Origin of the sequence: Paracoccus stylophorae (assembly GCF_028553765.1) — a bacterium.
Taxonomy (GTDB): Bacteria; Pseudomonadota; Alphaproteobacteria; order Rhodobacterales; family Rhodobacteraceae; genus Paracoccus; species Paracoccus stylophorae.
Map to the genome: position 1 here is coordinate 781,479 of NZ_CP067134.1, position 56,075 is coordinate 837,553.

Sequence of the window (56,075 nt, forward strand, 5' to 3'; positions counted from 1 at the left end):
GGCGATGCTTGCCCGCCTGCCACAGCGCGATGGCCAGGATCAGCGCGAACAGGGTCACGCCGGGCACGATGCCGGCCATGAACATCTCGGCAATCGAGACCTGCGCGATCACGCCATAGATGATGAACACCATCGAGGGCGGGATGATCGGGCCCAGAAGGCCGGCGCTGGCCGTGATCGAGGCCGCATAGCCGCGGTCATAGCCGTCCTTTTCCATCTCGGGGACGACGACCCGCGACATCACCGCCATCTGCGCCGTGGCCGATCCCATGATCGCGGCCAGGGCAAGGTTCGCGACCAGGTTCACGATGACCAGGTTATGCGGCAGCCGCTGCAACCAGACGCGGGCCGCGATGATGATCCGCCGCGTCACCCCCCTTTCGTTCATGATCTCGCCCAGAAGCACGAACAGCGGAATCGCCAGCAGGTCGAAATTCTCGACCGAGCCGAACAGGATCTGCGGAATCGAGTTCAGGATCTGAAGATTGCCGGTGGTGAGGACGAAAACGATGGTGGCGGCCAGCAGCACGAAGGCGATGGGCATCGCCGCCAGCATCAGCGTCAGAAAGGACAGCCCGGTCATATTTCCATCCCCTTGTCGGTCGCCAGCTCGATCGGCTGATGGCCGGTGACGGCCTCGGCCAGGTCGGCCAGAACATGGATCAGCGCAAAGGCCGAGAAGACCGGCACGATCCAGTAAAAGGGCGATTTCGCCCAGCCAAGAGTGATGATCTGTTCGAACGCGACGGCGGGCGAGACCACCCATGTCGCCGAGGTCCACAGCAGCGTGGCAAGGATCGCCGCGACCAGCGCCAGCACGATCAGGTCCACGATCCTGCGGATGCCCACGGGCAGATGTTCGGTCAGCAGGGTGACGCCGATCTGCGCGCGGTCATGGATCGTGATCGAGGTGGCGACGAAGGCCAGCCAGACCAGCAGGATCGCGGCGATTTCCTCTGCGAAGAAGATCGGCTGACCGATCACATAGCGCATCCCGACATTCGCCACGATCAGCGCCACGAACGCCACGACCAGCACCCTGCTGGCCCACCGTTCGGCGCGGGCCAGCAGATGCGAAAGGGTGGACAGCCAGATCATTGGCCTTCGGCATCCGCAATGAAGCGCTGGATGATCTCGTCGCCGGCAAAGCTGTCGCGCACCGCCTGATTGGCCTCGGCAAAGATTTCGGCGCCGTTTTCCAGCCGCACGATCTCGACCTTGCCCTCAAGCGCGGCGAGATTGGCGGTCTCGGCCTCGACCTGCTGCTCGGTGCCCCAGGCCAGCGCCTCTTGCGAGACGGTGGTGAAAGCCTCTTGCTGTTCGGGCGACAGCGACGACCAGGTGCCGGCGTTGACGACCAGGACGGCCGGGAACGGCATGTGGTTGGTGATCGTCAGCCCCTTGGCGACCTCGTCGAACTTCAGCCCGACCAGCGCGTCAAGGTCGATGTCGATGCCTTCCAGCAGGCCGCTTTGCAGGCCCTGATAGACCTCGGTCAGGTTCACCGGCGTCGGCACCGCGCCGATGGCGTCCCACCAGGTCTTCATCGCCGGGAACGGCACGATGCGGATCTTCTTCTGCGCCAGATCGGCGGGGCCGGTGGCCGGGGCGTCCTTCATCAGGATGTGGCGCTGCCCGGCAAAGGTATAGCCCAGCCCGACAAGATTGGCCTGCTGCAACTGATCCTGCATCTCTTGGGCGGCGGGGCTGTCGGCGGCGCTGGCGGCGTCGCGGACATCCGAAAACAGGTAGGGGGTGAACCATCCCTGCAACGAGGGCGCGCGCAGGCTGGTGATGGCGACCGTCATCAGGCCGCTGTCCAGAAGCCCGCTGGACAGCTGCTGGAACATCTCCTGCTCGACGCCCAACTGGCCGGCGGGAAACACCGCCAGCGTCAGATCGCCGCCGGTCGCCTCGGGCAGGTTCTCGGCGATGCGGTTGGCGACCTTGGTCCAGACATGGTTCGGCGGCGTGATCACGCCCATGCGCAACTCGCGCGCATCGGCGGTGCCGGCCCATGAGGCCAGGGCAGTCGTGGCAAGGGCGGCGGCAATGGCCAGCCGGCGGGTCAGTTTCACGATCGACATAAGCGTTCCTCCCTGGATGTCGGTCTTATACGGCGTCGGGTTGACGCGCGGGGTGGGCATCGGCGAATTCGGGCATCGCCTCGCAGGCGGCGCGGATGGCCTGCAACCGCGGCCAGGCGTCGGTGGACAGCCCGAAACGGTCGGCCGAGAACATCTGCGGAATCAGGCAGATATCGGCAAGACCGGGTGTGTCGCCAAAGGTGAAACGGCCTTCATGGGATTGCGCGTCGGCGATGGCTTCGCAGGCGTCCAGCCCTTGGGCGATCCAGTGCCGGCACCAGGCATCGGTGTCGTCCTGATCCCGCCCATAGGTTTCCTTGAGGAAGTTCAGCACCCGCAGATTCTGCAGCGGATGGATTTCGCAGGCGATGATCTGGGCAAAGGCCCGCACATGCGCCCGCTCGGTCGGATCGTCGGGCAGCAGACGCGGGTCGGGATGCGTCTCGTCCAGCCATTCGATGATCGACAGCGATTGCGTCAGCCGCGCCTCGCCCGTGTCCAGCATCGGCACCAGACCCTGCGGGTTCAGGGCCAGATATTCCTTGGTCCGGTGCTCATTCTTGCGCAGGTTCACCGCGACGAACTCGGGCGCGATCCGCTTCAGATTGAAGGCGATGCGGCAGCGATAGGCCGACGACGACCGGAAATAGCCATGAAACGTCATCATTCGGGCTGACCCACGGTCAACTCCACCGGGTCCAGCCCATCGATCGTGCCGCGGATCACGGCACCGGGGTCGACCGCGCCGACGCCCGCCGGGGTGCCGGTATAGATCAGGTCGCCCGGCGCGAGGTGATAGAATTTCGACAGATCCGAGATCAGTTCGGCGACCGACCAGATCAGGTCCGACAGGCGCGCATCCTGACGCAGTTCGCCGTCGACCGTCAGCTGAACCTTCTGATCGCCGATCTCACCGAAATCGGCGGCCTTTGTCAGCGCCGCGATGACCGAGCTGCCCTCGACATCCTTGCCCAGATCCCAGGGCCGGCCCTTTTCGCGGGCCACCAGCTGCAAATCGCGGCGCGTCATGTCCAGCCCGGCAGCGTAGCCATAGACCGCCTGCATCGCCTCGTCGACGGACACCCGGAACACCGGTTTGCCGATGGCCACGACGAACTCCATCTCATAGTGAAAGTTCTTCGTGCCGGGCGGATAGGGATAGGTCTCGCCCGAAGGCAGGATCGTCAGCGCGGACTTGGTGAAATAGAACGGCGCCTCGCGATCCACCTCGACCCCCATCTCGGCGGCATGGGCGGCATAGTTCCGCCCGACGCAGAAGACGCGGTGCACGGGATATGCGGCAGATTCGCCGTTGACGGGAACGGTGGGCCAAGCGGGCGATTCAAAAAGGGTCTGGCTCATCAATCAAGTCCTCTCGTTCATCTGTCGGTCAGTTGCTTCATCGGGAATCCGCGCCACCGGTTGCGGCACGGAAATGATCGGGTCTTTGGGGCCGCGGCCGCGGAAACGTGGCGAAACGTGCCTGTCGTCATAGTCGTGGATTTTCAGCCTGACGCCAGATTTTCTTTCAACGCCGCCGGCAGGTCGCGGGTCCGGCCTCCGGCGCGAAGATCCAGGGCCGCGCGCCACAGGGTTTCGGCATGCAGCCGGGGCATGTCGCGCGCGGGCATTCGGCCACAGGACAGATTGACCTCGGTATCCCATTCGGCATCGGTCAGGTCGCGCCAGACGACGTTCAGATGCACCTCGGCATGGGCTGCCAGATGGCGCAGGGCGCGGGAGGGCAGGGTTTCGGCCAGATCAAGGGCGGCGGTTCCGGTCTCGGCCCGGTCGCCCTGTTTTCCGGTCGCATCCTCAAGCGCCTGCGCGATCTCGCGCGCCTCCAGCGCGGCGGCGGCGATCACCCGGCGCCGGGTCCAGCCCTCGCGGGCCGAGACGGTCCACAGGGCTGCCTCGTCCAGACCGTTCACGATCCGCGCCAGATAGGCGGTGCCGCGGCGCGCCATGTCCAGCGCCTCGGCCGGGGCGGTTTCGGCGTCATAGCGTGCCCCGGCCCCCTGGCGCGCGCGCAGCTCGGCGCGCGCTTCGTCGAGGCTGCTCATGCCTCGGCCTCGACCAGCGTGCGCTGAAAGTTCAGCCGTTCGATGATCGGGGCATCCGAAAAGCGGAACAGGTCGAACTGCGTTTCGGCCTGCAACGACCAGGCGACCCAGGACGGGATGACGAAGATGTCGCCCTTTTCAAGTTTCCGGGTCTCGCCGTTCATCACCACCGCGCCGCGCCCCTCGAACACCTGGAACACGGTCGAGCCGACTTCGCGCCGCGTGGGCGTCTCGGTGCCTTCGCGCAGCCGGTGGAATTCGGCCCGGATGGTCGGCATCACGTCGCCGCCAGTGGTCGGGTTGACGTAACGCACCGCCGCGTGGCCCTGTTCGACCGTCGCCGGCTGACCCTCATCCTCCAGCAGCAATTGCTGGGTCAGGGCCTCATCGGTGAATTTCCAGCGATAGGCGCCGATCGGGCTGGCCGCGGTGTTCTGCAACTGCGACAGCGGGCGCAGGCCCGGATGGCACCACAGCCTTTCGCTGCGGGAATAGCGCGGGGTGGCATAATCGGTCACGCGGTCGGCGCCGAACTCGAAGAAGCCCACATCGTTCTGGAAGCTGAACGGAATGTCCAGACCGTCGATCCAGGCCATGGGATGATCGGTGTCGTTGTGATGCCCGTGAAAGCACCAGCCCGGCGTCAGCAGGAAATCCCCGCGCGACATCCGCACCGGATCGCCGTTGACGACCGTCCAGACGCCTTCGCCCTCGATCACGAAGCGGAATGCGTTCTGCGAATGGCGATGTTCGGGCGCGGTCTCGCGCGGGCCCAGATACTGGATCGCGCACCACAGCGTGGGCGAGATATAGGCCTCGCCGCCAAGGCCGGGATTGGCGAGGCCAAGGGCCCGCCGCTCGCCGCCGCGGCCGACGGGGACCAGATCGCCCGATTGCTTGGCCAGCGGATAAAGATCGGACCATTTCCAGACATGCGCGACGGCTTTTGGCCGGGGCTGCTGGGGCATCAGGTCGCCAAGCTGCGTCCATAGCGGGTTCAGGTGGTTGTCCTTGAACCCCTGATACAGGCGACGCAGTTCGGGGGTGTCTTCGGGTTGCATGGCGTTGTCCATCGTTCCTCCTCCAGGGCGATTCGCTGTGCGTTATGATACGTATACTAATTGTTAGTCTACGTGTAAACAGCGGACTTGCTATTGCGGCGCGCGGCGTTAAAGCTGTGCTGATGACCAAGATATACGATCTTCCCGGCCACCAGATCCGGCGCCTGCACCAGATTTCGGTCGCGCTTTTCGCCGCGCAGACCAAGGCGGCGGGTTTCGACCTGACGCCGGTGCAGTATGGCACGCTGTCGACCGTGCGCGATCATCCCGGCATCGACCAGGCGACACTGGCCGGCCTGATCGCCCATGACCGGGTCACCATCGGCGGGGTGATCTCGCGGCTGGAGGCGAGGGGGTATCTGACCAGAACGGTGCGCAAGGACGATCGCCGGGCCCGCAGCCTGACCCTGACCGAGCGCGGCGAATCCCTGCTGAAAACGATCCAGCCGGCGATCCGCGCGACGCAGGACCAGATGATGGCCCCGCTGAACGAGGATGAGCGCGCCGAATTCATGCGCCTGATCGGACGCCTGACCGAGACGGGAAACCGCTTCAGCCGCGCCCCTTACGAGAATTGCATGGAATAGATCGGTGCGCGGCATTGCGGAGCCGACCGATCTGCCGCCTCGCGCCGGCTGCCGCGAACGCGACGTCCTCTGCGCATCCTTTCGTCACGCTGCGACGCAGATGTTCCGGCGCATCGCCGAACGCCCGGATCGCGTCACCGCGAGGAAAGGCTATGGTGCGCCTGGCGCGATACCGGGGGCGCTTTGCGCGGCACAATCGCGCAGCGCCTGCAACCCCCGATCATCCGCGTCTTCGTCACGCCCGCCCATGACGATTGCGCCTCAGTCGACCGGCGGCCGCGACCGCACGACGCGGTCTTCCTCGTCATGCGCGGTCCTGATCGCGTCCCGGGCGTCCTGGGGCAGGGCGTCGACGTCCAGAACCACCTTGCCGTCATGGACCGAGGCGATCTGTTCCGCGTCGATCCGCTGATCGCCGAATCCTTCGATGTAGATCACGATATGATCGTCGGAAACGTCCCGCACGGCGCCGATGCCGACGGCCCCTTCGCGGGCAAACACTTCCCATTCGCGCCTGATATTGGACATCTTCATTCTTGGTGCTTCCTTGTGTTCAGGGTCGGATCATTTCACGAGTTCATCGTCGATGAAGCAATAGGACCAGATTTCCCGTGGCTCCATGGACGATATGATCGGATGCTGCGACGTCTCCCAGTGTTTTCGCGCATGGCGGTTCGGGGAACTGTCGCAACAGCCGACATGTCCGCAGGTGCGGCAGATGCGCAGATGCACCCAGCTTGACCCCGTTTCGACACATTCCGGACACACCGCCCCCTCCTTGTCGCCCTCGGACGGGCGCGGGATCGTCATCATGTTCTTGTGCGTGCAGGTCACGAAAGCTCCTCCGAAGGTCAGGTTCGATCCGACCGTGCCACATATCGCGGCACGGGTCCAAGTTAAGCGCAGAGGAGGCATCCGGTTCCCTCGCTCCGGCAAGGGGAACAGCGGCGGGCGGTTTCCTGACCCCGTGAAACGTCACCTGTCAGGAACAAAGGCGGGTGCGCGCAGCAGGCGCAGGCCGTTCAGAACCACCAGCACCGTGCCGCCCTCGTGGCCGATCACGGCCAGCGGCAGGGGCAGGTCGAAGAACAGACCGCCGGTGACCAGCACGACCATGGCGCCCATGGCGAAGATCAGGTTCTGGCGGATGATCGTCGCGGTTCGCCGCGCCAGCCGGTGCGCCGCCGCAAGCTGCGTCATGTCTTCGGACAAAAGCGCGACATCGGCGGCCTGAAGCGCGACCTCGGACCCCGCAGCACCCATCGCGATCCCCACATCCGCACGCGCCAGCGCCGCCGCATCGTTGACCCCGTCGCCCACGAAGGCGACCTTGCCGCCGGTCGCAAGCTGACCGACCATGCGCACCTTGTCCTCGGCCAGCAGATCGGCATGGACCCGGTCCGGCTGAAAGCCCAGCTCCGCGCCGATCCGCACCGCGACCGGCCGGCGGTCGCCGGTCATCATCACGATCCGCGTGACGCCGCTGTCGCGAAGGGCCGACAGCGCCGGCGCCGAACTTTCGCGGACCCGATCGGCAAGGCTGACCGCGCCTAACACGCGGTCGTCGCGTCCGAAATAAATGACCGTCTCGGTATCATCGGCCAGCGCCCGCAGGGCCGGATCGTCGATTGCCGCCCCCATCCGTGCGGCGATGCGCGCGTTCCCGGCCCACAGCGTGCCGCCGTCCGCGTTCCCCGTGATCCCCTCGCTTGGCAGGGCGGTCACGTTGCGCACCTCGACGGGGGCGATGTCGCGGCGCGCGGCCTCCTGCCGGATCGCGGTGGCGCTGTGATGTTCCGACTGCGCCTCCAGCCCGGCCAGCAGGGACAGGAACCGCGCCTCGTTCCCGTCAAGCGCGACCACATTGGTGACCGAGGCCTTGCCGGTGGTCAGCGTTCCGGTCTTGTCGAAGGCAAAAGCGTCGATGGCCGCAAGGGTTTCCAGCGCCGCGCCGCCCTTGAACAGCACGCCCTTGCGGGCGGCGGCCGACAGGGCCGACAGGATCGCGGCGGGGACCGAGATCACGATGGCGCAGGGGCTGGCCGCGACCAGCAGCACGGCTGCGCGATACAGCGCCTCGTGCCAGTCGCCCTCGATCCAGCGAAAGACCGCGAAGGCCAGGACCGCGCCCAGCAGGACCGCGACCGTGTATCGCTGGCCGAACCATTCGCTGAAGCGTTCCGAGGGCGCCTTGGCCGCCTGCGCCTCGGTCACCAGCGCGATCATCTGCGCGACGGTGCTGTCGGCGACGGTTTTCGTGACGGTGGCGTCCAGCACCCCGTCCAGGTTCACCGTCGCCTCGAAGATCATGTCGCCCTGCTGCTTGGTGACGGGCATGGATTCGCCGGTGATGTTGGCCTCGTCCAGCGCGCCGCGTCCGGCGGCGATCACCGCGTCGGTGGGCACCCGCGCGCCGGGCCGCAGCACGAAGATGTCGCCCACCTCAAGCGCCGCGACGGGGATTTCGTTCACGTGGCCGTCGGGTGCCTTGCGCAAGGCCGTCTCGGGTCGCAGGGCCATCAGCGCCTCGACCGCGCGGCGCGCCCTTCCAAGCGCACGATCCTCCAGCGTGGTCGAGACGCTGAACAGCGTCAGCAGCACCGCACCTTCAAAGGGCGCGCCGACCGCCGCGGCGGCAATGGCGGCCACCACCATCAGCAGGTCGATATCCAGAACGCGGTCCCGCCACAGCGCAATCAGCGCCCGCCACGCCGCAGGCAGGCCGCCGGCCAGATACACAAGCACCAGACCGGCGTTCGACGCCCGGTCGGCGGTCACGCCCTGCATCGGCCAAAGCCCAAGCGTCGCGATGACCATCCCGAGGACCGTGAGGGCCGTCAGCATCATCCCCCGATCCACGGCGCGCAGTTTTTTCACATCGTCCACCCGGTGTCGCAACAGGAACGTGACCGTTACCATGCCCCTGCCATCGGTTGCCAGCCGGGCGGTTTGCATCCGCGACCGGAACGAGAGAGCATGAAGCGGAGGGGAGGCAGCAGCATGGACGAAAAACCCGGCGGCAAACCATGGCAAGAGGTTCTTGCGTTCTGGTTCCCCGAAGGCCGCGCGCTTGACATCGACGCGGACGCTCACAAGGCGCACTGGTTCTGGCGCATGCGTGGCGGCGCGCATGACGATGTCATCCGGCGCTTCGCGGACCTCACGGCAACGGCGGCCGCCGGCGGTCTGGCGTCCTGGGAGTCCGATCCCGAAGGGCGGCTTGCGCTTGTCGTCGTGCTGGATCAGTTCTCGCGGTCGGTCTGGCAGGGCAGCGCCCGCGCCTTTGCGCAGGACAAGGCGGCACTGGCGCTGACGATGGAAGGACTGTCGAACGGCCATTATACGGCCTTGCCGACGCCGTGGTTCAAGGTCGTGTATGGTTTGCCGCTTGGCCATTGCGAGGGGGCGGACCACCTTGCCCGCCTCGATCTGCTGATCCGGCTGCGCGAGGAGATCGCGGCCGAGGCGCCGGAGGATCTGCAACCGATCTATCGGTCGCTGGTCAGGCAGGCGCGCGACGTGAGACGGGTGATAAAGGCGTTCGGCCGCCACCCCCACCGCAACCGCGTGCTGGGCCGCCTCTCGACCCCCGAGGAAGAAGCCTATCTGGAACGCGGCGATTTCCCGCATCTTCGCGCGTTCAATGGCAGGGATGGCGGGAAGGATTAGCGGTTCTCATCGCCTGCACCTTGTTGCCGCGTCCGCCGGACAGGAACGCGACCCGCAAATATTAATCGGCGCTGCCCTGTTATCCGCGTCAATCGGCGTTATCTGCGGGGGGACCGCATCCGGTTCAGGACAGGAAAATCATGGAACATGTCTCAATCGACCTGTGGGCCGCCAATCTTGAACCGGTGGTGCCGGATCTGCCGACCTGGCTGGCCGGTCTGGAGGCGCGGGTCGCGCAGACGCGGGCGCGGGGCGGACATATGCTGGTCCTTCCGGAATTCGCCTGCGCGCAATGGCTCAGCTTTGCACCGGCGGACATGCCCGCAGACCAGACAATGGGCTGGCTGTTCGAAACCGGACAGATCGCGCTGGATGCGATTGCCCTGATGGCCGCGAAACATCAGGTGTCGATCCTGGCCGGAACCATCCCGTTCAAGGCCGAACCGGTGGATGGCGTTCCCGCCTATTTCAACCGCGCATGGCTGCTGACGCCCGACGGTGCGCGCCACAGCCAGGACAAGCTGAGCCTGACGCCGCTTGAGGCGCAGGGGGTCGGCGGCATCACCGTTCCCGGCGAGACGATCAATGTCATCCAGTGGAACGGGCTGCGGATCGCGATGATCATCTGCCTCGACAGCGAATTCACCGATCTGTGGTCGCGGCTGGGCAAGCTTGATCTGGATCTGGTCATTGTTCCCGCCAAGACCGACATGATCACCGGCTATAACAGGGTGTTCGCCTGCGCGCGGGCGCGCGCGATCGAGTTGCAGACCGTCGTCTGCGTCCTGGGCGCCGTCGGCGCGCCTCTGGGCGTTCCCTCGACGGATACGGGCGTGGGCGGCGCCAGCGTCTTCCTGCCCTGCGACGTGGCGGTTTCGCTGGACGGCATTTACGCCACCATCGCGCCCCAGACCGCCGCGATGATGACCGATCACGTGCTGGTCGCCGCCGATATCCCGGTCGGCGTGTGCCGCAGGCTGCGGAACGGCCATGCCGAGGCGGAAATCTGTCCGGCAAGCTGGGATGCGGGGCATCTGACCGTCATTGACCCCGGCGCTGCGGCACAGGTGGCGTGACGATTGGGCCGCCGGCGTCAGGCCAGCGCCTGACGCCATTTTTTCGTGGTGCGATGGCGCAGGAAAAAACGCACCATCTCGCGCGAGGCATCGGGACCGGCCGGATCGGTATAGCTGCCGGCTGAATGCCCGCCGGACCAGGCATGTCCCGATCCGTGGACGACCCATTGTTCGACATAGGGACGCCCCCGTCCCACGCGGTGCACGATCCGCGTGAACTCGCGCCCTCCTGGGATGCGGCCGGTCTTTTCCGCCCGGTCCAGACGGGCATAGGGTTCAAGCGCCCGCAGCGCCACGAAACGACCGTTGCGCGGGCTGACGGTTCTGTCGGAATCGCCGTGAAAGACGATGGTCGGCAGCTGAATCCTGTGCGGCAGGCCGGGATTGCCGCTTTGCATCGCAATGGGGGCGGATGCGGCATCGTAAGCCGCGCCCACCGCCAGACCGGAATGCACGCCGGCGGCGGCGAATATGTCGGGATATGACGTGGCAAGGACCAGCGCCGCCGAGGCGCCCGCCGACAGACCGGCCACATAGACCCGGGCCGGATCGACATTGTGGTCCGCGATGATGCGGCGCGTCAGACCTGCCAATAAGGCAGGCTCGCCCGCGTCGCGCGCCTGATCGCCGCGCCGATACCAGTTCCAGCACCCGTAATGATGCGATGCGCGGGCCTGGGACGGATACAGAACCAGAAACCCGAACTCTTCCGCCAGCGTGTTCATGCCGGTGCCGCGCGCAAAATCCAGCGAGGATTGCCCGCACCCGTGAAGCATCACGATCAGCGGCAGCGGGTCCGGCGCTGTTCTGGCGACGGCAGGCACATAAAGCCTGTAGGAGCGCGCGCCGAATTCGCTGTCAAAGGTGCCGCTTGTGAACGCCGATCCGCGCGGCCGCGTCGATCGGGATCGCGACGTGGCGGGAACGGCCGGCTTGCGATCTGCGCGTGGCGTGCTGTCCTTTGGCGTCTTCTTGCGCGGCCGGGCAGGGGCCTTCGCGGCCGCCTTGGCCGCAGCGGGCTTTGGGGCCGCCTTGGCGGATTTCGGCTTTCTTGTCTTCTTTGCAGGCTTGGCTGGCGTCAGCACGGCGCCCCAGGCATTGGTCACCGCCGAGATCGTTGCACGCCGAAGCTTTCGGGTCGCCTTCGCGCGGGTGCGCCTGAACGGGGCAAGCATCGGACCTCAAATCTGATAAAGAAACAGCAGGATATTCCGCCCGCAACCGGACCCGCCAAACGCGGAGGATGCGAACCGCTTTCATGTAAGCCTCGCCGGCGGACATGCAAGCCATCCCGGCATCCAGACCCTTGGCTGTCGTGGGTTTACGCCCCGTCAAACCCGTGTGCGCCGAAAGCCCGCCACAACAGCCCCCGCGCGCAGCCTGCCGCCGCGCGGTGCCGCAAACCGAAGCGTCGCAACCCAAGGGCGATGACGGCCTCGATTGACGCCGCGTCGTTTTCTCGACAGGCTGCAACCCAAGGGCCACGAAAAAGATCGGAAATCGCGATGTTCAATCAACCCATGTCCGGAAACGACATGCCGCGCTTTGCAGGGCCCGGCACGATGATGCGTCTGCCCGCCGCCAGCGATGCCAAGGGGCTGGACGCCTGTTTCGTGGGTATCCCGATGGATATCGGCACGTCGCACCGGTCGGGGACACGGTTCGGGCCGCGTCAGATCCGGGCGGAATCGACGATGCTGCGGCCCTACAACATGTGGACCAAGATCTCGCCCTTCGACCGGATGCAGGTGGCCGATATCGGCGACATCGCCACCAATCCCTTCGATCTGCTGGACAGCATCGCCATCATCGAACGCGCCTATGACGATATCCTGTCGCATGGCGCCATCCCCCTGGGGCTGGGCGGCGATCATACGCTGGCCCTGCCGGTCCTGCGGGCGATGGCGAAGAAGCACGGGCCGGTCGGCCTGATCCATGTGGATGCGCATGCCGATGTAAACCCGCAGATGTTCGGCCGGGACATCGCGCATGGCACACCCTTCCGCCGCGCCGTCGAAGAGGGGTTGCTGGATTGCAAGCGCGTGGTGCAGATCGGCCTGCGCGGCACCGGCTATGACGACAGCGATTTCGACTGGCCGCGCGAGCAGGGGTTCCGCGTGGTTCAGGCCGAGGAATGCTGGCACAAATCGCTCAGCCCGCTGATGGCCGAGGTGCGCGAACAGATGGGCGACGGCCCGGTGTATCTCAGCTATGACATCGACAGTCTCGATCCGGGCATCGCGCCGGGCACCGGCACGCTGGAGGTCGGCGGATTGACGACCCATCAGGCGCTTGAGATCATTCGCGGCGCCGCCGGCCTGAATCTGGTCGGCGGGGATCTGGTCGAGGTCTCGCCCCCCTACGATCAGGCCGGCACGACAGCGCTGATCGCGGCGAACCTGCTGTACGAGATGCTGTGCGTGCTGCCCCAGGCACAGGGAAAGGCCGCGCAAGACAAGGAAGCACATCGCAAGGGTGACGTTTCATGAGCGGGGCCGGGCGCGGCAACCCGGCCGCCGATCCGGCGGATCGCTCGACCGGCAACTGGCTGAAATTCGTCATCCCCTCGGCGCTTGGCGCGGCGCTGTTCCTGCTGCCGGTGCCGGGGGCCGAGACATGGACGATCCCCTTCGGGGTGATGATCGACTGGCTGAACGCGAATTTCGCCGCCCTGCTGCGATGGACGCTGGTCGCCGTGACCGTGACGTCGGGCCTGCTGACGCTGTGGTACAGCTATGGCCCCGGCACGCCCAGGACGCCGCTGATGATCCAGTATTTCCGCACCGGGCCGGTCTGGGTGCTGCTGCGCTGTCTGGGGGCGGTGTTCACGGTGCTGTACACGACCGGGGCGGGGCCGGAATGGATCACCTCGGGCGCGACCGGCGGGACGGTCGTCGGATCGCTGATGGTCAATCTTCTGGCGCTGTTTGCGCTGGCGTCGTTCGGTCTGCCGCTGCTGTCGGATTACGGGTTCATGGAATTCGTGGGCGCGCTGCTGTCGCGGGCGTTCCGGGTCCTGTTCCAGTTGCCTGGGCGTTCGGCCATTGACGGTCTGGCCTCGTGGCTGGGGGCGGCGCCGTTGGGGGTGATGCTGACGGTCCAGCAATACGACAAGGGCGTCTATACCACGCGCGAGGCGGCGACGGTCGCCACCACCTTCTCCATCGTCTCGATCCCGTTCTGCTATGTCATCGCCAGCCTGGTGGGACTGGCGGATGTGTTCTTCGCCTTCTACGGCTGCGTCTTCGCCATCGGGTTCGTCTGCGCGCTGATCCTGCCGCGGATTCCGCCGCTGACCTGGCTGCCCACCGACTACAAGCCCGGCACCTCGAACCACGTCGATGACACCGTGCACGAGGGCGAATCGCTTGTGCAGGCCGGAACGCGCCTCGGGCTTGCCCGCGCCCGCACCGCGCCGAACTTTCCCGATTTCATCAAAAGCGGGTTCGAGAACCTGGTCTTCATGTGGTTCTCTCTGGTGCCCGCGACGGTCGCCATCGCGATGATGGCGCTGGTGACGGTGGAATACACGCCCGTGTTCCAGTGGCTGTCCATGCCGTTCGTGCCGATCCTTGAATGGGCCGGCGTGGACGAGGCAAGGGCAGCGGCGCCATCGCTGGTCGTCGGGTTCGCGGACATGTATCTGCCCGCCCTGATCGGCAAAAGCATCGAAAGCCAGGAAACCCGCTTTCTGGTGGCGATCCTGTCCGTCTCGCAGCTGATCTACATGTCCGAGGTCGGGGCGATCCTGCTGCGCGCCAATCTGGGGCTGAATATCGGCCATCTGGCGATGATCTTTGTCATCCGCACCATCATCGCGACGCCTCTGGCGATCATTCTGGCCAAATACGTCGTGTTTTGAGGAAGAACAGCATGTCCAGCGAAACCGTGCTTGTGCCGATCGATGTCAGTGTCGATCACGACCGCAGCCGCATGTTCGACGAGGTCGCCGGAAGTGCCGCAAGGGGCGCACGGGTCGTGCTGATGACGGTGGTGCCCGAGGTCTATCTGCCCACCACCACCGACGCCAAGGGCATGATCAGGGCGATGATGGACCATGCCGCCACGCGGCTGGCCGATGTGGCGGCCAGCGCGCCGTTCGACGTGGACCAGCAGATCGTCAGATACGGTCCCGTCGCGCCCGGCATCATCGACGTCGCCGCCGAGATTGACGCGACCCTGATCGTCATCAACGCGCGTTCGCGGGAAAAAGCCGCCTATCTTCTGGGGTCGGTGGCGTCGCGGGTGGCCAACCACGCCCGCTGTTCCGTTCATGTAGTAAGGGCCTGACATATGCCGACATTGGGTGAAGTGCTGCCGCGTCTGCTGCAGGATATGGGGATCGACACGGTGTTCGGCATCCCCGGCGTCCACACCGTCGAACTTTATCGCGGATTGCCCGCCACGAATCTGCGCCACATCACGCCGCGCCACGAACAGGGGGCGGGGTTCATGGCCGACGGCTATGCCCGCGTCACCGGGCGGCCGGCTGCCTGTTTCATCATCTCGGGCCCCGGCATGACCAATATCGCCACCGCGATGGGGCAAGCCTATGCCGACAGCATCCCGATGCTGGTGATCTCGTCCGTCCTCAACCGCGACGAGATCGGGCGCGGCGAAGGCCGGCTGCACGAACTGAAAGACCAGTCCGCCACCGCCGAGGGTGTCGCCGCCTGGAGCCATACGGTCATGTCGCCCGCCGATCTGCCCGCGGTGCTGGATCGCGCCGCGGCCACCTTCAACAGCGCGCGGCCCCGGCCCGTGCATATCGAACTGCCCCTTGACGTGATCGTGGCCGAGGCCGGCGATCTGGCGCTGGCGCCATCCGTTCCGCGCCGTCCCGCGCCGGACGCCGCAGCCATCGCGCAGGCGGCCGACATGCTGCGCGGCGCTGAACGCCCGCTGATGATCGTGGGCGGCGGCGCCTCGGGCGCGGCCGAGGCGGTGTCGCGGCTGGTTGCGGCCTTGGGTGCGCCGGTGGTGCCCACGATCAACGCCAAGGGCATCCTGCCGCCGGATCATCCGCTGCTGGTGGGCAGCCTGCTGCCGCAGCGCACGATCCTGGACGAACTGGCCGCAGCCGATGTGGTGCTGGCCATCGGGACCGAGCTGGGCGAGACGGATACGCTGCTGATGGGCGGCTATCCGCAGATCGGCGGCGCGCTGATCCGCATCGACATCGAGGCCGAACAACTGACCCGCAACGCCGCCGCGACGCTTGGCATCGTGTCGGACGCCGGCGCTGCGGCCACGGCGCTGGCGGATGCGTTGCAGGGGCCGGCCCGTCAGGATGGCGCCAGCCGCACCAGCACGCTGCGCGAAGCCGGGCTGAAGGACATCGATCCGGCCTATGCCGCCCATGGCCGCATCCTGACTCGCCTGTCGAACGAGTTTCCGGGCCTGATCGTCGCGGGCGATTCCACCCAGCCCGTCTATGGCGCCAACCTGACCTATGACGCGCCGCAGCCGCGATCCTATTTCAATTCCTCCACCGGTTTTGGCACATTGGGCTACGGGCTGCCCGCCGCCTCGGGCGCCAGGCTGGCCTGTCCGGATCGTCCGGTCGTGTCGCTGATCGGGGACGGGGCGTTCCAGTTCACCCTGCCCGAACTGGCCACGGCAATCGAGCTTGCTCTGCCCCTGCCGATCCTGCTGTGGAACAATCGCGGTTACGGCGAGATCAAGACCTATATGGCCGAACGCCAGATTCCGCAGATCGGGGTCGACATCTACACCCCGGATTTCCAGACCATCGCCAAGGGGTTCGGCGCAAAGGCCATCCACGTCCACAGTCTGGACGCCTTGGTGGACGCGCTTGCGACCGCCTTTGCGGCGGACGGCCCGACCGTCATCGAACTGGACGACAAGGAGGCCCGGACATGGTGAAGCCCCCCGAACATCTGGTCCGCCGCGACCGTCCGCTGTTCATCGACGGCGCGTGGCATGCGGGTGAAGGCGACGACACCATCGAGGTCGTCGATCCGTGCCGGGGCGACAGCTTTGCCACACTCGGCACCGCGTCGGCCGCGCAGATCGAAACCGCCGCCAAGGCCGCCGACCGCGCCTTTCACGACTGGCGGCACAGCAGCGGGAAACGGCGGGCCGAATTGCTGAGCGGGATCGCCGATGGCCTCGCCGCGCGGCGGGAAGGGCTGATATCGCTGCAAATGCTCAATAACGGCAAGCCGCGGCCCGAGGCAGAGATTGACCTGTCGGATGCCGAGGCGTGTTTCCGATACTATGCCGACCTGGCCCGCGACCTGGACGAGGTGCCAGCGCCCGAAAGGATGAGCGATCCCGACTGGCTGGGCCTGCGCCGGTCCGCGCCCATCGGGCCGGTGGGCATGATCGTGCCGTGGAATTTCCCCTTGGTGACAAGTGCCTGGAAACTGGCACCGGCACTGGCTGCCGGGTGCACTGCGGTGCTGAAAGTATCCGAAATGACGCCGCTGGCCGAACTGGTCTATGGCGATATCGCGTCCGAGATCGGCCTGCCGCCCGGCGTGCTGAACATCGTCACCGGGTTTGCGGGGGCGGGGCAGGCGATCACATCCGATCCGCATTTCCGCAAATTCTCGTTCACCGGATCGAACGCGGTCGGCGCGATGGTGATGGCGGCGGCGGCAAAGCGCACCGTTCCCGTCTCGCTTGAACTTGGCGGAAAATCCCCCATCGTCGTCACGTCGGACGCCGATCTGGATCAGGCGGTCGAACTGATCGCGGGCGGGATCTTTTTCAACTGCGGACAGATGTGTTCGGCGACCTCGCGGCTGATCGTCGAGAACGGGATCGCCGACCGCCTGCTTGACGCCCTGGTTGCGGCGGCGGAATCGCTGAAGATCGGCGCGCCGGACAGCGCCGAGATGGGACCGATCACCACCCGCCCGCAATACGACCAGATCGAGCGGCATCTGGCGCGCGCCAGATCGCAGGATGTGCGCTGCCTGACCGGCGGCGCGTTGATTGAGGACCTTCCGGGATATTTCGTGCAACCGACGATCTACGACGATGTGGACCGCGACAGCTTTCTGTGGCGGGACGAGTTGTTCGGGCCGATCCTGTCGGTCCGCCGCTTCACCGGCGACGATCAGGCGGTCGAGTTGGCCAACGATACCGCGTTCGGCCTTGTCGGCACCGTCGTCAGCGGCGATCCGGATCGCGCCGCCCGCCTGGGCGACAGGATCGACGCCGGACATGTCTGGATCAACGCCCCTCAGATCATCCTGCCCGACAGCCTGTGGGGCGGCTTCAGGGCCAGCGGGATCGGACGCGAACTGGGCCGCGCGGGTCTGGAGTCGTATCGCGAACAGAAGATCCTGACGCTGCCTGCGGAGTAGGCCGGTTCTCGCCATGATCCGGCTGGCTTGACGTCATGCCCCGCCCGACCTACCTGCCGAAGGTCGGGCAGGGGCGCATACGCGCATCCTGCAAGACTGGGTCCGCGACGCCTGAGACCCCATATGCACAGCCGGTGCCGCAGACGGACCGCGCGCCCGTCCGCAAGGAGATCAGACGATGAACCAGACGCCGGCTGACGAACCCAGGCCGCTGACATTCGAAAGCGACAAGGGGTCGACCAGATCGCGATGGGTGGCGGGCGGCCTTGCGCTGGCCATCGCCGGCTGGATGGGCAGCGGCTATGTTCTGCCCTCCGACGATGCCACGCAGCAGCCCGTCCGATCCGCCGCGCGCAAGCCCGTCACCGTCGCCGTGCGCCATTCCGTGGCCGAGCAGGTCGAACAGGTCTTCGTGGCGGAAGGGCAGGCGTTGCCGGACCGCGATACGCCGATCCGGGCCGAGACATCGGGCAAGATCGCCGAGGTGCTGGTCGCCAAGGGCGACGATCTGGACGCCGGGCAGGTGATCGCGCGGTTCGACACCTCGGCCCGCCAGTCCGATCTGGCCCGCGCCACGGAAGAGCTGAACCGCGCGCAGCGCGAATTCGACAATGCCAGCGCACTGGTCGAGCGTGGCGTGGCGACGGTGGACCGGCTGGCGCAGGCGCGCGCAAGCCTGGCCGCGGCCGAGGCCGGCGTGACCGCGGCCCAGGAGGCGCTGCGCGACACCGAAATCCGCGCGCCTTTCGCAGGGCGGCTTGAAGCGCTGGACATCGACGCCGGCGAATTCGTGTCGTTGGGCGCCGATGTCGGTCGGATCGTGGACAACACGCCGCTGACGATCCGCATCCAGATCCCGCAGCAGGCGCTGCGCGACATCAAGGTCGGCCAGACCGCCGAGGTGGATTTCATCACCGGCGAGACCGGGACCGGCAAGGTCCAGTTCGTCGGCACCAGTGCCGATGCCGAAACCCGCACCTTTCTGGCCGAGATCGAGGTTCCGAACGCCGATCGCAGCATCCCGGCCGGGATCAGCGCGCAGCTGCGCATCCCGACGGGCACGCAGACCGCGCATTTCGTCTCGCCCGCGATCCTGTCGCTGGACACGGATGGCACGTTGGGGATCAAGACGGTGAACGGCGACAATGTGGTGGAATTCCACAAGATCGCGATTGTCCGCGCCCAGACCGACGGGATCTGGGTGTCGGGCCTGCCCGATGAGGCGCAGATCATCTCGATCGGTCAGGGCTTCGTCAACGATGGCGAAACGGTCGATCCGCAGCCAGAGGGGGATGGCGACGACGGCCTGTCCTCGCCCCAGCCCCCGGTTCCCGGCGCGCCCGAGGCCACGGCACCCGCGCAGCCGGGCGGACAGATCATCGCGACCACGCCGGACGGGGACATGCCCCTGGAAGGGCCCGCCGATGACGGCGGGCGGAAGGCGATCCGATGAACGGCCTGATCGACGCCGCCTTCAGCCGCAGCCGCGTCGTGGTCATGACCCTGGTGATGATCATGGTCGTGGGCGCCTATGCCTATGTGACGATCCCCAAGGAAAGCGCACCCGAGATCCCGATCCCGATCTTCTATGTCTCGACCACGCTGGACGGCATCTCTCCCGCCGATTCCGAACGTCTGCTGGTCGAACCGCTGGAGACCGAGCTGAGCGCGATCGAGGGGCTGAAGGAGATGACCGGCCATGCCGGCGAAGGCTATGCCAGCGTCCAGCTTGAGTTCGAGCCGGGTTTCGATTCCGAAGCCGCGCTGGACAAGGTCAGGGAGGGCGTGGACCGCGCGACCCCCGAACTGCCCGAAGACGCCACCGATCCGGTCGTGACCGAGATCAACACCGCGCTTTTCCCGATCCTGACGGTCATCCTGTCCGGCCCCGTCCCCGAGCGCACGCTGAACACCCTGACCGAAGAATTGTCCGACCGGATCGAGGGCCTGACCGGCGTGCTGGAGGTCGATGTCGGCGGCGCGCGCGACGAACTGCTTGAGGTGCTGATCGACCCCACCGTGTTCGAGACCTACAATATCAGCTTCGAAGAGCTGATCGGCCAGATCAACCGCAACAACCGGCTGATCGCGGCCGGCGCGATCGAGAACGGCGCGGGCCGCATCGTGCTGAAAGTGCCGGGGCTGATCGAGGATATCGGCGATGTCATGGCCCTGCCGGTGAAGGTGCGCGGCGACACGGTCGTGACCTTCGGCGACGTCGCCACCATCCGCCGCACCTTCGAGGACCCCACCGGGTTCGCGCGCATCGACGGCCAGCCCGCGCTGGCGCTGGAGGTCAAGAAGCGGTCCGGTTCCAACATCATCGAGACCGTGGCCGCGGTGCGCGGCCTGATCGAGGCGGCACAGGCCGACTGGCCCGACAGCGTGACCATCGACTATATGCAGGACGAAAGCGAGCAGGTGGAAACCATGCTCAGCGATCTTGAGGCGAACGTGATCGCCGCGGTGATCCTGGTGATGATCGTGATCGTCTGGGCGTTGGGCATCCGGTCGGCCCTGCTGGTCGGGCTGGCGATTCCGGGGGCGTTTCTGGCGGGCGTCACGGCGCTGCTGTTCATGGGCTATACCATGAACCTCGTCGTGCTGTTCTCGCTGATCCTGGTCGTGGGGATGCTGGTCGATGGCGCCATCGTCACCACCGAACTGGCCGACCGCCGGTTGCAGGCGGGCGACGCGCCCAAGGCCGCCTATGCCTTTGCCGCAAAACGCATGGCATGGCCGATCATCGCCTCCACCGCGACGACGCTGTCGGTCTTTTTCCCGCTGCTGTTCTGGTCCGGCACGGTGGGCGAGTTCATGAAGTTCCTGCCGATCACCGTCATCCTGACGCTGACCGCGTCGCTGTTCATGGCGCTTGTCTTCATCCCGGTGGTGGGCGGCATCATCGGCAAGAAGCCGCCGCAATCGGCCAGGGACAAGGCCACGCTGCACGCCGCCGAACGGGGCGATCCGCGCGACCTGACGGGGTTCACCGGCGCCTATATCAAGGTGCTGCAATTCGCGATCCTGCGGCCGTGGGCGACGTTGCTGATGGCGATTTCGTTCCTGCTGGCGGGGTTCGGCGCCTATGGGCAATTCGGCAACGGCATCAGCTTTTTTCCGTCGGTCGAACCGGAATTCGCGCAGGTGCAGGTCCGCGCCAGCGACAATTTCTCGATCTTCGAAAAGGACGCCCTGGTGCGCCGGGTCGAGGAACGCCTGTTCGAATACGACGAGATCGCGTCGGTCTATGCCCGTTCGGGCAGTTCCAATCAGGATGCGGCGGACCTGATCGGCACCATCCAGCTTGAACTGACGGAATGGGACACGCGCCGCCCCGCCGCCATCATCGCCGAGGATATCCGCGCCGACATGGCGACCATTCCGGGCATCGACGTCCAGGTCGAAACCGCCTCGTCCGGCCCCTCGGCCGGGAAACCGATCAACCTGCGCGTCCGCGCCCGCGACCCGCAGGATCAGCAGGCCGCCGTCGAACGCATTCGCGCCGCGATGGACGAGATCGGCGGCTTTACCGATGTCACCGACACGCGGCCGCTGCCCGGCGTCGAATGGCGCATCACCGTCAACCGGTCCGAGGCCGCGCGTTTCGGTGCCGATGTCTCGTCCCTGGGTCAGGCGGTGCAGTTGCTGACGCGCGGCATCACCGTGGCCGATTATCGCCCAAGCGACGCGGACGGCACCGTCGATATCAATGTGCGCTTTCCGGCCGACGAACGCACGCTGGAAGAGCTTCAGTCGCTGCGCGTTCCGACCTCGGCCGGGCTGGTCCCGATCTCGAACTTCGTGACCTTCGCGCCCAGCCCGCGCAGCGGCACCATCACCCGCGTCGATCAGCGCCGCGTCATCACCATCGAGGCGAACGTGGCCCCCGGCGTGCTGGTCAACGATCAGGTCGTCGCGCTGCAATCGGCCATCGACAAGATGGACCTGCCCGACAGCGTCGAGGCGACCTTCGCCGGCGAGGCGCAGGACCAGACCGATGCCATGACCTTCCTTGTCGGCGCGTTCGTGACGGCGATCTTCCTGATGTTCGTGATCCTGGTGATCCAGTTCAACAGCTTCTATCAGGCCTTCATCGTGATGAGCGCCATCGTCTTTTCTATCGCCGGGGTTCTTTTCGGCCTGATCGTGACCGGCCGTCCCTTCGGCGTCGTCATGGGCGGAATCGGGGTGATCGCGCTGGCCGGGATCGTGGTGAACAACAACATCGTGCTGATCGACACCTATAACGACCTGAAGAAGGCCGGCCTGTCGCCGCTGGAGTCCGCGCTGCGCACCGGGGCACAGCGTCTGCGGCCGGTGGTCCTGACATCGGTGACCACGGCCCTGGGGCTGATGCCGATGGTGATCGGGGTGAACCTGAACTTCTTCACGCGCGAAATCGTCTATGGCGCGCCATCGACGCAATGGTGGACGGAACTCAGTTCCGCCATTGCGGGCGGACTTCTGATCGCCACGGTGCTGACGCTGATCGTGACGCCCGCCATGCTGATGCTGGGCGAAAAACGGTCACGGCGGGCGCAGCCTTCGGCGGACCTCGCCACCCGGCAGCCGGCATGAACGCCCACCCTTGCACGATTGCCGCACACGGACGATCATCCGACCGGCGCCAATGACACAGCCAAGCGAGGGACCGCAGATGAATGCCGATCAGGCGACGCCGCCCGCCAGGAATCCCGCCGCCAGGATCGCGGTCGTCGTGGTCATCCTGCTGCTGGCGATGGTCGTCGTCTATGCGCTGATGGACCGCATGGCACCGTCCTCGTCGCGCGGGATCGTGTCGGCCGCGGTGGTGCAGATCGCGCCCCGCGTCTCGGGCGAGGTGATCGAGGTCATGGTCGAAGACGACGCGGTCGTGCAGGCGGGCGATCCGCTGTTCCGGCTGGATACGCGGCCCTTCGATCTGGCCCTGGCGCAGGCCGAGGCGAACCTGACCTCGACGGCACAGGAAATCGACGCCTCGTCGGCCTCGCTGGTCGCGGCGCAGGCGGCGGTGACGCAGGCGCGCACGGCACTTGAGACGACGCGCGCCGAGGCGGAGCGGACATTCCGGCTGGAGGAACGCGGGATCGCCGCCGCGGCGCGCGGCGACACCGCCCGCGGACAGGTGGCCGATGCCGAAGCGCGGCTGGCCACGGCCGAGGCGAATCTGGAAAGCGCGCGCCGGCAGCTTGGCCCGGAGGGCGCGGACAATCCCGCCATCCTTGCCGCGCAGGCGCAGCTGGAACGGGCGCAATACGATCTGGCCTCGACCACGGTCCGCGCCCCGCATTTCGGTGTGGTCACGAATGTCTCGCTGTCCGAGGGGCAGTTCATCGCCGCCGGCAACCCGGCGCTGACCTTCATCGACGCGCAGGCGGCATGGGTGACGGTCGATCTGCGCGAGAACCAGTTGCAGCGCGTCGAGCCGGGCGATCCGGTGCATCTGCTGTTCGACGCCGCGCCGGGCCGGATCTTCGAAGGCCGTGTGCAAAGCATCGCCTGGGGTATCGATACCGGGCGCAACGATCAGGGCGGGCTGGTCGTGAACCAGCCTTCGAACCGCTGGTTCGAACCGGCCCGGCGCATCCCGGTGCGGATCGAACTGAACGGGGGTCTGGACGCGTGGCCGCGGAAGGTGCGGGTGGGCGGCAAGGTCCACGCCGTCGTCTTCACCGAAGGCACGAACAATCCGCTGGCATGGCTGGGACGCGGGCTTCAGCGCGCCCGGTCCGTCGCCAGCTATCTGCATTAGCGCCGCCGATGTATGTCACCCCGCGCCCCGACGTGAACGAAGACCCGCTTTACGCGGTGCGGCTTGGGCTGACCGGGGCGCTGGCATATGCGGCGATCCCGCTGATCGACCCCGCGCTGCCGCCCATCGTCGCGGCCCTGCCCGTCGGCCTGATCGCGGCGCAGCGAAAGGCGTTCAACCCGGTCCGGGTGCTGGCCGCGCCGGTCGTCATGATCGTGCTGGTCTATGCGATGACATGGTTCGTCGAACAGTTGCGGCCCATGCCCGCCGTCTATGTGGGGGCGATGTGGCTGACCTATTTCGTGGCGTTCCGCATGATCCTCAGGACCGGGGCGCCGGTGGGCATGTTGCTGATCATCGTGGCGGTGCTGATGTCGGTGATGGGAATGCACGGCAGCGCCACGGTCGAGGCGCTGCGCGACGGCTTCGTGCAGGCGGCCCTGGTGGCGGGGATTCTGGGGCCGCTCGTCTATCTGCTGGTGCCGGCGCGGACGCGGGAAATCCATGTTGACGACCCGCAGCCCACGCCGGGCAGCATCGACACGGGCGCCGCGATCCGCGCGACGGTGCTTCTGGGCCTCAGCTTCTGGCTTTATTCGGTCATGCAGCCGTCGGACATGATGATGGCGATGGTCGCGGCGATGGTGATCGTCTTTCCGACCCGCACGGCGGTCTGGTCCGAGGCCGCCCAACGCGTGCGCGCCACGCTGTACGGCACGACGATCGCGCTTGGCACGCTGTATCTGTTCATCTTCTCGCAGCACCTGCCGGTCCTGCTGGGGCTGATCTTTCTGGGCGGGCTTTACCTGGGCAGCAAGATGCTGAGCGGGCCGCATCCCAGCATGGTCTATCAGTATGCGTTTTCGGTCGCGCTGTCGCTGATCGCGGGGGCGCTGTCCACGCAGGACGCGGCCTATGCCAGCTTCACCCGCATCGTCCTGACGCTTGCCGGCGCGTTCACGGCAGCGGCCGCCGTGGCCTTCCTGGATCAGCTGACCAACTGGCGCGGCAGCGACGCCCCGCACCCGGCCTTCGCGTCGGACAAGACAAGAGCCTGAGACGCGCCGGTTCCGGGGCAGGGCGGGCGATGTGCCCGGAAAAGTGCCCGCCATTGCATGGGGGCTACGTCCTGACACCTCTGCCACCAAGGACAACCGAAAATTTCTGCACCGCAGCACTTGTAATTCTGCACCGCAGCATTATATTGAACCGTATCAGATAACCAATCCTCCAGAAGGGAGTTTCGATATGGCCACGCAGAAGACGAAATCCGCCACCGACACCATGCAATCCGCTGCTCATCAGATGCAGAGCATGTTCAACGCCCAGGGCTACCAGAACGTCCTTCGGACTTGGGCCGGCATGAATGAGCGCATGACCTCGATCTTTGTCGATGCCGGAACCCGCTCTATCGATATCATGAGCGAGAAGACCAAGGAAGCGCTGTCCAATCTGCGCGACGTCACGCAGGTTCGCGACGAGGCCGCCGAATACACCCAGGCCTACAGCGACTTTGCCCAGAAGCAGATGAACCTGGTGAAAAGCCTGGCGCAGGAAGTCGGCGAAGTGACGCAGCAGGCCGGCAACGAGACGAAGGACCTGGCCACCAGCGCCGGTCAGGAGCTGAACGAGAAGATCAGCGAAAACGTCAAGGACGCGACCGACAAGGCGACCGCCCGCGTCGAGGAAGCGGCCGACAAAGCCGGTTCGACGGCCCGCAAGGCTTCGTAAGCTTTCGGACTGACAGTGTAACAAGTAGCCGGACGGCGGGACCCATCGGGGTCCCGCCGTTTTTTTGTCTGCGCTTCCCGGTTGCGCGTCCGGCGCATCATAAGCCGCCTTCAGCCTGCGTCACGTCGCAAGCTTGCGCCGCGTCCTGCTGACGGTGTCGCGCAGGGCTTTTGAAAATTCGCCCGGCTTGAACCGGCTGATCGCGGAATGGGCGGCGCACAGCGTGCGCGTGCCCGCCCAGTCGGTGGCGATGCGCTCGGCCCAGTCGCAGAACCGCGCGCCCGCGTCGGGCGTATCGTGCAGCGCCTTTTTCAGCGTGGGGTGGAACGCGATCCGCGGCACCGGCAGCAGCTTGCGCAGCGTTTCGGGCAGCGGCAGGACGTTGAACGTATCGTCGACATGCAACGATCCGCTGGCAGGATGAAACACCAGCAAAGAGCCCGCGTGAACCGATTCGTCCTTGCTGATATAGTCGATCCCCTCGGGCAGCGAGAATGACAGTTCCGGATAGCGCGCGGCGACGGCGCCGCTTTCCACCAGGTCCGGCGACCAGCCGACGTCTGGCACCTTCTGCGCGTGACGCGCCGACCCGTAAAACGTCGCGTCGGGAAAATCGCGCGCCATCTGCGCGCAGTGCAGCGTGTGGAACGGATGGAGGTTCAACACCGCCTCGACCGCGCGTCCCTGATCGGTCAGGTCCATCACGCGCTCGCGGATCTTTCCTGTCAGGGTATAGCTGTCCAGAAAGACGAACCGCCCCTCGGCCAGTCTGACCAGCGAACACTGGGTGCCGACATTCAGGACGCCCCCTATCCGCAGATCGCCGCGGATGTTCCAGAATTCATCGCTGAGTTGGACGATCTTTTCAGCCATGGGCCGGCTCCTTTCGGTCAGGGTGATGCGCCATGCGCACGGGCCTCAGCGATCCAGAAACGGATAGTCGGTATATCCCGCCGCACCGCCGCCATAGAACGTGTCCTGATCCGGATGGTTCAGCGGCGCGCCACGGCGGAACCGTTCTGGCAGGTCCGGGTTGGCGATGAAGGGGCGTCCGAAGGAAATGGCATCGGCGTCACCGGCGCCGATTGCCTCGGCCGCCGATGCGCCGTCATAGCCGCCATTTCCGATATAGACGCCATCGAACCGCTTGCGCAGCCGCTTCAGCATCGCCCGTTCCTCGCCCGAGGTGTCGGCGGATACGAAGCCTTCGACGAAATGCAGATAGGCCAGGTTGCGCTGCGACAGCATGTCGATCACCGCGCCGAACAGGGTTTCGGGATCGCTGTCGGTCATGTCGTTGGCCTGCCCTAGGGGCGACAGCCGCACGCCGACGCGGGACGGATCAAAGACATCCGACACCCGGTCCAGCACCTCGGACAGCAGGCGCATCCGGTTTTCCGTCGGGCCGCCATAGTCGTCGTCGCGGCGGTTCACCCCGTCCTGAAGGAACTGGTCCAGAAGATAGCCGTTCGCGCCGTGAATCTCGACCCCGTCGAACCCGGCGTCGCGCGCGAACCGCGCCGCGGTGGCGAACTCGTCCAGCGTGCGCGCGATGTCCTCGGCACTCATCGCGACCGGCGGCGAACACTCCTCGAACCCGTTGCGGGTAAAGGTCTTCGCGTTGGCAGGCACGGCGCTGGACGACAGCGGCCGCGCGCCGTCGGGCAACAGCGAGACATGGCTGATCCGGCCGACATGCCACAATTGCAGAGCGATGCACCCGCCGGCGGCGTGAACCGCCTCGACGATGCGTGCCCAGGCATCGGCATGTTTGCGGCTGTGGATGCCCGGCGTGTCGATATAGCCCTTGCCCATCGGGCTGATCTGCGTCGCCTCGCTGACGATCAGCCCGGCGCTGGCGCGCTGCGCGTAATAGGTTTCAGCCATCTCGTGCGGCGTGCCGTCGGGATGCGCGCGGTTGCGCGTCAGCGGCGCCATCAGCACCCGGTTGGCCAGCGCCAGATCGCCCGCGCGCAGCGGCTGGAACAGGATCGAGGTGTCGGTCATGCGTCCGCCTTCTTGTCCATCACATAGATCGATTTGGCGTTGACGAATTCCTTCATGCCAAAGCCGCCATGTTCGCGCCCATAGCCGGAATTCTTCACCCCGCCGAACGGCATGTTCGGGATGGCGATGTTGAACCCGTTCAACGAGATCATGCCGGTGTCGAACCGTTCGGCCGCCAGTTTCCGGGCGCGATCCTCGTCGCGCGAAAAGATGCCGCCGCCCAGGCCATAGCGGCTGTCATTGGCGATGCGCATGGCATCCTCGTCATCCTCGGCCCGGATGATCGAGGCGACGGGGCCGAACAACTCATCGTCATAGGCGGGCTGGCCGGGTTTCACATCGACCAGAACGGTGGCGGGATAATACGCGCCCTTGCGGTCGGGCACCTTGCCGCCCACCACGACCCGCGCGCCCTTTTCGACGCTTTCCTCGACCTGCGCGGCCAGCTTGTCGCGCAGATCGTCGCGCGCCATCGGGCCAAGCCGGGTCGCGTCTTCGGTCGGATCGCCCATCTCGATGGCGCCCATCCGTTCGGCATAGCGTTCGACGAAGGCATCGTAATTCCTGGCCGTGACGATGAAACGCTTGCCGTTCACGCAGGTCTGGCCGTTGTTATAGATGCGCGCGGCGACGCAGGCCTTGACCGCCGCGTCGATATCGGCGTCGTCCAGCACGATATAGGCGTCGTTCGACCCCAACTCCAGAACGGTCTTCTTCAGCTGCTCGGCCGCCTTCTTGCTGACCGTGCGCCCGGCCTTGTCGCTGCCCGTCAGGGTCACGCCGCGCACCAGATCGTCCTCGATCACCAGATCCGACTGGTCGTGGTCGATCAGCAGAACGGTGAACAGGTTCCTGGGCAGGCCCGCGCGTTCCATCAGATCGCGCAGGAACAGCCCCGATCCGGTGCAGTTCTCGGCATGCTTCAAAAGCACGCCGTTGCCGGCCATCAGATTGGCAATGGCATAGCGCACGGCCTGATAGCAGGGAAAGTTCCACGGCTGGATGCCATAGATGACGCCCAGAGGCGCGTAATGCACGACGCCGGTGCCGCCGGGAATGTCGCGTTCCTCGTCGGCCAGCGCCTTCGGCCCGTTCTCGGCGGTGAAGTTGCAGATCTGGGCGCACAGATCGATCTCGTCGCGGCTGTCGCCGATAAGCTTGCCAACCTCGCGCGTCATCAGCTGCGCGAATTCTTCCTTGCTGTTCTGAAGCTCTTGCCCGATGGCGCGGATGATGCTGGCGCGGTTTTCGACCGGTTGCAGCCGCCAGTCCAGAAACGCCTCGTGGCAGGCGCGCACGGCGTCGCGCATCTGATCGTTGGTCATCAGGGTATAGGTTTCCAGCGTCTCTTCGGTCGCTGGATTGATGGTGGTGATCTGGCCGGACATGAACGTCTCCGCAATATATGTAAAATAATTCTGACGGGGTAACGTCTGCCGCGCGACCGGGTTCCTTGTGCGCAATCATGTTGTGTGCAATCCTTCGTGGAAGGCAAAAAATCGGCCGCGAACAGGCTGCGCCGATTTCCGACAGGTGACGCCGTTGACCGATGCGACGAACGATCTTGCGCTGGACCGGCAGCTTTGCTTTCCGCTTTACGCGGCATCGAACCTTGTCGGGCGGCTTTATCGCCCGGTGCTTGGCCCACTTGGCCTGACCTATCCGCAATATCTGGTGATGCTGGTCCTGTGGGAAACATCGCCGCAATGCATCGGCGATCTGGGCCGCAAGCTGCATCTGGACAGCGGAACGCTGACGCCGCTTGTCCGGCGGCTGGTGGCGTCGGGCATGGTCAGCCGCCGGCGCGACCCGGACGACGACCGGCGCGTGCTGGTCGGGCTGACCGACAAGGGGCGCGATCTGCGGCAGGCGGCTGCGGATATCCCGCGTTTGCTTGTGGCCGGGCTGGCGATCAGCCCCGACGATCTGGCGCATCTGCGCGATGAGGTGCAGAAGCTGGTCCGGGTCCTGACCGCCCCGGACGAGGCGACGGCGCCGGAATGATCGCAACTTCTGGACAGGGGCGAGGGTCTTCATGGATTGGAATGCGCAATTGGCGGGCAGCGATTTCCGCTATGGCCGGGAACCGGCCGCGTTCGTGCGCACGTGGATGGGCGATCTGCACCGGGGCGCGCACGTCCTGACCATCGCCGAGGGCGAGGGCCGCAACGCCGTCTGGCTGGCCGAGCAGGGGTATCGGGTCACGGCGGTCGAACCGACGGCCAGCGGCCGCGACAAGGCGCTTGGCCTGGCCGCGCAGCGGGGCGTGACGCTGGACTGGCGGTCGCAGAGGCTCGAGGCGTTCGACTGGCCCACGTCGTCCTTCGACGCCGCGCTTGGCTGTTTCTTTCAGTTCGCCCCGCCCACATTCCGCGCCCGGATCCTGTCCGGGCTGGGCGATTGCGTCCGACCGGGCGGTCAGGTCTTTCTGCACGGGTTCAGCACGCGCCAGTTGGGCAATTCCTCGGGCGGGCCGAAGGTGCGGGACCAGCTTTGGACGGTGCCGGACATTCTGGCGGCCTTTCCCGGCTGGCACGTCCTGCGGGCCGAGGATTACGACGCCGTTCTGGACGAGGGCGAGGGGCATGCCGGTCCGGCGGCACTGGTCGATGTGATCGTGCGCAAGCCCGGTTAGGGCTGCATCTCGTGTGCCCACGGCGGATCGGCGCCCGGACGCGAGACGGTGATCGCCGCGGCGCGGGCGCCAAGCGTCAGGGCGGCGCGAAGCTGGTCTGCAGTGATCGTGTCGAGCTCCGCCTTGCTCAGCACACCCTGTCGGCGCAGGCTGGTCAGAACGCCGGCGTTGAACGTATCCCCCGCGCCGATCGTGTCGGCGACCGTCGTGCGGATCGCGGGTGCGGCGACGGTGCCGCCCGACCAATACGCCCGCGCCCCCGCCGCGCCGCCGGTGTGCAGCACGATCCGCGGACCCAGATCGCGCAGCCTGCGCGCGCCCTCGTCGGGGTCGACGCCGGGATACAGCCAGTCCAGATCGTCAGCCGACAGCTTGACGATATCGGTCATCGGCAGCAGCCGGTTCAGCCTTGCCCGAAACGCAACTGCATCGGGGATGAAGACGGGGCGGATATTGGGGTCGATCATCACCGGCAGATTTTCGTGGTGGCGCGCGGTCAGCGCCTCGATGGCCGCGCCGCAGGGGTCGGGCACAAGGCTGATGCCGCCGATGAACAGCGCCTCGATCCGCGCGGGCAGGTCGGGCAGATCGTCGGGCGACAGCATCCGCCCCGCCGAGCCCTCGTCATAAAAGGAATATCGCGCCTCGCCCCCCTCAAGCACGACCACCGCCAGCGTCGTCAGCCGGTCCGAACGCGGGCACAGCGTCGTGTCCACCCCCGCCTGCGCCAGCGGCGCCAGCAGCATGTCGCCAAAGGCGTCGCGGCTGATCGGCCACAGATAGGCGGTCGGCTCGCCCAGCCTGCCAAGGGCAATCGCGGTGTTATAGACCGCACCGCCCGAACGCGGCGTGAACCCGCCATTTGCCGGCACCATGTCGATCAGCGATTCGCCCGCGCACAGGATCATTCATGTCCCCGCAAGATCGCGCCGCCCTGCGCCGCGACCGGCGCATCGGCCAGCCGCAGCCCGTGCGGCGCGGTCGATCCAAGCTTGATGTGGCCCTGTGCCTGGGCGAAATACAGGAACACCGCCAGTGCCGCCAACGCCGCCAGAACCGCGGCGGCGATCTTCCAGACCGACCACGGGCGTTCGCCCTGCACGCGCCCGGACTGGCCGTTGACCAGAAAGCGATAGCTTTTGCCGTTGTAGCGATAGGCGGCGGTCCAGACCGGCAGCAGGATATGCTTGAACGTCTCGTCGCTGAAATCGGTGCGGATCTGCTGGACGCGCTGTTCGTCGCCGCCGATGTCGCGGCGCGCATCGTTCAGGATCACGCCCGCCATTTCCTGTCGCGCGGTGGCGTGGCCCTGCGCCAGCGGGATGGTATAGCCCTCGGCCTCGAAACCGACCAGATAATCGGGCCGATAGGGGCGCAGATGCGACAGGTCCCACGGCGTCAGCCCGTCGGTAAAGCGACGCGGCAGCGACGCCGCCGCCAGCACCAGGACATCGTTAAAATCGCGCGCGATCCGGCCGCTGGCAGGTCGCCAGCGGATGCGCCGCACCTGCTGCGCCACGCGCTGACGCCGTCCGTTGATCTCGCGCGTGACGTGCACGGTCTCGTAATAGGCATCGCCGCGCTGACCCGAATAGTCCGACCGCGTGCGCGCGTCGAAGGTCCAGTAGGGGGAATAGACACCGCGCAGCTTTCGCCCCCGCCGCGCATAGGCGCGCAAGCCCGACGGCGCGAACCACAGTCGGCCCAGCCATTCCTCCATCGCGCTGCGCGCCTGTCGTTCGGTCAGAACGAAGGGCAGGACACCTTGCGGCTTGATGCGGCGCGACGTGCCGGTATCGGTGACGACCGGCGTGGCGCAGAACGGGCAGGCGGTGGCGTGGCTGTCGCCCGACATCTCGATCAGCGCGCCGCAATTGGGGCAGGACAGGGTGCGGATGTCCTGCGCGATGGCGGACCCGGCATCCAGCCGCAGCCCCTGTTCCAGCGGGATCTCGGTCAGGTCGGGCGCCTTGTGGCCGGCGTCCCATTGCAGCGCGCGGCCGGTCGACGGATCGGCCAGTATCGCCGCCTCGCCGTCGGGGCCGCCCTGCGGCTGCCGCGCCGGTGCACGCGCGGCGCCGTCGCCGATGCGCTGGCGGTGCCCGCAATAGTCGCAGACAAGCTGGTGCTGACCGGGCTGGAAACGCAGGCTCGCGCCGCAATTCTCGCAAGGATAGCGGTATTCGGTCGGCGGGGTGGGCATCCCGGCGTCAGCCCGGCAGCGGCGGCGGCATCGTGGTGAACAGCTGCGCCAGTTCGGGCACATCGTCGGCGGGCAGCCAGCCATCCTGGCCGGGCGTCCAGACCAGCGTGTCGCGGCTGAAGCGACCTTCCAGGATCAGACGCCCCAGATGCCCGCGCCCATAGGGACCCTGCGCCTCGCCCTCCAGCGCGACATGCCAGACGGTCTCGCCGCGCCGCTCGGGCAGGGGTGGGGGAACGGGTTGGGCGGTCGTCGCCGCCACCGCTGCGGCGGGCTGCGGACCCCAGGGGCCGGGACGCGGGACCGCCGCCCCCATGCCCATCGCCGCGCCGATGGCCGCGCCCATGCCTGCGCCCATGCCTGCGCCCGCCCCGCCCTGGTTCTGGCTGGCGTTCAGCATCGCCTCGCTTGCCGCGTATTGGGCGAACCGGTCCAGATCGCCGATGATGCCCATGGAACTGCGCTTGTCCAGCATCGCCTCGACCGCCTCGGGCAGGCTGATATTCTCGATATAGAATTCGGGAATGCCCAGCCCATAGGCCGCGATCACCGGCTCGATCGCGCGGGCGACCATCTTGCCCAGCTGGTCGGTGTTGGCCGCCATGTCCAGAACCGGGATGCCCGAGCCGGCGATCATGCGCGAGAATTCCTGAACGATCACGTTGCGGATCTGGAAGCTGATCTCGTCGCGGGTGAATTCGCCGTCGGTGCCAACGATTTCGGACATGAACCGTGCCGGATCGGTCACGCGCATGGAATAGGTGCCGAAGGCGCGCAGCCGGACCGGGCCGAATTCGGGATCGCGCGCGATGATCGGGTTTTTCGTGCCCCATTTCAGATCGGTGAAGCGGGTGGTGTTGACAAAATAGATTTCCGACTTGAACGGGCTGCGGAACCCGTGATCCCAATGCTGCAACCGGGTCAGGACCGGCAGGTTGTTCGTTTCCAGCAGGTAAAGGCCGGGGCCGAACACATCGGCAAGCTGGCCCTCGTGGACGAAGACGGCGGCCTGCCCTTCGCGGACGGTCAGCTTGGCGCCGTATTTGATCGCCTTGCCGACCGTGGGAAAGCGATAGACCATCGTGTCGCGGCTGTCGTCGGTCCATTCGATGATCTCGATGAACTCTCCGCCGAGGATGTCCAGAATGCTCATGCGTCGCGCCTTTCCTGCATATGCCGGGTGGCGGCATTCAGGGGCGCGACGCGCGTTTTGTCAATCGCGGCGGACCGAGGCGCCGCCGTCCAGCTTCGCCAGCCAGCGCCCGATGGCATCGAGGCTTTCGGGTTCGTCCAGCCACGGCACATGGGCGCGGTCCGGCACCTGGGCCAGGATCATGTCGGGGCGGCGGCGCTGCATCTCGGCCGTGATCTCGGGCGACAGCAGGTCGGAATTTGCACCCCGGATCAGCGCGACCGGCAGGCCCGCCGTCGCATCCCACAGCGGCCACAGATCGGGCTGTTCGCCCTTGAACGCGGCAAGGAACGCGTCGCGCAGGGCAGGGTCGTATCTGACGTGCAGCCCGTCGGGCGTTTCCCGATAATGCTTGCGCGCATCCGACAGAAAGCGGCCGGGCGGGACATTCGCAAAGCCCGGCGAGGCGGATGGCAGCTTGTCCGCCAGTTCCTCGTATGTGCGCGCCCTTGGATTGCGGCCGACATAGTCGAAGATGCGCTGCAAGCCGGCCTGATCGATCACCGGGCCGACATCGTTCAGGCACAGCCCCAGCAAACGGTCATGCGCGACCGCCGCCAGCAGCATCCCGATCAGCCCCCCGCGCGAGGTGCCCAGCACCGCCGCCTTGTCGATCCCCAGATGATCCAGCAGCATCAGCGCGTCGCGCCCCTCCTGCGGCACGGTATAGGTGTCGGCGCCGGTATGGTCCGACTGACCGCGCCCGCGATAATCCATGCGGATCATGCGCACGCCCGACAGATGCGGGGCAAGGTAATCGAAATCGCCCATGTTGCGCGTCAAGCCCGCCAGGCACAGGACCGGCAGGCCCTGCCCCTCGTCGGCAAAGGCCAGCCGCGCGCCGTCCTCGGCGGTGAAGAATTGCGTCATCTCAGCTCCTTCAGGTCGGTCAGGATGCGGCCCGGCCGACAGGGCAGGCGGTCCACGGGCAGGCCGGCCCGGTTGATCCAGACGGTTGCAAAGCCAAAGCGGGTCGCGCCATAGATGTCCCACCCGTTCGACGAAACGAAATTGATCGCCGCCGGCGCGCGGCCGAAATGGTCGGTGACGATCCGGTAGGATTCGGCTGCGGGCTTGAACCGGCCGGCCGTCTGAACCGACAGCAGCGCGTCCAGCCGCCCGGTCAGACCGGCCGAGGCCAAGGCGCTGTCCAGCATGGCGGGCGATCCGTTGGAAAAGATCGCCGTGGCCGCCCCGTCGGCGCGCAGCCGGTCCAGCACCTCCGCCACCTCGGGATAGGCGGGCAGGCTGCGATACAGCTGCAAAAGCCCGTCGGCCTGTTCCGCCGAGACGCCGTGACGCTCGGCCGCCCAGTCCAGCGCGTCCGAGGTGACCTGCCAGAAATCGACATGATCGCCGGTGATCGCGCGCAGCCAGGAATATTCAAGCTGCTTTCGGCGCCAGTCGGCCGACAGCGCCGCCCACACCCCCGTCAGCGCCGGATCGCGCTGCGCCGCCGTTCGGGCCGCGCCGTCCACGTCGAACAGCGTGCCATAGGCGTCAAAGACCCAGATCACAGATTTTCCGATTGCGGCATCCCCAGCACGTGATAGCCGCCATCGACGGTCACGATCTCGCCCGTGGTGCAGGCGCCCCAGTCAGACAACAGCCAGCAGGCGGTGCCGCCGATGGCCTCAAGCGTGGCGTTGGCGCGCAGCGGCGCGTTCGCCTGCGTGTGGCGGAACGTCTTGCGCGCGCCGCCGATGGCCGCACCGGCCAGCGTCTTCATCGGGCCGGGGCTGATCGCGTTCACGCGGATCCCGTCCGGCCCCAGATCGTTGGCCAGATAGCGGACACTGGATTCCAGCGCCGCCTTGGCCACGCCCATGACGTTGTAGAACGGCGTCACCCGGTTCGACCCGCCATAGGTCAGGGTGACGATCGACCCGCCCGCCTGCATCAGCGGATGGGCGCGCCGCGCGACCTCGATCAGCGAATAGCAGCTTATGTCCAGGCTGTGCTTGAAATTGGCGCGGCTGGTGTTCACGAACCGGCCCGTCAGTTCGTTGCGGTTCGAGAATGCGATGGCGTGGATCAGGAAATCCAGCCTTCCCCATTTTTCCGTGATCGCCGCGAAGGCCGCGTCCAGCGAGGCGTCGTCGGCGACATCGACATCCAGCAGGAAATCCGACCCCACCGAGGCGGCCAGCGGCTGAACCCGCTTGCCGAACGCCTCGCCCTGATGGGTGAAGGCCAGTTCGGCCCCTTCGGCCGCGACGGCCCTGGCGATGCCCCAGGCAATGGAATGGTCGTTGGCGACCCCCATCACAAGCCCGCGCCTGCCCTTCAGAAGATCGCCCATATTCTGCCCTTTGCGTCGTTTCTTTGTCTTATTCCGTATATTTCGACATCAGCAACGTCGCGTTGGTGCCGCCGAAACCGAAGCTGTTGGACAGGACGGAATCCAGCCCCGCATCGTCCACCCGGCTGGTCGCAATCTCGCCCGGATGGATTTCCGGGTCCAGCGTCTGCACATTCGCCGAGGCGGCGATGAAGTCATTTTGCAACATCAGCAGGCAATAGATCGCCTCGTGCACCCCGGTCGCGCCAAGGCTGTGGCCGGTCAGCGACTTGGTCGAACTGATCGGCGGCGTGTCGCCCTCGCCAAAGATGCGGCGGACGGCGCGGACCTCGCCCACATCGCCCACCGGGGTCGAGGTGCCGTGCGCGTTGATATAGCTGACCTTTCGGCCTTCGGGCAGCGTGTCCAGCGCCAGGCGCATGGAACGCTCGCCACCCTCGCCCGACGGGGCGACCATGTCGTATCCGTCGCTGGTCGCGCCATAGCCCGTCACCTCGGCATAGATCTTCGCCCCGCGCGCGCGGGCGTGTTCCAGTTCCTCCAGCACGACGACGCCGCCGCCGCCCGCGATCACGAACCCGTCGCGGCTGGCATCATAGGGGCGCGAGGCGGTTTCGGGCGTGTCGTTGTATTTCGACGACATCGCGCCCATCGCGTCGAACAGGCAGGACAGCGTCCAGTCCAGCTCCTCGCCGCCGCCGGCGAAGACGATGTCCTGCTTGCCCATCTGGATCTGCTCGACCCCGTTGCCGATGCAGTGCGCACTGGTGGAACAGGCCGAGGTGATCGAATAGTTCACGCCCTTGATCTTGAACGGCGTCGCCAGCGTGGCCGAGTTGGTGGACGACATGCAGCGCGTGACCATGAACGGACCCATCCGCTTGGGCGCGCCCTTTTCGATGACGATCCGGTGGGCCTCGAAGAAGTTCGAGGTGGACGGCCCGCCCGATCCCATGATCAGCCCGGTGCGCGGATTGGACACGTCTCCGTCTTCCAGCCCGCTATCCGCGATGGCCTGCTGCATGGCGATGAAGTTATAGGCCGCGCCGGGACCCATGAAGCGCAGGTTGCGCTTGTCGATATGATCCTCCAGCACGATCTGCGGCATGCCGTGGACCTGGCTGCGAAAGCCGTGTTCGGCATATTCGGGCGCAAAGACGATGCCCGAACGGCTGGTGCGCAGGCTGTCGGTCACCTCTTCGGCGCTGTTGCCGATCGGGGATACGATGCCAAGCCCGGTGATGACGACGCGTCGCATTGGCGGCCTCCTCAAAATGAAATCAGTTGGCCGACAGCGCGACCTTCATGTCCTTGACCAGATAGATCACCTCGCCATCGGCCTCGACGCGGCCATCGGCCACGCCCATGGTCAGGCGGCGGGTCTGCACCGCCTTGGTGAAATCGACGAAATAGCGCAGCAGCTTGCGGTCCGGGCGGACCATGCCGGTCAGCTTGACCTCTCCGACGCCAAGCGCATAGCCGCGCCCCTGCCAGCCGCGCCAGCCCAGGTTGAAGCCGGTCAGCTGCCACAGCCCGTCAAGGCCCAGACAGCCCGGCATGATCGGGTTGCCGGGGAAATGGCATTCGAAGAACCACAGATCTGGGGTGATATCGAACTCGGCCACGACATGACCCTTGCCATGCGGTCCGCCATCCTCGGAAATCTCGGTGATGCGGTCCATCATCAGCATGGGCGGTTCGGGCAGTTGCGCATTGCCTTCGCCGAACAACTCGCCGCGGGCGCAGGCAAGCAGGTCGTCGCGGTCGAAGCTGGTCTGCGTCATTGCCATCCGATTGTGCCTTCCCTGTCGGCGCGCTTGTCCGCCGGTGTCCGAATTGACGTCCGGTCTATCATTCGCGACAAAGCGCGTGCAAGTGCAAGAGGGTCCGCGACAGAGACCGCGACTGCGGGCGCGCGCGTGGCAGTCAGAACCACTGGCCGGGTTCCATCAGCCCCAGCTCCATCAGCTGCTGCGCGCGCCAGTCGAACGGGTGCGAGTTGCGCCAGGTAAAACCGCCGATGGCGTCGCGCGATCCGGGATTGGTGGCCAACGCCTTCGCAACCCGGAACGAGGCGATGGCGGCGGTCAGGTTGTGATGCCACGGGCATGAATAGGTGTTGTATTCGGCGATATTGAAGCGGTGATCGGGCTGGATGCGCAGGCCGGCGCCGGCGCGGAACAGCGCGATCCGGTCAATCCGGCGCCGATCCTCGGGCACGAATTCCTCGAACCGCCAGCGCAGCCCGCCGTGAAAGGCAAGCTGGCGTTCGGCGGGCGTGCCGTCCTGACCCGGCTGCGCCAGCGCGTAATATCCGGTGCGGTCGAAGAACGGCCGCTCAAGATCGACCGCATCCGGGCAGCGGTGCAGATCGGATGCGTAAAGGTCGATCACATAGGTCAGCATCGCATCGCGCCGTTCCTCGGTGTGAAAGGCCAGCATCTCGCCGACGCTGCGATGTTCGGAAAACGGGAAGAACAGGAATTCGGCGTTGAAACAGTAATAAAGCCACGTCCCGGCGGGAACCGCGCCGATCACCGCGTTCACCGCATCGACATGGGCGTGGGGGCGGCGCGTGTTCCAGATCAGGTTGGTGACATCGCCCGACAGCGCCTCGGGCAGCGCCAGCGGTTCGGGCGACAAGGCCAGGATGTGGCGGAACCCGGCGCGCAGATGATGGGTCAGCGTCTCGGCCACCGCCACATCGTCCTCGACCAGCACGACGGCCAGGGGCCCGCGCCGGATGCTGTCGGGGCGTTGGCGCAGGTAATCGTGCAGCGCCGGGGTGGCCGGGGTCATTTCATCACGGCCTTCACCTGATCCAGCGCCGCGCGCAGCAGGTCGGGATTGCCGGCGGCGGTTTCGATCAGCCGCTGCAACGTCGCCTTCTGCGTGGGCGAAATCTGCGCGTCCTCGATGATGCGGGCCACGCGGTCGGCATCGAACCCCTCGGGCGTCAGCAACGCCTCGATCTGGGCGGCGGTCGCGGCGGCATCGGCGGCGCGCGCCGTGGCTGCGGCGGCGTCCGAGGCGGCGTCGGCGGCGGTTTCGGCGGTGTCCTGATCGGTCACGTCGCGCTCGGCGGTGTCGGCTGCGGCGTCGGCGGCGCGGTCGGCTGCGGCCAGCGCAGCCTCGGCCGCGGCCTCGGCTTCGGTGGCGGCCTCGCTGGCGGGCTGCACCTCGGCGTCCTGCGAGGCGCGCACCGCCTCGGCCGCGGCGTCGGCGGCGATGGCTGCGGCATCGGCTGCCGCGTCGGCGGCGTCCGCCGCCTCGTCTGCGGACACCGTCTCGCCGGCGGGCGCGTTCTCGACCGCGCGGTTGACGGCGTCGGCGGTGTCCTGCGTGTCCTCGGCGGCGCTGTCCGCGATCTGCGCGGCTTCGCCCGCCGGCGTGTCGGGGGCGTCGATCCCGTTGCTGACGGTCTCCTCGCTGGCGGTCTGTTCCGGCGCGGGCGGCGGCGTGTCTCCTTCGGTCGACGACCACCACCATCCGCCGGCGATCGCCAGCAAGAGAATCACGATCACTGGCACAATCTGTCGCATCCGGTCATGTCCTTGAAACGGGCCGCAGCCCTGTCCCTGCGCTTATCGCACAGCCGCGCCGCGCCGAAAAGCCGCCGACAGGCGGCAAAACCGGCCGGAATCGCGCGATAAGCGCGGCTGCGGCGATCAAATCCGGTTGAATCGGCGTGACGCGGGCCTTATTTTCGGTCCATTCCCGTGATGGCAATACAAGGAGCAACGCCATAGCCCGCAGACCGCATAACGCACCGCCCACCCGTGACACCGGCCCCCGCGTCAACGAACGCATCCGCGTGGCCGAGATTCGCCTGATCGGCCCTGAAGGAGAGAATGTCGGCGTCGTCTCGCCCTCGGTCGGGCTTGAGATGGCACGGGAATCGGGGCTGGACCTGGTCGAGATTTCTCCCAACGCGACCCCGCCGGTCTGCAAGGTGATGGACCTCGGAAAGTTCAAGTACGAACAGCAGAAACGCGAGGCCGAGGCGCGCAAGAAGCAGAAGGTCATCGACGTCAAGGAAGTGAAGTTCCGTCCCGGCACCGACACCCACGATTACGACGTCAAGATGCGCAACGTGATGAAATTCCTGGAAGGCGGCGACAAGGTGAAGGTCACGCTGCGCTTTCGCGGCCGCGAGATGGCGCATCAGGATCTGGGGCTGGAGCTTTTGAACCGGATCAGGGACGATGTCGGCGAGACCGGCAAGGTCGAGGCGATGCCCAAGCTGGAAGGCCGCCAGATGGTGATGATGATCGCGCCGCGATAAGGTTGGGCGCGACGTCAGCATGAAACAGGGCCGCGCAGGCAAGGCCGCGCGGCCTTTGCATGGAAAGGTGAAGCATGTCGCAGCCGCCGGTGATCGGACTGATGCGGACCGCCGACGCCGATGCGTCGCTGCCGCTGCCCGCCTATGCCACGACCGGGGCCGCGGGCGCCGATCTGCGCGCGAATTTTCCCGCCCATCAGCGTGACGGGGCGCGGATTGCGCCGGGCGAACGCGCGCTGGTCCCGACCGGGCTGACGCTGGACATTCCGGCCGGGTGGGAGGTGCAGATCCGGCCAAGATCGGGGCTGGCGCTGCGCCACGGCGTCACGCTGGCCAACGCGCCGGGCACCATCGACAGCGATTATCGCGGCCCGCTTGGCGTCATCCTGATCAATCTGGGGTCCAGCGTCTATCGCATCGCGCATGGCGACCGGATCGCGCAGATGGTCGTCGCGCCCGCCCCGCAGGCCCGCTTTGCCGAGGTGTCCGCGATTGCCGGCACGGCGCGGGGGGCGGGCGGTTTCGGGTCCACCGGAACCGGCTGATGCTGGGGGTCTGGCTGCTTGCGGGGCTGGTCGTGCTGTCGCTGCTGCTGCGGTGGCCGCGCCGGGTTCTGCTGGCGGCGATGGGTTGTCTGTGGGCCGTGTTCGTCCTGTTGCTGACGCTGCTGCCCGACAGCGCCGCCGCGCGCGCCATTGGCGGGACGGCGGCGCACTGGCTGGTCGCGGGCGGGATCGTCGCGCTGATCCTGGCCTATCGCGCGCTGCTGGCGCGTTTGCGCGCCCGTGCCAGGCGGCGTGATCCGGCACCCGAGACCGGGCAACCCGGCGACGGCGCGATGTCGGACGCCGAACTTGACCGCTATGCGCGGCATCTGGTCCTGCGCGAGATCGGCGGCGCGGGCCAGATGCGTCTGCGCGGCGCGAAGGTGCTGGTCGTGGGCGCGGGCGGGCTTGGCGCGCCGGTCTGCCTGTATCTGGCGGCCGCCGGGGTGGGGCGGATCACGCTGGCCGATGACGACACGGTCAGCCTGTCCAATCTTCAGCGTCAGGTGATCTTCCGCACCCGCCAATGCGGCCAGCCCAAGGTCGCCGCCGCCGCGCAAGGCATGGCCGATCTGAACCCGCATGTCGCCGTCACGGCCCTGTCGCGCCGCATCACCGCCGCCGATGCCGATCTGGTCGGCGGGCACGATCTGGTGATCGACGGCACCGACAGCTTTGCGGTGCGCGAGGCGGTCAACCGGGCCTGCGTTGCGGCCGGCGTGCCGCTGATCTCGGGCGCGATCGGCCAGTGGGAGGGGCAGGTGACATTATACGATCCGGCCCGCGGCGGGCCGTGCCTGACCTGCCTGTTTCCCGCCGCGCCCGCGCCGGGTCTGGCCCCGCCCTGCGCCGAGGCGGGCGTGGTGGGCGCATTGCCCGGCGTCATCGGCAGCCTGATGGCGCTTGAGGCGATCAAGCATCTGACCGGCGCGGGCCAGGGGATGCGCGGCCGGATGCTGATCTTCGACGGGCTTTACGGCGAGACGCGGATGGTGCGGATCGCGGCGCGCGCGGAGTGTCCGGTCTGCGGCCCGCGCAAAGCCGACGGTCGCGACGCCGTTTCGCATCCGTCGCCGTAGCCTGCCGGCAATGATCGCGTTCCCGCTCTGGAAACTGCCGGGGCCGCGTTCTAGGCTTTGGCCAAGGACAGGAGGTCTGCCATGAACCCCGAACTGACACGCTGGACCGGCCCCGAGGGGCTGCCGCGCTTCGACCGGATTTCCGACACCGATTTCGCGCCCGCCTTCGACCGCGAACTGGCCGCCGCCGAGGCCGCGATGGAGGCGATTTCGGCCAACCCCGCGCCCGCGACCTTCCAGAACACCGTCGCCGCGATGGAGACGGCGGATGAGGGGCTGAACCGGGTGCTGTCGATCTTCTACACGCTGGCCTCGGTCGATTCGAACCCGGCGCGTCAGGCGTTGCAGCGCGATTTCGCGCCGCGACTGGCGGAATACGGCAGCCGGACGGGCATGGACCCCCGGCTTTACGCGCGGGTCAAGGCGGTGGCCGAGGACGCCGCGACGCTGGCGCCGCAGGATCGGCGCATCACCGAACTGGCGCTGCGCGACCTGACGCGGGCGGGGGCCGGGCTGACGGGTCAGGCGCGCGCGCGGATGACCGAAATCCGCAGCCGTATGGCGGTGCTGACGACGCAGTTTGCCCAGAACGTGCTGGCGGATGAACGCGACTATGTGCTGCCGGTGGCCGACGACCGTCTGGGCGGGCTGCCCGACTGGCTGATCGCGTCGATGCGCGCGGCGGCGAAGGAACGCGGGCTGGACGGTCAGATCGTGACGCTGAACCGTTCGCTGATCGTGCCGTTTCTGGAACATGCCGAGGATCGCGCCCTGCGCGAGGTGGCGTTCCGGGCCTGGACCGCGCGCGGCACGGGCGAGGGGGCGGGCGGTGCCGACACCGACAATCTGCCCTTGGTCGAGGAGATCCTGGCGCTGCGGCACGAACGCGCGCAATTGCTGGGGTTTGCCGATTTCGCGACCTACAAGCTGGCACCCGAGATGGCCGGCAGCCCCGACCGGGTCGAGGATCTGCTGATGCAGGTCTGGACCCCTGCCACACGCCGCGCCGCCGAGGACGAGGAGCGGCTGACCGCCTTGGCGCGCAAGGACGGGGTGAACGGCGCGTTGCAGCCCTGGGACTGGCGGTTCTACGCCGAACGCCTGCGCCAGGACACGCACCGCGTCGATCCGGCGGCGGTCAAGCCCTATCTGACGCTGGATGCGATGCTGGGCGCGGTGTTCGACGTCGCCCATCGCCTGTTCGGGCTGGAGTTTCAGCCGGTCGAGGCGCCGCTGTGGTCGCCCGACGTGCGCGCGTGGAAGGTGACGCGCAAGGGGCGGCTGATGGCGATCTTTCTGGGCGATTTCTATGCGCGGCCCACGAAACGGTCGGGCGCGTGGTGTTCGTCGCTGCAAGTGCAGCACCGGATCGGCGCGGGCCAGCGCGCCATCGTGGTGAATGTCTGCAATTTCACCCCGCCCGAACGGCCGGGCGAGCCTGCCTTTCTGTCCTGGGACGATGCGCACACGCTGTTTCACGAATTCGGACACGCGACGCATCACATCCTGTCGGAGGTGACCTGGCCCTCGATCTCGGGGACGTCGGTGGCGCAGGATTTCGTCGAACTGCCCAGCCAGCTTTACGAACACTGGCTGGAACAGCCGCAGGTGCTGGACGCGCATGCGCGCCATTACCGGTCCGGCGCGCCGGTGCCGGCCGATCTGCGCGACCGCATGATCGCCGCCGGGCTGGCCGATGCCGGGTTCTCGACCACCGAATATCTGGAAAGCGCGCTGGTCGATCTGGCGTTTCATCGCGGCGCGCCGCCCGCCGACGCGATGGACCGGCAGGCCACGATCCTGCGCGATCTGGACGCGCCATCCGCCATTCCGATGCGTCACGCGACGCCGCATTTCGGCCATGTCTTTGCCGGCGACAGCTATGCCAGCGGGTATTACAGCTATATGTGGTCCGAGGTGATGGACGCCGACGCCTTCGCCGCCTTTCAAGAGACGGGCGACATCTTCGACCCCGCAACCGCCAGGCGGCTGGAGCAGACGATCCTGTCGCGCGGCGGTTCGGCCCCGGCGGATGAGTTGTGGCTTGCGTTCCGCGACCGGATGCCGGGGGTTGATGCGCTGCTGAAGGGGCGCGGTCTGGCCTGAACCGCCGCCGGACGGAGGCGGCTGGCGCGACGTCAGTCGCGGATTTCCTCCGGATCGACGCCCCAGATCGCGGTTTTCGGCACCCATCCGCGCTGCCCGCCGCCCGAGATGCGGCACCAGTCGCGGTTGCATTCGCCCAGACGCACGATGGCGCCCGCCTCGGCCCGCGCGACCACGTCGGAATCGAGGTTGGGGCGCGCCCGCAACTGGGCCATGTCCTCGATCACCAGCGCCGTCCGGACGCCCGACAGCAGCGCGTAATGGACCCATCCGCCGGCGCCGTCCTTGTCCTCGACGCGCCGCCAGTGCCCGAATTCCGCGACGATCCGCAGCGGCATCCCGGCGTGACGGAACACCCAGTCGATCCGGTGCGACAGGCTGGGGCCGCGCCGCGCGTTCCCCTCATTGCCCTTGAGGCTGACATAGCGCGGGATCGGAAGATTGGTGACCGGGCCGCGCTGACCCTGATCGTCCGCCGACTGCACCCGGATCAGGCGCGCCCCCGCCGAGGGCGCGGCGCTGAATCCGGTCTGCGGCAGGTCGTGCGACCCGGCGGATGCGGGGCCGGTTTCTGCGGCACCGGCAAGCGCGGCAGCCGCCACAATCAGCGCCGCACGAACCGTTGTCGCGCGGTGTTTCCAAATCGCCCGTCTGTTCATCTGCCGTCCGTTCCTGCCCGATCGCGCCCGATCGTCCGTATCCGTTCCTGTCGCGCCGGCCGTGGCGGCCGCGTCGGGTCAGCGACCGTTCGCCCGCCATGGCTGTGCGCGGGGTCTTGTGCATGGCCCTCAACGCGGGCAGTTTGCCAAAAGCCGCCCGGCATTGGAAGTGTGCCGCCCACACGACTTCGAGAAAATGAGGTTCTCATGCACAGCCCCCAGCCATCGCGTCAGAAGCTGCGTGTCTCGGTCACCCGCCGTCTGCCCGACGCGGTCGAGACCCGGATGAAAGAGCTGTTCGACGTCGCGCTGCGCGAAGACGACCGCAAGATGAGTCGCGAGGATCTGGTGCAGGCGATGCAGAACAGCGACGTTCTGGTGCCGACCCTGACCGACCAGATCGACGCCAGCATGCTGGCGCAGGCGGGCGAGCGGCTGAAGCTGATCGCCAATTACGGTGCCGGGATCGACCATGTCGATGTGCAGTCCGCCCGCCAGCGCGGCGTTCTGGTCAGCAACACCCCCGGCGTCGTGACCGAGGACACGGCCGACATGACCATCGCGCTGATCCTGGCCGTGACCCGCCGCATCCCCGAGGGCCTGGCCGAGATGCAGGCCGCGCGCTGGACCGGGTGGGCCCCGACCGCGCATCTGGGCGGCCGCGTGGGCGGCCGGCGGCTGGGCATCCTGGGCATGGGCCGGATCGGTCAGGCGGTGGCGCGGCGGGCCAATGTGTTCGGGATGCAGGTGCATTACCACAACCGCAAGCGACTGCGCCCCGAGATCGAGGACGAGTTGCAGGCGACCTATTGGGAAAGCCTGGACCAGATGCTGGCGCGGATGGACATCATCAGCGTGAACGCGCCGCACACGCCCTCGACCTTTCATCTGCTGAACGCGCGGCGGCTGAAGCTGCTGAAGCCGTCGGCGGTGATCGTGAACACCTCGCGCGGCGAGGTCATCGACGAGAACGCGCTGACCCGGATGCTGCGCGCGAACGAGATCGCCGGCGCCGGTCTGGACGTGTTCGAGCACGGGCACGAGATCAATCCGCGCCTGCGCGAATTGCCGAACGTGGTGCTGCTGCCGCATATGGGCAGCGCGACGGTCGAGGGGCGGGCCGAGATGGGCGAGAAGGTCATCATCAACATCAAGACCTTCGCCGATGGGCACCGGCCGCCCGACCTGGTGGTGCCCAGCATGTTGTGACCGGGCGAAAGGGGGCGCTGCCCCCATCCCCGTTCCGGGGATTCCCCCGGGATATTTGAACACCGAAGACGGGGGCGGGCATGGCGCGTTCCGCGCGCGGGGCCGTATCGGCGCTGTTTTTCCTCAACGGGCTGATGGTCGGAAGCTGGGCGCCGAAGCTGCCGGTGCTGATGTCGCGGCTGGACATCTCGGAGGCGGTGGCGGGCGGACTGGTGCTGTTGCTTGGGCTGGGCTCGGTCACGGTCATGCCGCTGTTCGGCGCGCTGACGGCGCGGCGCGGATCGGCGCATGCGGTGCGGCTGGCGGCGGTGCTGGCGACCCCGGCGCTGTTGCTGATCTCGGTCGCGCCGAATCTGGCGGCGACGATGGCCGCGGTGGTCCTGTTCGGCGCGACGGTCGGCGGCATGGACGTGTCGATGAACGCGAATGCGGTGGCGGTCGAGCGGCAGCGTCGGCGGGCGATCATGTCGTCCTGCCACGGGTTCTGGAGCCTGGGCGGCGTTCTGGGCGCGGGGCCGGGCGGGGTTGCGATCGCGATGCTGGGCGAGGTCTGGCACGCGGTGGCGGTGACGCTGGTGCTGGTCGCGGGGCTGGCGCTGTCGCTGCCGCATGTGCTGCGCGACGCGCCGGCGGCAGAGGGCGCGCAGGCGGCGCCGCTGCGGTTGCCGCGTTCGCCCTTGCCCTATGCGATCGGGTTCATGGCGCTGTGCTGCATGGTGCCCGAGGGTGCGATCCTGGACTGGGCGGCAGTCTATCTTCAGCGCGAGATGGGCGCGTCGCTGTCGGTGGCGGGCTGGGGCTTTGCCGCCTGCGCCGCGACGATGGCCGCGATGCGGTTTCTGGGCGACCTGCTGCGGCAGCGTCTGGGGGCCGTACGCACGCTGCGGATCGGCAGTCTGGTGGCGATGGCGGGGCTGGGTCTGGCCGGGCTGGCACCGGGGCCGGGGCCAGCAATTGCCGGGTTTGCGCTGGCCGGAATCGGGATTGCGAACCTGGTGCCGATTGCGTTTTCGGCGGCGGGGAACCTGCCGGGACTGGCCCAGGGGATCGGCTTGTCGGTGGTCACGACGATGGGGTATTCGGGCATCCTGCTGGCGCCGGGAGCGATAGGCTGGCTGGCCGAGCGGACCAGCTTTTCGGCGATCTATCTGGGGCTTGCGGCGCTGCTGCTGGTGCCGCTGCTGCTGTCCCGGCTGGCGCTGACGGCGGATTTCTCGACGGGCGGGGACGCGGCATGACCGGCGCGCAACGGGTCGTGCGTTGCTTTGGCGGGGCGGGCAACGGCGGCGCAGGCGCGGTGGCGATTGGGCCAGCAAATGCAGGGTTTTTCGCCGCACATCGCGTGCACCGGGGCGGCACGGGCTGTGCACAGCGCGTACACCGCTTGCGGGCGTTGCGGCGAGGGGCGCGGCTGTCCCTGCAGGTGGCCGTCAGGGATGGGCCACGCGCTGGTCGATCAGCAGCACATCGCTGAAAAGGACCGACAGCAGGATCACCACCGGGCGGTCGATGCGGGTGATGCGCGACAGATCGGCGGCGTCGCGGATGTCGACCGAGCGGATGCGGGCGCGCGGCTGATCGCGCAGCAGGGTGCGGATGCGGCGGCGGATCGTGTCGGGGCGCGCGCCTTGCGCGACCAGCCGCTGGCCCAGATCCAGCGCCTGGCTGAGGATCGGGGCGGCGGCGCGATCCTGCGGCGACAGGCGGCGATTGCGCGACGACATGGCCAGCCCGTCGGGTTCGCGCACGGTCGGCACCGCGATGATCTGCACGCTCATGTCCAGATCCGCGACCATCTGCCGCACGATGGTCAGTTGCTGGTAGTCCTTTTCCCCGAAGGTCGCGGCGTCGGGGTCGACGATGTTGAACAGCTTGGTCACGATCGTCGTCACGCCGCGGAAATGACCGGGCCGCAGCCGGCCCATCAGGATGCGCGACAGGCCCGTGACCTCGACCACGGTCTGCGCGCCGGGGCGATAGATGTCGCCGACCTCGGGCAGGAACACCGCGTCGCAGCCCTGCGCGCGCAGCATGGCGATGTCGGCATCCTCGTCGCGCGGATACAGCGCCAGATCGGCCTGCCGGTCGAACTGGGCCGGGTTGACGAAGATCGAGGCGATGACGCGGCCGCCGCCATGGGCTGCCAGCCAGTCGCGGCCGTGGGCGACAAGCTGCATGTGGCCCTCATGCAGCGCGCCCATCGTGGCGACCAGCACGACCCTGTCGCCCGCCGCGCGCCAGTCCCCGACGCAGTCCCTGACGGCCTGCCTGCTGCGGCAAATCTGCATGATCGCGCTGTCCCTGTCCGCCCCCGGATCGGGCGCAACCTAGCCTTGGCGGGCAGATTCGCACAAGCGCCGCGATGCAGCATGTCGTTTTTCCGTCGCCAATGGTCGGGCCGATGGGACCGGCGAAGGTGCCGGTGGCGGATACGGGAACCAGAAGACAGGGGAGGCGCGCCGTCATGGAAACGCATGTGAGGGTCCTGATCGTGGGCGGCGGGGCGGTCGGCTGCGGCATCGCCTATCACCTCGCCAAGGCCGGCTGGCAGCCGCTGCTGGTCGAGCGGGACGAGCTGACGGCGGGATCGACCTGGCACGCGGCGGGCCTGCTGCCCTTGTTCAACATGGGATATGCGACCAGCCATATCCACGATCATTCGGTCCGGATGTATGCCGGGCTGGAGGCCGAGACGGGGCTGAATCCCGGGTTCACCCGCTGCGGCAATCTGCGCATGGCGCAGACCGATGCGCGGATGGATGAATACATGCTGTATTCCGCCACCGCCGAGACGGTGGGCATCGAGCATGAATTCCTGACGCCGGCGCAGATCGCGGAACGCTGGCCGCTGGTGCGGACGGACGATCTGAAAGGGGCGCTGTTTCACCCCACCGACGGCTATATCAACCCCGCCGACGTGACGCAGGCGATGGCCAAGGGCGCGCGGATGGCCGGGGCCTCGGTGCAGCGGAAGGTGCAGGTGAACGGCTATCGCTGGACCGGGACAGAGTGGGTCGTGACCTGCGAGCGGATGGTTGAGCGGGGGGGCAATCTGGTGCCCTCGGGCGAGATGTTCGAGATCGGTGCCGAGCATGTGGTGACGGCGACGGGCAACCACGCGCAGCGCACCGCGCGGCTGTTGGGCATAAAGATCCCCGCGATCCCGGTCGAGCATCAGTATATCGTCACCGAACCCGACCCGGCGCTGGTCGCGTGGCGGAAGGCGGGCAACCCGGAACATCCGGTGCTGCGCGACGCCGATGCAAGATGGTATGTCCGCGAGGAACGCGGCGGCTGGATTCTGGGCCCCTATGAGGACGGCGCGCCGGCGCGGTTCCCCTATGCGGTGCCCGACAGTTTCCGCGCCGATCTGTTCGCGCTGGATCTGGAGCGGATCGAACGGGAATACATGTCGATGATCCACCGCATCCCGTCTTCGGAGCAGGTCGGGCTGAAGGACGATTTCAACGGGCCGATCTGCTATACGCCCGACGGCAATCCGCTGGTCGGGCCGGCACCGGGGCTGCGCAACATGTGGCTGGCCGAGGGGTTTTCCTTCGGCATCACGGCGGCGGGCGGCACCGGGCATTACCTGACCCAGATGATGACAGAAGGCGAGGCCGAGATCGACATGGCGTCGCTGGACCCGCGCCGATTCGGGTCCTGGATGACGACGGAATACGCCACGCGCAAGAACGAAGAGGCCTATTCCCACGTCTTCATCCTGCATCACCCCGACGAGGAACGGCCCGCCTGCCGTCCGCTGCGCACCTCGCCCGCCTATGACCGGCAAAAGGCGCGGGGCGCGCAGTTCGGGCAGGTGAACGGGTGGGAGCGGCCGAATTATTTCGGCCCCGTGGACGCGCCCGAAGGGTTCGACCGCGACGCGCGCAGCTTTCGGCGCGGCGGCTGGTGGCGATATGCGAAGGACGAGGCCGAGGCGATCCGCGGCGCGGCCGGGCTGATCGACGCGACGGCCTTTGCCAAGCATGTCGTGTCGGGGCCGGGGGCGGCGGCGTTTCTGGACGGCTTCACCACCAACACGCTGCCCAAGGTGGGCCGCATCAACCTGACCTATGCGCTGACCGATGCGGGCACGGTGCGCAGCGAATACACCATCGTGCGGCGGGGCGCGGACGGATTCTATCTGGTGTCGGCGGGGGCCTGGGCGGATTACGACCGCGATCACCTGCTGAAATCGGCCGAGGATTTCATGGCGGCGGGCGGCGATCCGGTGGGGGTCCACGACGTCACGACGCAATGGGGCGTTTTCGCGCTGGCCGGGCCTGCGTCGCGCGACATCCTGAACCGGCTGATCCGCGATCCGCAGCCCGAGACCGCCCTGTCGAACAGCCGCTTTCCGTGGCTGTCGGCGCGCGAGATCGAGCTGGGCATGGTGCCGGTTCTGGCGCTGCGCGTCGCCTATACCGGCGAGCTGGGCTGGGAGTTGCATCACCCGATCGAGATGCAGAACCACCTGTTCGACCGGCTGATCGAGGCGGGCGAGCCGTCGGGGATGAAGCTGGTGGGCGCGCGGGCGCAGAACTGGCTGCGGCAGGAAAAATCCTATCGCGCCTTCGGCACCGAGCTTGGCCGCGACGCCACCCCGCTGGAGGCCGGGCTGGACCGGTTCGTCGATCTGTTCAAGGATTTTCGCGGCAAGCAGGCGATGCAGCAGACGGGCATCCGCAGCCGCTGTGTCACCGTGCTGATCGACGGGCCGCCGGACGCCGATCCGTGGGGGCGCGAGGGGCTGTTTCACGACGGCGCGCGGGTCGGGCGCCTGACCTCGGGCGGGTATTCGGTGGCGTTCGGCAAGCAGATCGGCATGGGCTATGTCCGGCCCGATCTGGCCGCGCCGGGCACGCGGCTGAAGCTGCGCATGTTCCGCGACCTGTGGGACGCCGAGGTGGTCGAGGACAGCCCCCACGATCCGCGCAACGCGAGGATTCGCGCGGACGGCTGACGGCGGTCAGGGACGCAAGGGTCAGGGGCGCAGCAGCAGGCGCAGCAGCGCCTCGTATGGCGGGGGCGTGAAGGGGGCGTCGGGGCCCAACCGGTCCAGCCGCAGCAGCGCATAGCCGTGGGTCAGCGACCAGACCGCGCCTTCCAGCCGCGCGGCGTCCCGGGCGTCGCGGGCGAAGGGCGCGCAGTGGCGGCACAGGATCGCGTAGCATTCGGTGGCGACCGCCAGCAGATCGGGACTGGCGGTGCGCAGCGCCTCGAACATCAGTCGGAACAGCGGCTCGTGACGGTCGGCGAAGGCCAGATAGGCGCGGTTCAGGGCCAGCAGCCGCGCGAAGGGATCGTCGGGCGCGGCCGCCCCCGCCACCGCCAGATCGTCGCGGAACAGCTGAAAGCCGCGATGGGCGATGGCCTGTTTCAAGCCGTCCAGACCGTCGAAATGATGCGCGGGCGCGGCGTGCGACACGCCCGCCAGCTGCGCCGCGCCGCGCAGGGTCAGCGGTTTTCCGCTGTCCAGCAGGCGCAGACCGGCATCAATCAGCGCCTGTTGCAGGTTTCCGTGATGATGCGACGATCTTGGCATGGCTCATCTTGACGTTGTAAAGTTCGTTTGGCAAACGCCGCGTCGTAGTTGTGTCACGAGTGAGATCCGGGTCCGTTGCGGCCTGTGGCCCCGCGGAGCCGGATTGCCGCCGCGTCCGCCGTCTTGCCATCGCATGCGATGCCGCGAAGAAGGCGACGCGGCCCTTTTTTCGGTCCTTGACAAACGGCAGGGTCTGGAACGGGCGCGCTCTGTCAATGCCGCAAAGAAACGGCGGCGCGCGCCACAGACAAAACCGGCCGGACCATCTGGTCCGGCCGGTTTTGTCTGGAGCGGGCGATGAGATTCGAACTCACGACCCTAACCTTGGCAAGGTTATGCTCTACCCCTGAGCTACGCCCGCATCCGGTGCCAAGGGCCATGGCGGCCCCGGTGAGCGGTGATTTATGGGACCGGGCCGGGGCGTGCAAGGGGTAATTTTGGCTTTGCGCCAGATTCTTTGCGGCATTGACAGAGCGCGCCCGCCGGCACAGCGTCTGGCCGAATGTCGGGACCGCGAGGGGCAAGGTGGCATCATCCGATCACATGCGCGATTTCGTGCGACTGGCGCTGGAGCAGGGTCACGACCGCGACGCCATTGCGCGCGCGCTGGCCGAGGCGGGCTGGAGCGCCGCCGAGATCCAGGCCGCGCAGGCGGGCTGGGCCAAGCCCGCGGGGATGCCGCCTGTTCCCCGCCCGCAGCCTTACGTGTCGGCCCGCGAGGCGGTGTTTTTCGGGCTGATGTTTGCGGCGCTGGCGATGGTGGCGTGGAATCTGGTGCAGCTGGGCTTTGCGCTGATCGACGTGGCGATTCCCGATCCGACCGATCTCTATCCCCGCGATCGCGGGTCGATGCGGTGGCCGATGGCGGCGCTGCTGGGGTTTCTGCCGCTGTTTCTGTATCTGGACCGGCGGACGGTCCGCACCGTGCCGCGCGGCGCGGGCGGGCGCGAATCGGCGCTGCGGCGGCTGTTTGCGGCGGTGACGCTGCTGATCGCGCTGCTGACGCTGATGGGGGATCTGGTCACGTCGATCTATGCGCTGCTGTCGGGCGGTCTGACCCTGCGTTTCCTGGCCCGGGCGGTGCTGGTCGCGGTGGTGGCCGGGCTGGTGCTGGCCTATTACCGGACCGATCTGGATGGCTAGGCGGCGGCAGGGCTGGCCGGTCTGGGCCATCGCGGTGCTGGCCGTGGTCCTGATCGGTGTCGCGCTGACGCAGACCGGCGGGCCGATGCAGGGCCGGGCGGAACGGCGCGACGAGGTGCGCATCGCCGACCTGAACGCGCTGATGGCGCAGGCAGGCTGTCGCGCCGCCGCGACGGGGACGGTCACGGCCGATCTGAGGGCGACGCCCGCCTGTCCCGATGCGCCGCGCGCGACGGACCCGTTCACCGACCGCCCCTATCGGATCGAGGTGGTGGACGCGGAAAATCTGCGCCTGTGCGCAGCGTTCGAGACGCAGAGCTGGAGGGAACCGCATCTGCGCCGGCCGGATGTGCGCGCCGATGGCGATTGCCTGATCCATCGCATTGTCGCGGGGCAGGGCGGGGAAGAACAGATTGGGGAGTTTGACTGAGGTCCTAGCGCGGGCCGATGCGGCCCAGATGGGTCTGGGCAAACCCGGTCGGCTGTTTCAGGCCAAAGCCAAGCGCGCGGTCGATGCCGACATGGGCCAGCCAGATGCCGCCGGCGGCGATCAGGTCGGGGCGGCCCGCCATCAGCCCCAGAAGGGCAAGGATCAGCCCGTTGGCATAGAGATGCGCGGCGTTATAGATCGCGGCACCGATGCGCGGGCCGGCCAGATAAGCCAGCATCGCCAGATCCGGTGCCAGCAGCGCCACGGGCCAGACCCATAGCGGCCAACCCGACTGGGTGATCCCGGCCAGCACGACGGCGGCGGCGAAGATGCCTGCGCCCTCGATCCGCTGCCACAGGATCGGGGTCATCGCCGCCTCATTCGGCGGCCCGGACGCGCGCGGTGTCCAGCATCGGCACGAGGTAGCGGCCGGTATGGCTGTCCTCGATCTCGGCGACCTGTTCGGGGGTGCCGGTAGCGGCGATCCGGCCGCCGCCATCGCCGCCTTCGGGGCCGATGTCGATGATCCAGTCGGCGGTCTTGATGACGTCCAGATTGTGTTCGATGACGATGACGGTGTTGCCTTCGTCAACCAGGTGATGCAGCACCTCGAGCAGCTTGCGCACATCCTCGAAATGCAGGCCGGTGGTGGGTTCGTCGAGGATATAGAGCGTGCGTCCGGTGGACCGGCGCGACAGTTCCTTGGACAGCTTGACCCGCTGCGCCTCGCCCCCCGACAGCGTCGTGGCCTGCTGGCCGACCTTGATATAGCCAAGCCCGACCTGCATCAGCGCGTCCATCTTTTCGCGGATGGCAGGGACGGCGGCGAAGAATTGCTGCGCATCCTCGACCGTCATGTCCAGCACGTCGGCGATGGATTTGCCCTTGAACCTGATTTCCAGCGTCTCGCGGTTGTAGCGTTTGCCCTTGCAGGTCTCGCATTCGACATAGACGTCGGGCAGGAAATGCATCTCGATCTTGATGACGCCGTCGCCCTGGCACGCCTCGCACCTTCCGCCCTTGACGTTGAAGCTGAAGCGGCCGGGCTTGTAGCCGCGGGCCTTCGATTCGGGCAGGCCTGCGAACCAGTCGCGGATGGGGGTGAAGGCGCCGGTATAGGTGGCGGGGTTCGACCGCGGCGTGCGGCCGATGGGGCGCTGGTCGATGTCGATGACCTTGTCCAGATGTTCCAGCCCCTTGATCGTCTCGCAGGGGGCGGGGGTCTGGCGCGCGCCGTTCAGGCGCAGCGACGCGGTCTTGAACAGCGTCTCGATGGTCAGGGTCGATTTGCCGCCGCCCGAGACGCCGGTGACGCAGATGAACTTGCCAAGCGGAAACCCGGCGGTTACGTCCTTGAGGTTGTTGCCGGTGGCGCCCACCACGGTCAGCGTCTTGCCGTTGCCCTTGCGGCGGTCGGTCGGCACCGCAATCTGGCGCGCGCCGGACAGGTATTGGCCGGTCAGGCTGGCGGGGTCGGCGGCGATCTGGTCGGGCGTGCCCTGGCTGACGACGCTGCCGCCATGCACGCCCGCGCCCGGCCCCATGTCGAAGACATAGTCGGCGTGGCGGATCGCGTCCTCGTCATGTTCGACCACGATCACCGAATTGCCCTGATCGCGCAGGTTCATCAGCGTGCGCAGCAACCGGTCGTTGTCGCGCTGATGCAGCCCGATGGAGGGTTCGTCCAGCACATACAGAACGCCGGTCAGGCCGCTGCCGATCTGGCTGGCCAGACGGATGCGCTGCGATTCGCCGCCCGACAGGGTGCCCGCCGCGCGCGACAGGGTCAGATAGTTCAGCCCGACATTGACCAGAAAGCCAAGCCGTTCGCGGATTTCCTTGAGAATGGCGGCCGCGATCTCGTTCTTCTGTTTCGACAGGTGATCGGGCGCGTCCTGCACCCAGACCAGCGCCTCGTGGATCGACAGCTGGACCACCTGCCCGATATGGCGGCCGGCGATCTTGACCGCCAGCGCCTCGGGTTTCAGGCGATAGCCGTTGCAGGCGCCGCAGGGGCGGTTGTTCTGATACCGCTCGAATTCCTCGCGGACCCACTGGCTGTCGGATTCGCGCAGGCGGCGCTGCATGTTGGGGATCACCCCCTCGAACACGCGGCTGACCTCATACACGCGGCCGGCGTCGTCGAAGCGGAACTTGATCTGTTCGTCGCCCGACCCGTGCAGGAACATGCGCTGCACCGCGTCCGGCAGATCCTTCCACGGCGTTTTCTTGTCGAAGCCGTAATGCCGGGCCAGCGCGTTGATCGTCTGCGTCAGATAGGCCGATTTCGACTTGGCCCAGGGCATGATCGCGCCCTTGTCCACCGACAGGGCGGCGTCGGGCACGACCAGCCGTTCGTCGAAGAACAGCTCGACCCCCAGCCCGTCGCAGACCGGGCAGGCGCCGAAGGGCGCGTTGAACGAGAACAGGCGCGGCTCGATCTCGGGGATGGTGAAGCCGCTGACCGGGCAGGCGAAATTCTCGCTGAAGGTGATGCGTTCGGGCTCGCCCTCGCCCTCGGCCGGGGCGGTTTCCAGCACGGCGATGCCGTCGGCCAGATCCAGCGCGGTGCGCAAACTGTCGGCCAGCCGGGTTTCCAGCCCCTCGCGCACGACGATGCGGTCCACGACGACGTCGATGTTCTGGCGGAACTTCTTGTCCAGCGTCGGCGGGTCGTCCAGATCGTGGAATTCGCCGTTGACCTTGACGCGCTGGAAACCCTGCTTGCGCAATTCCAGAAATTCCTTGCGGTATTCGCCCTTGCGGTCGCGCACGATGGGCGCCAGCAGATAGGCGCGGGTGCCATCCGGCATCGCCATGATCCGGTCGACCATGTCCTGCACCTGCTGCGCCTCGATCGGCAGGCCGGTGGCGGGGGAATAGGGGGTGCCGGCGCGGGCGAACAGCAGCCGCAGATAGTCGTAGATTTCGGTGACGGTGCCGACGGTCGAGCGCGGGTTCTTGGACGTCGTCTTCTGTTCGATGCTGATCGCGGGGGACAGGCCGCTGATGTGATCGACATCGGGCTTGCCCATCATGTCCAGAAACTGCCGCGCATAGGCCGACAGGCTTTCGACATAGCGGCGCTGCCCCTCGGCGTAGATGGTGTCGAAGGCCAGCGAGGATTTGCCGCTGCCCGACAGGCCGGTGATGACAACAAGCCGGTCGCGCGGAATGTCCATGTCCACGCTTTTCAGATTGTGCTCGCGCGCGCCGCGCACTTCGATGAACTTCTGTTCCATTGGGCGTGCCTTTGACCGGTCAGGCGCATCACATAGTGCGGCAGCATGAAAAAGCAACCGAGCGATGGGAACATATGTAGAACGATGATGCAAGCCCGCGCAAAGCGGTGTTCTGTCGGCAGAT

General features: G+C 67.1%; 54 protein-coding genes and 1 tRNA gene (1 of these 55 only partly in view). 25 read left to right on the forward strand and 30 right to left on the reverse strand.

Features of this window, described 5'->3' with window-relative positions:
• From JHW45_RS03875 to JHW45_RS03905, 7 genes are all read right to left on the reverse strand, one after another.
• Nucleotides 1–583 carry the beginning of a TRAP transporter large permease gene (locus JHW45_RS03875; protein ID WP_272859638.1) on the reverse strand. 680 nt of this gene lie to the left of the window's left edge, so only the first 583 of its 1,263 coding nucleotides appear in the window; the start codon lies at nt 581–583; the stop codon falls past the left edge of the window.
• The gene (locus JHW45_RS03880) at nt 580–1,098 is read right to left on the reverse strand and encodes a TRAP transporter small permease (protein ID WP_272859639.1); all 519 of its coding nucleotides are present in this window, start codon (nt 1,096–1,098) and stop codon (nt 580–582) included. The genes JHW45_RS03875 and JHW45_RS03880 overlap by 4 nt, the downstream gene beginning before the upstream one ends.
• Complete coding sequence (locus JHW45_RS03885; protein WP_272859640.1) at nt 1,095–2,087, reverse strand: TRAP transporter substrate-binding protein; 993 nt, start codon at nt 2,085–2,087, stop codon at nt 1,095–1,097. The genes JHW45_RS03880 and JHW45_RS03885 overlap by 4 nt, the downstream gene beginning before the upstream one ends.
• Before the next feature lie 25 nt (nt 2,088–2,112).
• A complete protein-coding gene (gene maiA / locus JHW45_RS03890) occupies nt 2,113–2,754 on the reverse strand; it encodes a maleylacetoacetate isomerase (RefSeq protein WP_272859641.1) in 642 nt (213 codons plus the stop codon).
• Nucleotides 2,751–3,449, reverse strand: coding sequence for a fumarylacetoacetate hydrolase family protein (locus tag JHW45_RS03895; RefSeq protein ID WP_272859642.1), 699 nt, complete (start codon nt 3,447–3,449; stop codon nt 2,751–2,753). The genes maiA and JHW45_RS03895 overlap by 4 nt, the downstream gene beginning before the upstream one ends.
• 143 nt (nt 3,450–3,592) lie before the next feature.
• Nucleotides 3,593–4,150: a maleylpyruvate isomerase N-terminal domain-containing protein gene (locus JHW45_RS03900; RefSeq protein ID WP_272859643.1), complete on the reverse strand. Its 558-nt coding sequence runs from the start codon at nt 4,148–4,150 to the stop codon at nt 3,593–3,595.
• Nucleotides 4,147–5,223 (reverse strand): cupin domain-containing protein, encoded by a 1,077-nt coding sequence (locus JHW45_RS03905; protein ID WP_272859644.1) that lies wholly within the window; start codon nt 5,221–5,223, stop codon nt 4,147–4,149. The genes JHW45_RS03900 and JHW45_RS03905 overlap by 4 nt, the downstream gene beginning before the upstream one ends.
• A 110-nt stretch (nt 5,224–5,333) precedes the next feature.
• Here JHW45_RS03905 and JHW45_RS03910 point away from each other — a divergent pair, with 110 nt between their 5' ends.
• Nucleotides 5,334–5,798, forward strand: a complete 465-nt coding sequence (locus tag JHW45_RS03910) for a MarR family winged helix-turn-helix transcriptional regulator (RefSeq protein ID WP_272859645.1) — start codon at nt 5,334–5,336, stop codon at nt 5,796–5,798.
• Between the two features lie 261 nt (nt 5,799–6,059).
• On the opposite strand, the gene JHW45_RS03915 is transcribed toward JHW45_RS03910, so the two are convergent.
• The 3 genes from JHW45_RS03915 to JHW45_RS03925 form a co-directional block, all read right to left on the reverse strand.
• Complete coding sequence (locus JHW45_RS03915; protein WP_272859646.1) at nt 6,060–6,332, reverse strand: hypothetical protein; 273 nt, start codon at nt 6,330–6,332, stop codon at nt 6,060–6,062.
• 30 nt (nt 6,333–6,362) lie between these two features.
• The gene (locus JHW45_RS03920) at nt 6,363–6,632 is read right to left on the reverse strand and encodes a UBP-type zinc finger domain-containing protein (RefSeq protein WP_272859647.1); all 270 of its coding nucleotides are present in this window, start codon (nt 6,630–6,632) and stop codon (nt 6,363–6,365) included.
• Between the two features lie 141 nt (nt 6,633–6,773).
• Nucleotides 6,774–8,645, reverse strand: coding sequence for a heavy metal translocating P-type ATPase (locus JHW45_RS03925; RefSeq protein ID WP_272860529.1), 1,872 nt, complete (start codon nt 8,643–8,645; stop codon nt 6,774–6,776).
• A gap of 153 nt (nt 8,646–8,798) precedes the next feature.
• Between JHW45_RS03925 and JHW45_RS03930 the strand changes: the two genes are divergently transcribed.
• Nucleotides 8,799–9,467, forward strand: coding sequence for a DUF924 family protein (locus JHW45_RS03930; RefSeq protein ID WP_272859648.1), 669 nt, complete (start codon nt 8,799–8,801; stop codon nt 9,465–9,467).
• A gap of 140 nt (nt 9,468–9,607) precedes the next feature.
• On the forward strand, nt 9,608–10,543 hold the full coding sequence (locus JHW45_RS03935; protein WP_272859649.1) for a nitrilase-related carbon-nitrogen hydrolase: 936 nt from the start codon (nt 9,608–9,610) through the stop codon (nt 10,541–10,543).
• Between the two features lie 17 nt (nt 10,544–10,560).
• Here JHW45_RS03935 and JHW45_RS03940 read toward each other — a convergent pair whose 3' ends face one another.
• The gene (locus JHW45_RS03940; protein ID WP_272859650.1) at nt 10,561–11,367 is read right to left on the reverse strand and encodes an extracellular catalytic domain type 1 short-chain-length polyhydroxyalkanoate depolymerase; all 807 of its coding nucleotides are present in this window, start codon (nt 11,365–11,367) and stop codon (nt 10,561–10,563) included.
• Between the two features lie 49 nt (nt 11,368–11,416).
• On the opposite strand from JHW45_RS03940, the gene JHW45_RS03945 reads away from it, so the two are divergent.
• The 11 genes from JHW45_RS03945 (at nt 11,417) to JHW45_RS03995 (ending at nt 25,366) form a co-directional block, all read left to right on the forward strand.
• Entirely contained in the window at nt 11,417–11,734 is a 318-nt protein-coding gene (locus tag JHW45_RS03945; RefSeq protein WP_272859651.1) for a hypothetical protein, read from the forward strand.
• A 308-nt stretch (nt 11,735–12,042) separates the two neighbouring features.
• Entirely contained in the window at nt 12,043–13,032 is a 990-nt protein-coding gene (gene speB / locus JHW45_RS03950; RefSeq protein WP_272860530.1) for an agmatinase, read from the forward strand.
• Nucleotides 13,029–14,405, forward strand: coding sequence for a YjiH family protein (locus JHW45_RS03955; RefSeq protein ID WP_272859652.1), 1,377 nt, complete (start codon nt 13,029–13,031; stop codon nt 14,403–14,405). Before speB ends, JHW45_RS03955 begins: the two co-directional genes overlap by 4 nt.
• Nucleotides 14,406–14,416: 11 nt before the next feature.
• A complete protein-coding gene (locus JHW45_RS03960) occupies nt 14,417–14,833 on the forward strand; it encodes a universal stress protein (RefSeq protein WP_272859653.1) in 417 nt (138 codons plus the stop codon).
• Nucleotides 14,834–14,836: 3 nt separating this feature from the next.
• Nucleotides 14,837–16,429 carry a 5-guanidino-2-oxopentanoate decarboxylase gene (locus JHW45_RS03965; RefSeq protein WP_272859654.1) on the forward strand — a complete coding sequence of 531 codons (1,593 nt, stop codon included), beginning with the start codon at nt 14,837–14,839 and terminating at the stop codon, nt 16,427–16,429.
• On the forward strand, nt 16,423–17,880 hold the full coding sequence (locus tag JHW45_RS03970; protein WP_272859655.1) for an aldehyde dehydrogenase family protein: 1,458 nt from the start codon (nt 16,423–16,425) through the stop codon (nt 17,878–17,880). Before JHW45_RS03965 ends, JHW45_RS03970 begins: the two co-directional genes overlap by 7 nt.
• A 178-nt stretch (nt 17,881–18,058) precedes the next feature.
• Nucleotides 18,059–19,333: an efflux RND transporter periplasmic adaptor subunit gene (locus tag JHW45_RS03975; RefSeq protein WP_272859656.1), complete on the forward strand. Its 1,275-nt coding sequence runs from the start codon at nt 18,059–18,061 to the stop codon at nt 19,331–19,333.
• Entirely contained in the window at nt 19,330–22,461 is a 3,132-nt protein-coding gene (locus JHW45_RS03980; protein ID WP_272859657.1) for an efflux RND transporter permease subunit, read from the forward strand. Before JHW45_RS03975 ends, JHW45_RS03980 begins: the two co-directional genes overlap by 4 nt.
• A 79-nt stretch (nt 22,462–22,540) precedes the next feature.
• The gene (locus JHW45_RS03985; protein ID WP_272859658.1) at nt 22,541–23,635 is read left to right on the forward strand and encodes an HlyD family secretion protein; all 1,095 of its coding nucleotides are present in this window, start codon (nt 22,541–22,543) and stop codon (nt 23,633–23,635) included.
• An 8-nt stretch (nt 23,636–23,643) separates the two neighbouring features.
• Nucleotides 23,644–24,693 (forward strand): FUSC family protein, encoded by a 1,050-nt coding sequence (locus tag JHW45_RS03990; RefSeq protein ID WP_272859659.1) that lies wholly within the window; start codon nt 23,644–23,646, stop codon nt 24,691–24,693.
• 190 nt (nt 24,694–24,883) lie between these two features.
• Nucleotides 24,884–25,366 (forward strand): phasin family protein, encoded by a 483-nt coding sequence (locus JHW45_RS03995; RefSeq protein ID WP_272859660.1) that lies wholly within the window; start codon nt 24,884–24,886, stop codon nt 25,364–25,366.
• Nucleotides 25,367–25,486: 120 nt separating this feature from the next.
• Here JHW45_RS03995 and JHW45_RS04000 read toward each other — a convergent pair whose 3' ends face one another.
• Genes JHW45_RS04000 through JHW45_RS04010 form a run of 3 tightly spaced genes read right to left on the reverse strand, consistent with a single transcriptional unit; the run spans nt 25,487 to nt 28,761 of the window.
• A complete protein-coding gene (locus JHW45_RS04000; protein ID WP_272859661.1) occupies nt 25,487–26,239 on the reverse strand; it encodes a hypothetical protein in 753 nt (250 codons plus the stop codon).
• A gap of 45 nt (nt 26,240–26,284) precedes the next feature.
• A complete protein-coding gene (locus JHW45_RS04005; RefSeq protein WP_272859662.1) occupies nt 26,285–27,373 on the reverse strand; it encodes an alkene reductase in 1,089 nt (362 codons plus the stop codon).
• The gene (locus tag JHW45_RS04010; protein WP_272859663.1) at nt 27,370–28,761 is read right to left on the reverse strand and encodes an NAD-dependent succinate-semialdehyde dehydrogenase; all 1,392 of its coding nucleotides are present in this window, start codon (nt 28,759–28,761) and stop codon (nt 27,370–27,372) included. Before JHW45_RS04010 ends, JHW45_RS04005 begins: the two co-directional genes overlap by 4 nt.
• A 154-nt stretch (nt 28,762–28,915) precedes the next feature.
• On the opposite strand from JHW45_RS04010, the gene JHW45_RS04015 reads away from it, so the two are divergent.
• Both JHW45_RS04015 and JHW45_RS04020 read left to right on the forward strand, forming a co-directional pair.
• Nucleotides 28,916–29,377 (forward strand): MarR family winged helix-turn-helix transcriptional regulator, encoded by a 462-nt coding sequence (locus JHW45_RS04015; protein ID WP_272859664.1) that lies wholly within the window; start codon nt 28,916–28,918, stop codon nt 29,375–29,377.
• A 31-nt stretch (nt 29,378–29,408) separates the two neighbouring features.
• A complete protein-coding gene (locus tag JHW45_RS04020; RefSeq protein ID WP_272859665.1) occupies nt 29,409–30,008 on the forward strand; it encodes a class I SAM-dependent methyltransferase in 600 nt (199 codons plus the stop codon).
• Here JHW45_RS04020 and JHW45_RS04025 read toward each other — a convergent pair.
• From JHW45_RS04025 to JHW45_RS04070, 10 genes are all read right to left on the reverse strand, one after another.
• Nucleotides 30,005–30,916 (reverse strand): carbohydrate kinase family protein, encoded by a 912-nt coding sequence (locus tag JHW45_RS04025; protein WP_272859666.1) that lies wholly within the window; start codon nt 30,914–30,916, stop codon nt 30,005–30,007. The genes JHW45_RS04020 and JHW45_RS04025 overlap by 4 nt on opposite strands.
• Nucleotides 30,913–32,211 (reverse strand): TFIIB-type zinc ribbon-containing protein, encoded by a 1,299-nt coding sequence (locus tag JHW45_RS04030; RefSeq protein ID WP_272859667.1) that lies wholly within the window; start codon nt 32,209–32,211, stop codon nt 30,913–30,915. Before JHW45_RS04030 ends, JHW45_RS04025 begins: the two co-directional genes overlap by 4 nt.
• A gap of 7 nt (nt 32,212–32,218) precedes the next feature.
• Entirely contained in the window at nt 32,219–33,364 is a 1,146-nt protein-coding gene (locus JHW45_RS04035) for an SPFH domain-containing protein (protein ID WP_272859668.1), read from the reverse strand.
• 60 nt (nt 33,365–33,424) lie between these two features.
• Complete coding sequence (locus JHW45_RS04040; protein ID WP_272859669.1) at nt 33,425–34,273, reverse strand: alpha/beta fold hydrolase; 849 nt, start codon at nt 34,271–34,273, stop codon at nt 33,425–33,427.
• Entirely contained in the window at nt 34,270–34,920 is a 651-nt protein-coding gene (locus tag JHW45_RS04045; RefSeq protein WP_272859670.1) for a haloacid dehalogenase type II, read from the reverse strand. Before JHW45_RS04045 ends, JHW45_RS04040 begins: the two co-directional genes overlap by 4 nt.
• Entirely contained in the window at nt 34,917–35,705 is a 789-nt protein-coding gene (locus tag JHW45_RS04050; RefSeq protein ID WP_272859671.1) for an enoyl-ACP reductase FabI, read from the reverse strand. The genes JHW45_RS04045 and JHW45_RS04050 overlap by 4 nt, the downstream gene beginning before the upstream one ends.
• Nucleotides 35,706–35,733: 28 nt before the next feature.
• Entirely contained in the window at nt 35,734–36,963 is a 1,230-nt protein-coding gene (gene fabB, locus JHW45_RS04055; protein WP_272859672.1) for a beta-ketoacyl-ACP synthase I, read from the reverse strand.
• 22 nt (nt 36,964–36,985) lie between these two features.
• The gene (gene fabA / locus JHW45_RS04060) at nt 36,986–37,495 is read right to left on the reverse strand and encodes a bifunctional 3-hydroxydecanoyl-ACP dehydratase/trans-2-decenoyl-ACP isomerase (RefSeq protein WP_272859673.1); all 510 of its coding nucleotides are present in this window, start codon (nt 37,493–37,495) and stop codon (nt 36,986–36,988) included.
• A 136-nt stretch (nt 37,496–37,631) separates the two neighbouring features.
• The gene (locus tag JHW45_RS04065; protein WP_272859674.1) at nt 37,632–38,504 is read right to left on the reverse strand and encodes a glycosyltransferase family 2 protein; all 873 of its coding nucleotides are present in this window, start codon (nt 38,502–38,504) and stop codon (nt 37,632–37,634) included.
• Entirely contained in the window at nt 38,501–39,247 is a 747-nt protein-coding gene (locus tag JHW45_RS04070) for a hypothetical protein (protein WP_272859675.1), read from the reverse strand. Before JHW45_RS04070 ends, JHW45_RS04065 begins: the two co-directional genes overlap by 4 nt.
• Before the next feature lie 272 nt (nt 39,248–39,519).
• Between JHW45_RS04070 and infC the strand changes: the two genes are divergently transcribed.
• The 4 genes from infC to JHW45_RS04090 all read left to right on the forward strand — a co-directional run bounded on the left by infC (nt 39,520) and on the right by JHW45_RS04090 (nt 43,720).
• Entirely contained in the window at nt 39,520–39,990 is a 471-nt protein-coding gene (gene infC, locus JHW45_RS04075) for a translation initiation factor IF-3 (protein ID WP_272859676.1), read from the forward strand.
• Nucleotides 39,991–40,064: 74 nt separating this feature from the next.
• Complete coding sequence (gene dut, locus JHW45_RS04080) at nt 40,065–40,535, forward strand: dUTP diphosphatase (RefSeq protein ID WP_272859677.1); 471 nt, start codon at nt 40,065–40,067, stop codon at nt 40,533–40,535.
• Entirely contained in the window at nt 40,535–41,614 is a 1,080-nt protein-coding gene (locus JHW45_RS04085; protein ID WP_272859678.1) for a HesA/MoeB/ThiF family protein, read from the forward strand. Before dut ends, JHW45_RS04085 begins: the two co-directional genes overlap by 1 nt.
• 81 nt (nt 41,615–41,695) lie before the next feature.
• A complete protein-coding gene (locus JHW45_RS04090; RefSeq protein ID WP_272859679.1) occupies nt 41,696–43,720 on the forward strand; it encodes a M3 family metallopeptidase in 2,025 nt (674 codons plus the stop codon).
• A gap of 32 nt (nt 43,721–43,752) precedes the next feature.
• Here the strand turns inward: JHW45_RS04090 and JHW45_RS04095 are convergent, their stop codons facing one another.
• Nucleotides 43,753–44,379: an SH3 domain-containing protein gene (locus tag JHW45_RS04095; RefSeq protein WP_272859680.1), complete on the reverse strand. Its 627-nt coding sequence runs from the start codon at nt 44,377–44,379 to the stop codon at nt 43,753–43,755.
• A 207-nt stretch (nt 44,380–44,586) separates the two neighbouring features.
• On the opposite strand from JHW45_RS04095, the gene JHW45_RS04100 reads away from it, so the two are divergent.
• Both JHW45_RS04100 and JHW45_RS04105 read left to right on the forward strand, forming a co-directional pair.
• Nucleotides 44,587–45,588, forward strand: a complete 1,002-nt coding sequence (locus tag JHW45_RS04100) for a 2-hydroxyacid dehydrogenase (protein WP_272859681.1) — start codon at nt 44,587–44,589, stop codon at nt 45,586–45,588.
• Between the two features lie 80 nt (nt 45,589–45,668).
• Nucleotides 45,669–46,826 carry an MFS transporter gene (locus JHW45_RS04105; protein WP_272859682.1) on the forward strand — a complete coding sequence of 386 codons (1,158 nt, stop codon included), beginning with the start codon at nt 45,669–45,671 and terminating at the stop codon, nt 46,824–46,826.
• Between the two features lie 192 nt (nt 46,827–47,018).
• On the opposite strand, the gene panC is transcribed toward JHW45_RS04105, so the two are convergent.
• On the reverse strand, nt 47,019–47,876 hold the full coding sequence (gene panC, locus JHW45_RS04110; RefSeq protein WP_272859683.1) for a pantoate--beta-alanine ligase: 858 nt from the start codon (nt 47,874–47,876) through the stop codon (nt 47,019–47,021).
• 176 nt (nt 47,877–48,052) lie between these two features.
• On the opposite strand from panC, the gene JHW45_RS04115 reads away from it, so the two are divergent.
• Complete coding sequence (locus tag JHW45_RS04115; protein ID WP_272859684.1) at nt 48,053–50,554, forward strand: GcvT family protein; 2,502 nt, start codon at nt 48,053–48,055, stop codon at nt 50,552–50,554.
• Between the two features lie 21 nt (nt 50,555–50,575).
• On the opposite strand, the gene JHW45_RS04120 is transcribed toward JHW45_RS04115, so the two are convergent.
• Nucleotides 50,576–51,136: a TetR/AcrR family transcriptional regulator gene (locus JHW45_RS04120; RefSeq protein WP_272859685.1), complete on the reverse strand. Its 561-nt coding sequence runs from the start codon at nt 51,134–51,136 to the stop codon at nt 50,576–50,578.
• A gap of 286 nt (nt 51,137–51,422) precedes the next feature.
• A tRNA-Gly gene (locus JHW45_RS04125) sits at nt 51,423–51,497 on the reverse strand.
• 164 nt (nt 51,498–51,661) lie between these two features.
• On the opposite strand from JHW45_RS04125, the gene JHW45_RS04130 reads away from it, so the two are divergent.
• Both JHW45_RS04130 and JHW45_RS04135 read left to right on the forward strand, forming a co-directional pair.
• Nucleotides 51,662–52,279 carry a DUF5671 domain-containing protein gene (locus JHW45_RS04130; RefSeq protein WP_272859686.1) on the forward strand — a complete coding sequence of 206 codons (618 nt, stop codon included), beginning with the start codon at nt 51,662–51,664 and terminating at the stop codon, nt 52,277–52,279.
• On the forward strand, nt 52,272–52,709 hold the full coding sequence (locus JHW45_RS04135; protein ID WP_272859687.1) for a hypothetical protein: 438 nt from the start codon (nt 52,272–52,274) through the stop codon (nt 52,707–52,709). The genes JHW45_RS04130 and JHW45_RS04135 overlap by 8 nt, the downstream gene beginning before the upstream one ends.
• Before the next feature lie 4 nt (nt 52,710–52,713).
• Here the strand turns inward: JHW45_RS04135 and JHW45_RS04140 are convergent, their stop codons facing one another.
• Together JHW45_RS04140 and uvrA are read right to left on the reverse strand one after the other, a co-directional pair.
• A complete protein-coding gene (locus JHW45_RS04140; protein ID WP_272859688.1) occupies nt 52,714–53,079 on the reverse strand; it encodes a DUF4260 domain-containing protein in 366 nt (121 codons plus the stop codon).
• Nucleotides 53,080–53,086: 7 nt separating this feature from the next.
• On the reverse strand, nt 53,087–55,951 hold the full coding sequence (gene uvrA, locus JHW45_RS04145; RefSeq protein WP_272859689.1) for an excinuclease ABC subunit UvrA: 2,865 nt from the start codon (nt 55,949–55,951) through the stop codon (nt 53,087–53,089).
• Nucleotides 55,952–56,075 lie beyond the last annotated feature (124 nt).

Bases quoted from the DNA above. Each gene is read 5' to 3' on its own strand.
- JHW45_RS03880 (WP_272859639.1), bottom strand. From the start codon at position 1,098: ATGATCTGGCTGTCCACCCTTTCGCATCTGCTGGCCCGCGCCGAACGG.
- JHW45_RS03885 (WP_272859640.1), bottom strand. From the start codon at position 2,087: ATGTCGATCGTGAAACTGACCCGCCGGCTGGCCATTGCCGCCGCCCTT.
- maiA (WP_272859641.1), bottom strand. From the start codon at position 2,754: ATGATGACGTTTCATGGCTATTTCCGGTCGTCGTCGGCCTATCGCTGC.
- JHW45_RS03895 (WP_272859642.1), bottom strand. From the start codon at position 3,449: ATGAGCCAGACCCTTTTTGAATCGCCCGCTTGGCCCACCGTTCCCGTC.
- JHW45_RS03900 (WP_272859643.1), bottom strand. From the start codon at position 4,150: ATGAGCAGCCTCGACGAAGCGCGCGCCGAGCTGCGCGCGCGCCAGGGG.
- JHW45_RS03905 (WP_272859644.1), bottom strand. From the start codon at position 5,223: ATGGACAACGCCATGCAACCCGAAGACACCCCCGAACTGCGTCGCCTG.
- JHW45_RS03910 (WP_272859645.1), top strand. From the start codon at position 5,334: ATGACCAAGATATACGATCTTCCCGGCCACCAGATCCGGCGCCTGCAC.
- JHW45_RS03915 (WP_272859646.1), bottom strand. From the start codon at position 6,332: ATGAAGATGTCCAATATCAGGCGCGAATGGGAAGTGTTTGCCCGCGAA.
- JHW45_RS03925 (WP_272860529.1), bottom strand. From the start codon at position 8,645: ATGATGCTGACGGCCCTCACGGTCCTCGGGATGGTCATCGCGACGCTT.
- JHW45_RS03930 (WP_272859648.1), top strand. From the start codon at position 8,799: ATGGACGAAAAACCCGGCGGCAAACCATGGCAAGAGGTTCTTGCGTTC.
- JHW45_RS03935 (WP_272859649.1), top strand. From the start codon at position 9,608: ATGGAACATGTCTCAATCGACCTGTGGGCCGCCAATCTTGAACCGGTG.
- JHW45_RS03955 (WP_272859652.1), top strand. From the start codon at position 13,029: ATGAGCGGGGCCGGGCGCGGCAACCCGGCCGCCGATCCGGCGGATCGC.
- JHW45_RS03960 (WP_272859653.1), top strand. From the start codon at position 14,417: ATGTCCAGCGAAACCGTGCTTGTGCCGATCGATGTCAGTGTCGATCAC.
- JHW45_RS03965 (WP_272859654.1), top strand. From the start codon at position 14,837: ATGCCGACATTGGGTGAAGTGCTGCCGCGTCTGCTGCAGGATATGGGG.
- JHW45_RS03970 (WP_272859655.1), top strand. From the start codon at position 16,423: ATGGTGAAGCCCCCCGAACATCTGGTCCGCCGCGACCGTCCGCTGTTC.
- JHW45_RS03975 (WP_272859656.1), top strand. From the start codon at position 18,059: ATGAACCAGACGCCGGCTGACGAACCCAGGCCGCTGACATTCGAAAGC.
- JHW45_RS03980 (WP_272859657.1), top strand. From the start codon at position 19,330: ATGAACGGCCTGATCGACGCCGCCTTCAGCCGCAGCCGCGTCGTGGTC.
- JHW45_RS03985 (WP_272859658.1), top strand. From the start codon at position 22,541: ATGAATGCCGATCAGGCGACGCCGCCCGCCAGGAATCCCGCCGCCAGG.
- JHW45_RS03990 (WP_272859659.1), top strand. From the start codon at position 23,644: ATGTATGTCACCCCGCGCCCCGACGTGAACGAAGACCCGCTTTACGCG.
- JHW45_RS03995 (WP_272859660.1), top strand. From the start codon at position 24,884: ATGGCCACGCAGAAGACGAAATCCGCCACCGACACCATGCAATCCGCT.
- JHW45_RS04000 (WP_272859661.1), bottom strand. From the start codon at position 26,239: ATGGCTGAAAAGATCGTCCAACTCAGCGATGAATTCTGGAACATCCGC.
- JHW45_RS04005 (WP_272859662.1), bottom strand. From the start codon at position 27,373: ATGACCGACACCTCGATCCTGTTCCAGCCGCTGCGCGCGGGCGATCTG.
- JHW45_RS04010 (WP_272859663.1), bottom strand. From the start codon at position 28,761: ATGTCCGGCCAGATCACCACCATCAATCCAGCGACCGAAGAGACGCTG.
- JHW45_RS04020 (WP_272859665.1), top strand. From the start codon at position 29,409: ATGGATTGGAATGCGCAATTGGCGGGCAGCGATTTCCGCTATGGCCGG.
- JHW45_RS04025 (WP_272859666.1), bottom strand. From the start codon at position 30,916: ATGATCCTGTGCGCGGGCGAATCGCTGATCGACATGGTGCCGGCAAAT.
- JHW45_RS04030 (WP_272859667.1), bottom strand. From the start codon at position 32,211: ATGCCCACCCCGCCGACCGAATACCGCTATCCTTGCGAGAATTGCGGC.
- JHW45_RS04035 (WP_272859668.1), bottom strand. From the start codon at position 33,364: ATGAGCATTCTGGACATCCTCGGCGGAGAGTTCATCGAGATCATCGAA.
- JHW45_RS04040 (WP_272859669.1), bottom strand. From the start codon at position 34,273: ATGACGCAATTCTTCACCGCCGAGGACGGCGCGCGGCTGGCCTTTGCC.
- JHW45_RS04050 (WP_272859671.1), bottom strand. From the start codon at position 35,705: ATGGGCGATCTTCTGAAGGGCAGGCGCGGGCTTGTGATGGGGGTCGCC.
- fabB (WP_272859672.1), bottom strand. From the start codon at position 36,963: ATGCGACGCGTCGTCATCACCGGGCTTGGCATCGTATCCCCGATCGGC.
- fabA (WP_272859673.1), bottom strand. From the start codon at position 37,495: ATGGCAATGACGCAGACCAGCTTCGACCGCGACGACCTGCTTGCCTGC.
- JHW45_RS04065 (WP_272859674.1), bottom strand. From the start codon at position 38,504: ATGACCCCGGCCACCCCGGCGCTGCACGATTACCTGCGCCAACGCCCC.
- JHW45_RS04070 (WP_272859675.1), bottom strand. From the start codon at position 39,247: ATGCGACAGATTGTGCCAGTGATCGTGATTCTCTTGCTGGCGATCGCC.
- dut (WP_272859677.1), top strand. From the start codon at position 40,065: ATGTCGCAGCCGCCGGTGATCGGACTGATGCGGACCGCCGACGCCGAT.
- JHW45_RS04085 (WP_272859678.1), top strand. From the start codon at position 40,535: ATGCTGGGGGTCTGGCTGCTTGCGGGGCTGGTCGTGCTGTCGCTGCTG.
- JHW45_RS04090 (WP_272859679.1), top strand. From the start codon at position 41,696: ATGAACCCCGAACTGACACGCTGGACCGGCCCCGAGGGGCTGCCGCGC.
- JHW45_RS04095 (WP_272859680.1), bottom strand. From the start codon at position 44,379: ATGAACAGACGGGCGATTTGGAAACACCGCGCGACAACGGTTCGTGCG.
- JHW45_RS04100 (WP_272859681.1), top strand. From the start codon at position 44,587: ATGCACAGCCCCCAGCCATCGCGTCAGAAGCTGCGTGTCTCGGTCACC.
- JHW45_RS04105 (WP_272859682.1), top strand. From the start codon at position 45,669: ATGGCGCGTTCCGCGCGCGGGGCCGTATCGGCGCTGTTTTTCCTCAAC.
- panC (WP_272859683.1), bottom strand. From the start codon at position 47,876: ATGCAGATTTGCCGCAGCAGGCAGGCCGTCAGGGACTGCGTCGGGGAC.
- JHW45_RS04115 (WP_272859684.1), top strand. From the start codon at position 48,053: ATGGAAACGCATGTGAGGGTCCTGATCGTGGGCGGCGGGGCGGTCGGC.
- JHW45_RS04120 (WP_272859685.1), bottom strand. From the start codon at position 51,136: ATGCCAAGATCGTCGCATCATCACGGAAACCTGCAACAGGCGCTGATT.
- JHW45_RS04135 (WP_272859687.1), top strand. From the start codon at position 52,272: ATGGCTAGGCGGCGGCAGGGCTGGCCGGTCTGGGCCATCGCGGTGCTG.
- JHW45_RS04140 (WP_272859688.1), bottom strand. From the start codon at position 53,079: ATGACCCCGATCCTGTGGCAGCGGATCGAGGGCGCAGGCATCTTCGCC.
- uvrA (WP_272859689.1), bottom strand. From the start codon at position 55,951: ATGGAACAGAAGTTCATCGAAGTGCGCGGCGCGCGCGAGCACAATCTG.